Below are 56,285 nucleotides of genomic sequence, written 5' to 3'. Positions count from 1 at the left end.
CGCCGTGCTGATCCGCACGTACGACGGCCACTGCTTCGGCCCGAGATCGGGCTGCGCGGACAGGAATTCGCGGAACGCATCGGCATCGAAGATCGCGCCTTCGGTGAGGGTAAGCGCGGCCATCACCTGGTCGCCCACATCGGGCGCGGGTATCCCGTAGACCGCTACCTCCACGACGTCGGGGTGGCGCAGCAGAACCCGCTCGATCGGTGCCGCACCGAGGTTCTCGCCGTCCACGCGCATCCAGTCGCCGAGCCTGCCCGCGAAGTACGCGAAGCCGTTCTCGTCCCGGTAAGCGAGGTCGCCACTGTGGTACACGCCGCCGCGCATTCGCTCGGCGTCGGCCTCCGGGTCGTTGTAGTAACCCTCGAAACGCCCTGCGTCCGAGGTGTTCACCAGCTCGCCGGTCACACCGGGCGGGCACGGTTGGCCGGTGTCGACGTCGAGGATCTCGGTCCCCGGCGGCAGCGGGCCCAGCGAGCCGGGCGGGGTGTCTGGTGTGCGGGCGATCGCGATACCGCCCTCGGTCGAACCGAACCCGTCCATCACCACCGTGCCGAAACGCTTCGCGAACCGCTCGACGTCGGCAGGCGCACCCTCGTTGCCATACACCGCCCGCAGCGGATTGTCCGCGTCGTCGGGATGTTCGGGTGTGGCAAGAACATACGACAGCGGTTTGCCGACGTAGTTGGCATACGTCGCGCCGAAGCGGCGGACGTCGGGCAGGAACTGCGACGCGGAGAACTTGCGACGCAACGCCAACGAGCTCTGCGAGGCCAGCGCCACCGCCCAGCCGACCAGCACCGCGTTCGAGTGGAACAGGGGCATCGACACGTAGCAGACGTCGTCGGGTCCCAGGTCGAAGCGCTGCGTCATCGTCACACCCGCCACCGCAACCTTGCCGTGGCTGCACTTGACGGCCTTCGGGTCACCGCTGGTGCCCGACGTGTAGATCAGCATGAACAGGTCCGCGGGATCGGCATCGCGCACTGTTACGGGCTCGTCGGCGAAGGCCGCCACCTCGTCCGCCCATTCGGGTGAGTCGACATCGATGTGGTCGATACCGTCGATCACGTCTCGTGATCCCGAATCAGCAAGCACCAGTTGGCAATCGGCATGGGTGATGTCACGCTGCAGCGCCGCTCCGCGCCGGACGGGGTTGAGGCCGACCGGCACGATGCCGGTCAGCCCCGCCGCAGCCAAAACCGCCGAGAAGAACGGCGTGTTCTGCAGTAGCACCCCGACGTGAGGGGGCCGGTCGGGATCGAGGCGTGCCCGCAACGCGGCGGCGACGGCCGCGGCGTACCGCAGGTGGTCGCGCCAGGTGGTGACCGTGTCCTCGAAGAGCACTCCGCGATCGTCGACGTCGATCAGCGGCGCCAACAGTTCGGCGACCGTGGGCAGCCTGTTCACCTCACGCGGGCGTATCGGCCAGCTCCCGGCCGATGCGCAGCAGTTGCCCCGTCGCGCCGCCGACCGCGAACTCGGTCTGCTTGGCCGCCAGGAAATACCGGTGCACGGGGTGGTCGATGTCGATACCGACCCCGCCGTGCACGTGCACGGTGGTGTGGGCGACGCGGTGACCGGCGTCGGCGGCCCAGAACGCGGCGGTGCCCACATCGAGATCGGCCGGAAGATCCTCGGAGAGCCGCCACGCGGCCTGGGTCAGGGTCAACCGGAGCGCCTTGACGTCGATGTAGCCGTCGGCCAGTCGTGACGACACCGCCTGGAAGCTGCCGATCGGCCGGTCGAACTGCTCGCGTTCGCGGGCATACGCCGCGGTGAGCTCGAGTGCGCGCTCGAGCACCCCGAGCTGAAAAGCACTGCGCCCCAACATCGTCTGGGTGGTCAGCCACGCGGCGACATCAGCGTCGCCGATGACCCGGCCGGCATCGACCTGGGTGCCCTGCAGTTCGAGGTGTCCGATGCTGCCGTGACCGGTGGTGCTCAACGACTCGACCGTCACGCCGGGGTCCGTCGCCGTGACCAGGAAAACCTTGACGCCCGAATCCGTTTCGGCCGGGATCAGGAATGCATCGGCCACGGGACCGTACGGAACCTGCGTGCGCGACCCGGTGAGCCGGTAGCCACCGTCGCTCGACTGAGCCTGCACCGGACCCTGACCCATCTCGCCGTCGAGCGCGACGGTGAGCACCTTGTCGCCCTTGATCGCGGGCACCGCCCACTCCTGCTGCAGCGCGTCCGGGCCGAACTTGGCCAGCGCGCCGGCGCCCAGCACGACCGACTCGAGGTAGGGCACCGCGGCCAACTGCCTGCCGAGTGCGACCAGGATGGCCACCTGTTCGAGCACGCCGAATCCGCCGCCGCCCACCGACTCGGGAGCGGCGGCCGACAGCACGTCGGCCTCGATCAGCTTGCCCCACAGCGTTTTGTCGAACCTCTGGTCCTGCCCGTCGAGTTCACGCTGGCGCTCCGGCGTCACGACGGAGTCGACGATCGTGCGGACCAATCCGCCGAGATCCTCCGACGCTTCGGTTGTCTTGAAATCCATGGCGGGTCCTATCGGTTCACTCGGGGCAGGCCGAGCGCGACCATGCCGATGATGTCGCGCTGAATCTCGTTGGTGCCGCCGCCGAAAGTCAGGATCAGGCAGCTGCGGTGCATCCGTTCGATCCGCCCGCGCAACAGGGCCCCCGGCGTGCCGGGGCGCAGGGTGGCCGCGGTGCCCAGCACCTCCATTAGCAGGCGGTAGGCCTCGGTGGCCAGTTCGGTGCCGTACACCTTGGCCGCGGACGCGTCCGCGGGTGAGGGGGCGGCGTCGTCGGCGGACGCCAGTTCCCAGTTGATCAGCTTGAGCACCTCGGCCTTGGCGTGCACCCGGGCCAGGTTGAGCTGCACCCACTCCGAGTCGATCAACCGGTTGCCGTGCACGTCCTTGGTGTTCTGGGCCCACTCACGAACTCCGCCCAGCGCCACGAAGATCGGCTGAGCCGACACGAGTGCGACGCGCTCGTGGTTGAGCTGGTTGGTCACCAGCTTCCAGCCGGCGTTCTCCTCACCGACCAGGTTGGTCACGGGCACCCGCACGTCCTGGTAGTAGGTGGCGCTGGTGTCGACGCCCGCCATGGTGTGCACGGGCGTCCAGGAGAACCCCTCGGCCGTGGTGGGGACGATCAGCATCGAGATCCCGCGGTGCTTTTTGGCCTCGGGATTGGTGCGCGCGGCCAGCCACACGTAGTCGGCGTAGGCGATCAGGCTGGTCCACATCTTCTGGCCGTTGATCACATAGTCGTCGCCGTCGCGAACTGCGGTGGTGCGCAGCGACGCCAGATCGGTGCCGGCGCCGGGCTCGGAGTATCCGATCGAGAAGTGCAGTTCGCCGGCGGCGATCTTGGGCAGGAAGAACTTCTTCTGCTCGTCGCTGCCGAAGTGCATGATCGTCGGCGCAACGCTGTTGATCGTCAGGAACGGCACCGGCACGTTCGCTATCGCGGCCTCGTCGTTGAAGATCAACCCGTCGATGGGAGGGCGCTCCTGGCCGCCGAACTCCTTGGGCCACGACAGGGTGAGCCAGCCGTCCTTGCCCATCTGCGCGACGGTCTCGCGGTAGACGTTGCCGCGTCCCATCTCGCCGTCGTTGGAGGCCAGCGCCTCGGCGCGCTCGGGGGTCATCAGCTTGGTGAAGTAGGAGCGCAGCTCGCGGCGCAGCTCTTCCTGCTCTGGGGTGTAGCCGATCCGCATCGCCTTGTCCTAACTTCTCTAGAGGCACGAAGTGGCATACCGGGAGCCAGCCCCGATTCCCTCCCGGTTGTAACACGTTCTAGTCTTGGGGTCCAGGCCGGTGCCACACTGGGCTCGGAGCAGCTTTGACCGCGAGGAGGTTGTGATGAGGGTGGAAGTGGACCGGGACCGGTGCGAGGGCAACGCCGTGTGCGTGGGAATCGCGCCCGACCTGTTCGATCTCGACGACGATGATTACGCGGTGGTCAAGCTCGATCCGGTGCCCGCCGACCAGGAGGATCTGGCCGAGCAGTCCATCGCGGAGTGCCCGCGAGCGGCGCTGCTTCGGCGAGACTAGAGGTATTCATAAATTGACGACGCCCGTGGGCATCCGAGGAGTGGCATGAGTACAGACCCCAACGACCTGTCCGGGCGCGTGGCGGTGGTAACCGGCGCGGCGGCAGGGCTGGGACGCGCGGAGGCCATCGGCCTGGCCCGGGCCGGGGCGACCATCGTCGTGAACGACATCGCCGCCGCGCTCGACAAGTCCGACGTGCTCGACGAGATCTCCGCAGCGGGCGCCAAGGGCGTCGCGGTGGCGGGCGACATCAGCGAGCGCTCGACCGCCGACGAACTGGTCGAAACGGCCGACGGACTCGGAGGCCTCGGCATCGTCGTCAACAACGCCGGCATCACCCGCGACCGCATGCTGTTCAACATGTCCGACGAGGACTGGGATGCGGTGATCGCCGTGCACCTTCGCGGGCACTTCCTGCTGACCCGCAACGCCGCCACGTACTGGCGCGCGAAAGCGAAGGACAACAACGGCCAGGTCTACGGCCGCGTCATCAACACCTCGTCGGAAGCCGGGCTGGTGGGGCCGGTCGGGCAGGCCAACTACGGCGCCGCCAAGGCCGGCATCACCGCGTTGACGCTGTCGATGGCCCGGGCCCTGGAACGCTACGGTGTGCGGGCCAACGCCATCGCGCCCCGTGCCCGCACCGCGATGACCGCGGACGTGTTCGGCGAAGCACCGGAATTGAGCGAAGGCCAGATCGACCCGTTGTCACCCGACCACGTCGTGAACCTGGTGCGCTTCCTGGCCTCCCCGGCGGCCGAAGCGGTCAACGGTCAGCTCTTCATCGTCTACGGTCCTACCGTGACACTGGTGGCAGCGCCGACGGTCGAGGCGCAATTCAGCGCCGAAGCCGATGCCTGGGACCCCTCGAAGCTGTCCGCGACCCTCCAGGAGTACTTTGCTGGACGCGATCCGCAGAAGTGTTTCTCGGCCACCGCGCTGATGAATCAGCAAGACTGACGGTCTCGTTCGTTACGGCCGAGCTCGACTAGAACACGTTCTAGAATGAGCTGCGTCACACTTGCCCTGACCAGCACAAAAATCACATTTGTGACTCCATTTTCGGAGCTTTGACACTCCGAACGTGTTCTAGTTAGTATGATCCGGCTCACTGAGAGCAACGCTGAGCCAAGGGGTGGGAAGTCCGCCGTGACAACGTATTTCACCTCTTCGCCACGAAGACGACGCGCCGAACATCCCTTCCCCCGAGAACGGAGCAAAGGTTGATCAAACAGCTCACGGTCCCGACGCGGGCCGTGGGCGGCTTCTTCGAGATGTCCTTGGAAACGTTCCTCAAGATCTTTCGACGCCCCTTTCAATTCCGTGAGTTCCTCGAGCAAACATGGATGATCGCGAAGGTTTCGCTCGTTCCGACCCTGCTGATTTCGATTCCATTCACAGTGCTGGTCGCGTTCACCCTCAACATCCTGTTGCGAGAGATCGGTGCCGCGGACCTGTCCGGGTCCGGCACCGCGTTCGGCACGGTGACGCAGCTCGGCCCAATCTCGACCGTGCTCGTCATCGCCGGCGCCGGTGCGACGGCAATCTGCGCGGACCTGGGCGCCCGCACCATCCGTGAAGAGATCGACGCGATGCGGGTGCTCGGCATCGATCCCATTCAACGGCTGGTGGTGCCGCGCGTGCTGGCGTCGACCACGGTGGCGCTGCTGCTCAACGGTCTGGTGATCGCGATCGGCCTGGTCGGCGGCTATGTGTTCTCCGTACTACTGCAGGGTGTGAACCCCGGGGCCTTCATCAACGGCCTGACCATCCTCACCGGGCTCGGCGAGTTGGTGATCTCCGAAGTCAAGGCCCTGCTGTTCGGCGTAATGGCGGGACTCGTCGGTTGCTATCGCGGACTCACCGTCAAGGGTGGACCCAAGGGGGTCGGAGAGGCCGTCAACGAGACCGTCATCTATGCCTTCATCTGTCTGTTCGTGATCAACGTACTTATGACCGCAATCGGCGTTCGGGTGCTGGGCTGATGAGCTATGACGTGTCGCTGAGAATGCGGCGGGCGCTCGAACGGGTGCCCAAGGCCGTGGATACCTTTGGCGAGCAGGCGTTGTTCTACGCCGAGTCGGTGCGGTACATGCCGAACGCGGTGCGTCGCTACGGCAAGGAAACGACCCGGTTGATAGCCGAGATGACCCTGGGCACCGGTGCGCTGATCCTGATCGGTGGCACGGTCGGTGTCGCTGCCTTCCTCACGCTGGCGTCCGGCGGCGTCATCGCCGTGCAGGGCTACGAGTCACTGGGCAACATTGGCATCGAGGCGCTCACCGGGTTCCTGTCCGCCTATCTCAACGTGCGCATCGTTGCGCCGATCATCGCCGGTATCGCGCTCGCGGCCACCATAGGCGCAGGTACCACCGCGCAACTGGGCGCAATGCGCATCTCCGAAGAGATCGATGCGGTCGAATCAATGGCCGTGCACTCGGTGTCCTACCTGGTGTCCACCCGCATCGTCGCCGGCCTGATTGCGATAATCCCGCTGTATTCGTTGGCCGTGCTGGCCGCGTTCTTCTCGGCTCGCACCATCACCGTCTACGTCAACGGACAGTCGGGCGGTCTCTACGACCACTACTTCAATACGTTCCTGATACCGAACGATCTGTTGTGGTCTTTCGCTCAGGCGATCGTGATGGCGGTCGCCGTGATGCTCGTCCACACCTACTACGGCTACAACGCTTCGGGCGGACCTGTCGGCGTTGGCGTCGCGGTGGGTAAGGCGGTTCGGACTTCGCTGATCGTCGTCGTCATCATCACCTTGTTCATCTCCTTGGCCGTGTACGGTGCCACCGGCAACTTCAACCTGTCGGGTTAGAGGAGAGAGAAACCATGTCGAGAAAGTCCGCGATCAGGATCGCCGCCGCAGTGCTGGCGGCGATCCTCGTGGCCTTCTCGGTGTTCACCTATCTCTTTTACACCGCGGCGTTCACACCGACCGAGTCTGTGGTGGTCACCTCTCCGCGGGCCGGTTTGGTGATGGATCCCGACGCCAAGGTCAAGTACCGGGGTGTTCAAATCGGCAAGGTCGAAGACATCTCGTACACCGGCGATCAAGCGAAGTTGACGCTCGCGATCAACACGCGCGAGCTGCGCTTTGTCCCCTCGAATGCGCCAGTGCGTATCGCCAGTACCACGGTATTCGGCGCGAAGTCGGTGGAATTCCTTGCCCCCGATCAGCCGTCGGGAACGCCGCTGCGCGCCGGCGCCGTGGTTCAGGCCGAAGCAGTGCAGCTGGAAGCCAACACGCTGTTCCAGACCCTGATAGATGTCCTGAACAAGATCAACCCCATACACCTGAACGCGTCTATGTCGGCGATCGCGGAAGGCCTGCGTGGTCACGGTGACGATTTCGGCTCTACCATAGCGGGTTTGAATCAGTACCTCACCGAACTGAATCCGAAGCTGCCGCAAGTGGAGTCGGTTATCGGGCAGACGGCCACGGTGGCCAACATCTATGGCGATGCCGGCCCCGACCTGGTGACTGTGATCGACAACGTGCCGACCATCAGCGCGACGGTCGTCGATCAGCAGGAGAACCTGAACGCGACGTTGCTTGCGACGATCGGCCTGGCGAACCAGGGCGCCGATACTTTGGAGCCGGGGGCAGACGATTACATCGCTGCGATCCAGCGGCTACGAGCGCCATTGAAGGTGTTGGGAGACTATTCGCCGGAATTCGGCTGCATAATACAAGGAGTTGCGATCGGCAACGAGCGGGGACAGGCCGTCGTCGGTGGCCTCAAACCCGGCGCAATGGTCAGTTCCAGCTTCGTACTGGGCGTGCCGTCGTATACGTATCCGGAGAGCCTGCCGATTGTGAATGCAACGGGTGGTCCGAACTGCCGCGGCCTCCCGAACATCCCCAGCAAGATGTTTGGCGGCTCGTGGTTCAGGTCGCCGTTCTTGGTTACCGACAACGCCTACATCCCGTACGAGCCGTTCACCGAAGTGCAGGTCGACGCTCCGTCCACTTTCCAGTTCCTCTTCAATGGCGCGTTCGCAGAACGGGACGACTTCTGATGGGCCACCGCGGAACCCTGGCCAAGGTCAGCATCTTCGTCGTGGTCATGCTGATGGTTGCCGCAGGTTTGGTCGTGATCTTCGGAGAGTTCCGGTTCGCTTCGACCAACAGCTACCACGCCACGTTCAGCGACGCCTCGCGACTCGAGAGCGGCAGCGACGTGCGGATCTCGGGGGTGCCGGTGGGCACGGTCGAAGGTGTGAAGCTGAATCCCGACAACACCGTCGATGTGGCGTTCACCCTCGACAAGAAGTACCAGATGTATACGTCGACGCGGGCCGTGATCCGCTACGAGAACCTGGTCGGCGACCGCTTCATGGAGATCACCTCGGGCCCGGGCGAACTGCGAAAGTTACCACCGGGCGGTATGGTCTCCATCAACCAGACCCAGCCGGCGTTGGATCTCGACGCCCTGCTCGGTGGCCTGCGCCCGGTAGTCAAGGGCCTCAATGGCGAGCAGGTCAATCAGATCAGCAATGCGATTCTCGAGTTGCTTCAGGGCCAGGGCGGTGCGTTGTCTCAATTGCTCTCGGAGACAGGATCCTTCAGCAAGACCTTGGGTGATCGCTACCAGGTGATCTCTGAGGTCATCCGCAATCTCAACGAGGTGCTCGGCACCGTTGACGAGAAGAGCGTGGAGTTCGATGCCAGCGTGGACGAACTCCAGAAACTCGTCAGCGGACTGGCGGAGGGTCGAGACCCGATCGCCGGAGCGATTCCGCCGCTGGCGTCAGCGGAAACGGACCTCACCGACATGTTGGTCAAGTCGAGACGGCCGCTACAGGGCGTACTCGAGAACCTTCGCCCGCTGGCGACCGAGCTCGACGACCGTAAGGCCGAGGTGAATTCGGTCATCGAACCGCTGGCAGAAAACTACCTGCGACTCAATTCCCTTGGCGCGTACGGCTCGTACTTCAACTACTACATCTGCACGGTGAGGCTTAAATTCAACGGTCCTGCGGGCAGCGACATCTTCCTGCCGATCGGCGGCGTGCCGGATCCATCGAAGGGCAGGTGTTCAGACAATGGATAAGACGTTACGGGCGGGAATCTTCGGAATCGCGGTCGTGGTGTGTGTCTTGCTCGTCGCGTTCGGCTACAGCAACTTGCCGTTCTATCCGCAAGGCAAGTCCTACGAGGCGTTCTTCGCTGACGCCGGTGGAATCTCGCCGGGTAACGACGTCAACGTCTCCGGCATCACGGTGGGCAAGGTGACCGGCGTCGGCCTGGCCGGCGACGTCGCGAAAGTGACGTTCACCGTGGATCGAGACGTCAGGCTGGGGGATCAGACTATGGTGTCGATCCGGACCGACACTGTTCTGGGGGAGCGATCGCTCGGGGTCACTCCGCAAGGCAGCGGATCGGTGACGTCGATTCCGCTGGCCCGCACGACGGTTCCGTACACATTGAATATGGCATTGCAGGATCTCGGCCAGAACTCCGCTTCCCTCGACAAGAACCAGTTGACCCAGGCGCTGCGGGTCCTGACCGACTCATTTCGCGACGCGACACCTGAGCTTCGCCGCACGCTCGACGGGGTGGCGGAGTTGTCGCGCAGCATCAACGCCAACGATGAAGCGCTGGGCCAGCTGTTGGCACGCGCGAAGTCGGTGACCGCGGTGCTTGCCGACCGGGCCGGTCAAGTCAATCAACTCGTCACCGATGGCAATCAGCTCTTCGCCGCGCTCGATGAGCGGCGGGCGGCGCTGAGTAATTTGATCGCCGGCATCGACGACGTGTCCGAGCAGATTTCGGGGTTTGTGGCCGATAACCGCCGCGAGTTCGGTCCGGCGCTGAAGAAGCTGAATTTGGTTCTGGACAACCTACTTGAACGCCGTGAGCACATCAGTGAAGCGATCAAGCGGTTGCCGCCGTACGCCACCGCGCTCGGCGAGTCGGTCGGGTCGGCTTCCGGATTCATGGTCAATCTGCCCAATGCGGTACCGAACAATACGCAGACGGCCCTGCTGCTGGATCTTTACTTTCAGCCGGGCAAGATTCCCGACAGCCTGTCCGACATGCTGAAGGGGTTCATCAACGAGCGCCTGATCATAAGGCCGAAGTCACCGTGACCCGTTGGATGCGTTTCGCCGTCATCAGCGCACTGCTGGTGGCGCTGATCGGTGGCGTGTACGTGCTTTTGCCACGAGTCAGCACCTACACGGTGGACGGCTACTTCGCCTCGGCTGCAGGCGTGTATCCGGGCGACGAGGTCCGCATCGTCGGTGTTCCGATCGGCTCGATCGAATCGATCACGCCGCAGGCCGATGCCGTGAAGATCACCATGCGGGTGAAGGACGGCATCCAACTGCCCGCCGACGCGCGCGCGGTGATCATGGCGCCAAACCTCGTGGCAGCCCGCTTCATTCAACTCACCCCTATCTACAAGCAGGGCCCGGCAATGGAGGATGGCGGCAGCATCGAGTTGGACCGCACTGCCGTGCCGGTGGAGTGGGATGACGTCAAAACAGAGCTGACCAGGCTCAGCCAGCAGCTCGGACCATCGGCGGGCCAAACTCACGGTCCGTTGAGCGAGTTTGTCAATCAGGCCGCCGACACCTTCGATGGCAATGGCGGCTCGTTCCGACAAGCCTTGCGCGAACTGTCTCAGACTGCAGGACGGCTGGGTGACTCGAGCCCGGACCTGTTCGGCACGGTGAAGAATCTGCAGATTCTGGTTGACGCACTTTCGAACAGCAACGAGCAAATCGTCCAATTCAGTGGCCATTTGGCCTCGGCCTCTCAGGTGTTGGCTGACAGCTCCGTGGGCCTGGACGACACGCTCGGCAGTCTCAACCAGGCCCTTTCGGACGTCCGCGGCTTCCTCAATGAGAACAACGAAGTGCTTATTGGCAGCATCAACAGGCTGGCTGACTTCACCACCATCCTCACAAACCAGACCGACGACGTCGAGCAGATCCTGCACGTCCTTCCGAATGCGATGGCGAATTTCTACAACATCTACAACCCGGCGCAGGGCACCGCGAACGGCCTCCTGGGGCTGCCGGAATTCGCCAACCCGGTGCAGTTCATCTGCGGGAACTTGGACGGCGCCGGAACGCCTGACTACGACAAGCGAGCCGAGATCTGTCGCCAGCGGATGGCTCCGGTGCTGAAGCGCCTGGCGGTCAGCTACCCGCCTTTCATGGCGCATGGAATCAATACGATCACCGCGTACAAGGGGCAGGTCATTTATGACACCCCTGCTACCGAGGCCAAGGCCAAGACCTACATCCCGTATCTGGAGTGGATACCGGCCGACGGGCGATTTCCGCCTCGTGCCGGGAACGAAGGCGACCCCAGTGCGTTGCTCCTGCCCCAGAACCCAGTTCCGGGCCCGCCGCCGCCGGCGCAGCCGTACACGCTTGGTCCGGTGGTACCGCCGCAGGGTCCGGCGCCTGGTCCTCCGCCTCTCGGTCCGGTTCCGGGGGCGCCGGCACCGGCCGCGCCCGGTCCGCTTCCGGCCGAAGCCGCTGTCTCGGGAGGTGGGGGATGACACGCCAGTCACGGGGAATGAAAGCCGGGCGCGCCGCCCGCCGGAGCCTGGCCATCAGTTCGGGTGCGGTACTGCTTGCCGGTTGCTCGTTCGGCGGCTTGAACTCGCTGAACATGCCAGGCACCGCGGGTCACGGTAAAGGCGCATTCTCGATCACTGTGGAAGTTCCCGACGTCGCCACGCTGCCACAGAATTCGCCCGTGATGGTCGACAACGTCACGGTCGGCAGCGTGTCGGGTATCGAAGCCGTTCAGCGGCCGGATGGCACTTTCTACGCGGCGGTGGAACTTTCGCTCGATCAAAACGTCAAGTTGCCGGCCAACTCAACTGTGAAGGTCGCGCAGACATCGCTGTTGGGATCGCAGCACATCGAACTAGCGCCTCCGGTTGGCCAGCCGCCGGTTGGCGAGTTGCGTGACGGGATTGAGATTCCACTGAGCCGGGGCAGCCGTTATCCGACTACAGAGGAAGTGCTGTCGGCGTTGGGTGTGGTGGTCAACAAAGGCAATCTCGGTGCGTTACAGGACATCACACAGGAGGTCTACAACGCGGTCGCCGGCCGTGAAGGCCAGTTCGCCGGTCTGATCCCGCGGCTCGCCGAGCTCGCCGCGTCGTTGAATCGGCAGACCGATGACATCATCGCGGCGGCCGAAGGCCTGAACCGATTCGCCGGAGTCCTCGCGCGTAGCAAAGACAGTCTGGGCCGCGCGCTGGACACCCTCCCAGGAGCGTTGCGGGTGCTCAACGAGAACCGTGCGACCATCGTCGATGCTTTCGCGGCCCTGCAGAGCTTCGGCACCGTCGCGTCGCGCATTCTGGCCGAAACCAAAGAGGATTTCGCCGAGGACATCGTCGATTTGTACGCGGTGATCAAACCGATCAACGACACTCGTGCGGACCTTGTGACCGCTTTGGACAGCTTGGCGACGTTCCCGTTCCCGGGCAAGAACTTGCATCGGGTGGCCAGAGGTGACTACTTCAACATCTACTCAACGTTCGACCTGACAATCCGTCGGCTCGGCGAGACCATGTTCACGACGTCATTTTTCGACCCGAACATGAAGCGCCTCGCGGAAGTCGTCAATCCACCGGAATTCCTTACCGGGGAAATGGCGAACCTGTCAGGCCAGGCCGCAGATCCGTTCAAGATCCCGCCGGGCACCGCGTCGGGTCAGGAGGTGCCGCCGGAGTAATGAGTCGAACTGCGCGAATTCAACTGTGGGTGTTCGCCGTCGTGACCGTGATCTCGGTCGGCGCAATCGCTCTGCTGTATGTACGTATTCCCGCCCGCCTGGGTTTGGGCACATATGACGTCACTGCGAATTTCGTCGCGGGCGGTGGACTGTACGAGAACGCCAACGTCACCTTCCGCGGAGTCCAAGCTGGGCGCGTCGAAGCCGTGCAGCTGACCGACGATGGTGTGTCCGCGCACATGCGGCTCAACAGCGATATCAAGATCCCGGAGAACTCCACGGCCACCGTCAAAAGCGTGTCTGCGGTCGGCGAGCAGTACGTGGATTTCGTTCCGCCCGCAGATCCTTCGACGGAGGTGCTGCGCAATGGTGCGACCATTCCGGAGGAGCGGACGGCGATACCGCAAGATGTGGCCGAGTTGTTGCGTGAGGCCGATCGATTGGTGAGCAGCCTTGACAACACCCGGCTCCAGGACCTCTTGCACGAGACCTTCGAGGCGTTCAACGGCGCCGGGCCCGAACTCGCGCGGTTGATTCAGTCCGCACGGGTGCTGATCGATGACGCCAACGCAGCCTGGCCGCAGACCTCGGCGCTGATCGACCAGGCTGGACCGTTCTTGGAGGCGCAGATACGGAGCGGCGAGGACATCCGGTCCCTGGCCGATGGCCTTGCCCGCCTGACCAACGAAGTCGCCGGAGCCGATACTCAGCTGCGTTCGCTGCTCGCGACTGCGCCCGGAGCGGCCGCAGAAGCCAGCGAAACGTTCTCGGGCATTCGCCCGTCGTTCCCGGTCCTTGCGGCCAACTTGGCCAACTTCGGCCGCGTCGGCGTCATTTACCGCAAGTCGATCGAACAGGCGCTCGTCATTTTTCCCGCGCTGCAGGCGTCCCTGCTGACGATCGGCGGCCAACTTCCCGCTGACGAGGGCGGCAAGCAGGACTTCAAGATCTCGATCAACGATCCGCCGCCTTGCAACACGGGGTTTTTGCCACCGTCGGAGATCCGCACGCCTGGCGACACGACATTGCGCGACCTCCCGACCGACTTGTATTGCAAAGTCGCGCAAAATGATCCGATGGTGGTGCGCGGGGCGCGGAACTACCCGTGCCAGGAGTTCCCCGGCAAGCGCGCGCCGACAATTGAGTTGTGCCGCGATCCGCGCGGCTACGTCCCGATCGGGAACAGCCCATGGCGCGGTCCGCCGGTACCGATCGGCACACCGATGGATGTCATGGAGGACGACACGCCCGAGGACGGACGAAATATCCTGCCGCCCAACAAGTTCCCGTACATACCGCCGGAGAACGATCCGGATCCGGGATATCCCGTCGCGCCGGGTTCGGTGCCGCCCGGGGTACAGACCGGCCCGGGACCGGCGCCGCATCAGCCTTGGCCGTATATCCCCCCACCGAACCAGGGGCCCCCGCCGCCACCGCTTACGGCCTGGATACCGCCGGCGCCCTACCCGAATGCGTGGCCTCCACCAGCCGTCCCGCCGGGGTGGGCGACTAACCCGCCGAACGTGTTTGCGGGGCCCTACGGTACGGTACCGCCGGCCCCCGCACCGCCTCCTGCACCACCGAACCCGCCGCAGGCCAGCGGAGCCGCTTACGGGACCTACGACCAGAACACGGGCGTCTTTGTGGACCCGGCCGGCGGCACCGGGGTCTACGCGCCCGGTGTCGCTGATATGCGGCCACAAGAGAATTGGGTGGATTTGATGCTGTATCCGGAGCACGTGTGATGACGTCCGCACCGACGTCCCCGGGGAAGTCCGTGCGCCGACGCGCTTCTCGACCTGCCGGTCCCGCCAACGGCACGGTGGCTGGGCCCACCGCCGTGCGCGTTCCAACAGCGGATTCCGTCGCTGAGACACATGTTCGCAAGGTCCGTAAAGCTGCGCCCCCGCCACGCCGGCCGCCGCACCGACGCTTGGTCGCAATCGTTGCACTGGTCGGCGCGTTCGTCGCGACCGGTGTACTTGGCGCCGCGGTGGCGGTACTGATCGTCCAGAGACAAGACGCAGAAGAAGCGCAAGCGCGCAACCAGCGGTTCGTCGACACCGCGACGCAGACCGTGGTGAACATGTTCAGCTTCAAGCAGGACACCATCGACGAGAGCGTGGACCGGTTCTACGAGAGCACCAGCGGGCCGTTACGCGACATGTTCAGCCAGAACAACAATGTCGAGAACCTCAAGGCGATTTTCCGGGACACCGGCGGCAGTTCGGAGACTGTGATCAACGGTGCCGCGCTGGAAAGCATTGACGACATCAGCAACACTGCAGCGGTGCTGGTGTCGGCGAGGGTCACTGCCAGTGACATGAACGGGAACAACAGGCCATCGCAACCCTACCGACTTCGCATCATCGTGCAGGAGGCCGATGACGGGCAGATGACAGCCTATGACCTCAACTACCCCAACGGTGGCAACTGATGCGTTTGATTGTGAGCGGCATTGCCGGTCTGGTGGCTGCTGCGTTCGTCAGCCTAGCCGCGCTGGGCGGCGGACTGTACTGGCAGCGGGTGGAGACGCGTGGTGAGCAAGCAGCGCGTAGCGAGCTGGGACCGCTTGCGCAGGAACAAATCCCGACTGTATTCACCTACGACTATCAGACCGTCGAGCGCACGCTCAACGAGGTCTACCCGATGCTCACCCCGGATTACCGCCAGGAGTTCCGCGACCGCGCCGACAAGGACATCATTCCGCAGGCGCGCGAACGCCAGTTGGTCAGCCAAGCCCATGTCGTCGGGGTCGGCGTGCTCGACGCGCATCGTGAATCGGCTTCGGTGATGGTGTATCTGAACCGAACCGTCACCGACAAATCGAAGGAACCCATCTACGACGGCAGCCGCTTACGGGTCGACTATCAGAAGGTCGACGGCAAGTGGCTGATCCAGTACATCACTCCGATTTAGACTCCGTCGAAGCCAGCGCATCCAAGAACGCGCGAGCCCAGCGGTCGACGTCGTGTGCGAGCACCTGTCTGCGCAGCGCCCGCATGCGGCGCCTGCCCTCCTCCGGCGCTTGGTTCAGCGCGGCCTCGATCGCGTCCTTCACGCCCTCGAGGTGATGCGGATTGGCGAGGTAGGCCTGGCGCAATTCCGCTGCGGCGCCGGTGAACTCGCTCAGGACCAACGCACCCCCCAGATCACTGCGGCAGGCCACGTACTCCTTGGCGACGAGATTCATGCCGTCGCGCAGCGGGGTCACCAGCATGACGTCGGCCGCAACGAAGAACGCGATCAACTCCTCACGTGGCACCGGGCGGTGCAGGTAGTGCACGATGGGATGACCGACCTCACCGTATTCGCCGTTGATGTGGCCGACCTGACGCTCGATGTCTTCGCGCATCTCGATGTAGCTCTCGACCCGCTCCCGACTGGGTGTCGCAAGCTGGACGAGCACGGTGTCCTCGCGGTTGGCCCGACCCTCGGCGAGCAGTTCGGAGAACGCCTTGAGTCGGACGTCGATGCCCTTCGTGTAGTCCAGACGGTCCACTCCCAGAAGGATCTTGCGGGGGTTGCCCAGCTCGCTGCGAATCTCCTTGGCGCGCTGGCGGATCGAGCGGGACCGTGCCTGCTGGTCGAGCGCCGTCGAGTCGATCGAGATGGGGAAGGCGCCGACCTTGACCGTGCGGAAACCGAAACTGACCTCACCGAACCGGGACCGTACCCCGATCGTCGCTCGAGATGTGTTGGCGCCGACCAACCTTCGGGCCAGGATGAGGAAGTTCTGCGCACCCCCGGGCAGATGGAATCCGACGAGATCGGCGCCAAGCAGTCCTTCGATGATCTCGGTGCGCCACGGCATCTGCATGAACAACTCGACCGGCGGGAACGGGATGTGCAGAAAGAACCCGATGGTGAGGTCCGGACGCAGCATGCGCAGCATCTTGGGAACCAACTGCAACTGGTAGTCCTGGACCCACACGGTGGCGCCCTGTGCGGCGTGTTTGGCGGTGGTCTCCGCGAAGCGCCGGTTCACCGCCACGTAGGTGTCCCACCACTCGCGGTGGTAGATCGGCTTGACGATCACGTCGTGGTACAGCGGCCACAGGGTCGCGTTCGAGAAGCCTTCGTAGTACATCGCCACGTCGTCGGCGGACAGCTTGACCGGGCACAGGGTCATGTCGTCCTGCTGGATGGGCCCGTCGTCGGCGTCGGGAACGCCGGGCCAACCGATCCACGCCCCGCGCCGGCGGCGCAGCAGCGGCTCGAGGGCGGTGACCAATCCGCCGGGACTTCTCTTCCACGTGGTGCTGCCGTCGGGCAACCGCTCCATGTCGATCGGCAGGCGGTTGGCCACCACCACGAAATCGGCGTTGCCGGAGCCGGCCCGTGGACCGTCCCCTGAAGTCACTTACGCCTCGAGTTTCGAGGGCCCAATGCCGAGCATCGAGAGAAACACCCGGCATTCGTCGGCGTCTTTCGCGTACGCGGCGACGACGCGACGCGCCTGGCGGGCGGTGCTGTCGGCGAGCGGTTCGACGTCGCCGAGCTCGGCGGGATCTGATTTCGCAGGCATACGACAACTGTATGCGAAAGGCGGACCGCGCCGGTTCGTCAACCCCCTGACTAGGGGCTGTGGCTGAACACCGGGGCCGGCGGCGGTGTCACCGTCTGCGCCTGGGCTTCCTCGGCCAGGCCGATGCAGCCGCCCTGATTGTGGCCGATGCACGGAATACCCATGACCTCGGGAACGTCGGGGTTACCGGGTTGCGTGGTGAACACCGAGCCGGCGTTCGGCACCGTGTGGGGCACGCAGTTGCCGGTGAACTGGTCCGGTTCCTCCCCGCCGGAGCAGCCCTGAGCCTGTGGTGCAACCGGGGTCGTGGGTGTTGCGAAGACGGAGACCACCGGCGCCGCGGCGATCGCAACCGCAAAGCCGCCGGCAAGGATCAGCCGTTGTACAGGGGACTTCAAGCTCGCCATTGTCACGCTTTCTGTAGTGATCAACCGTGCCTTGGCAGGGATTCTATGGAAGCCGAAAGCTTTCTGCACAGCTTCGCGAAATGGATACCCGCCCCGGCTACGGGCTGGAGCTGATGGTGGAGCGAGGCTGCGCGGGCGGGCCTGCCGCGGCTTCGTTCTCGGCCAACCCCAAACAGGCGCCGGCGTTGTGCCCGATGCAGGGGATGCCTTGGATTTCGGGCACATCCGGGTTTGCCGCGGTGACCTGGAAGGGAGGCGGCGCATTCGGGACCAGGAACGGCACGCACGTCATGGTGAACTGGTCCTGCTCCTCACCCCCCTGACAGCCTTGCGCCATCACAGCGCTCGGTTCCGGCACCACATGCAGGGCCGCGATGGGACCTGCCGCGGCCGCGAGCATGAAAGCCCCGGCGAGAACGAGTCTGGGCAGCGGCACCGAATAGTTCGCCATCCCGCGATTCTAGGAGCCGATCCGTTGATTCGTGCACCTTTGCCCGGGCCGCACCGATACCGGTGACCCGGCAACGGATTACGGCGAACGCACAACGCGGCACCCCTGGAGCCGTGATGCGGGACGCACCGTAATGTGCAATTGGTCGAACAACCCAACTGCGAGGTGATCCGCGATGGCGAGCCCTGATCTGACGAGCGCCGATGCCGGAGGCGGTGCCGCGCAACAGGTGACGTACGAAACGCTCGACGAAGGCCAGATCGCCCGCATCTGGCTGAACCGGCCGGATGCGCAGAACGCCCAGTCCCGCACGCTGCTGGTGCAGTTGGACGAGGCGTTCGGTCGCGCAGAAGCCGATGACAATGTGCGGGTGGTCATCCTGGCCGCGCGCGGCAAGAACTTCTCGGCCGGACACGATCTCGGGTCGGAGGAGGCGATGCTCGAGCGCACGCCGGGCCCGGCCCAGCATCCGACGTTCCAATCGCACGGCGCCACCGTGCCGGCGATCGCCGAGCGCACCTATCTGCAGGAGTGGCACTTCTTCTTCGAGAACACCCGCCGGTGGCGCGATCTGCGGAAGATCACGATCGCCCAGGTACAGGGAAACGCGATATCGGCGGGCCTCATGCTCATCTGGGCGTGCGATCTGATCGTTGCCGCCGACGATGCGAAGTTCAGCGACGTGGTGGGCGTGCGGATGGGAATGCCCGGCGTCGAATACTACGCCCACCCATGGGAATTCGGTGCCCGAAAGGCAAAAGAGCTTCTGCTGACCGGTGATTCGATCGACGCGGAGGAAGCATACAGCCTCGGCATGGTGTCGAAGATCTTCGCCCGCGACGAACTCGAGGACAAGACACTGGAATTCGCCCGCCGGATCGCCGAGCGTCCGACGATGGCGGCGTTGCTCATCAAGGATTCGGTCAACGCCGCCGCCGACGCGATGGGGTTCACCGAGGCGTTGCGCCATGCGTTCCACATCCACGAACTCGGACATGCCCACTGGGCGGCGCGCAACGAGAACCGCTACCCCGTCGGGCTCCCGCCGAACGTGCCGGACTGGCGCACACTGGGCGCGCCGAAGCCGGCCCGTCGTGACGAGCCGTGACGTATAACTAGAACCTGTTCTAGCTACGGCGAAGGGATCTGCGGTGGAGTTGTCCTTGACGGGTCGGACGGTGTTGGTCACCGGCGGTGGCAGCGGCATCGGCAAAGGTGTGGCGGCCGCGGTGGTGGCGGCCGGCGGTAACGCGATGCTCGTCGGACGCAACGCCGACAAGCTGTCCGGCGCGGCCGACGAGATCAAGGCGCAGGGCGGTCCCGGTGAAGTGCTCTACGAGCCGGCCGACGTGACGAATGAGGACGAGGTCGCGCGGGTCGTCGAGGCCACCACGGCATGGACCGGCCGACTGTACGGCGTCGTGCACTGTGCAGGCGGCAGCGAGACGATCGGGCCCATCACCCAGATCGATTCCGAACTGTGGCGACGCACCGTCGATCTGAACATCAACGGCACCATGTACGTGCTCAAGCATTCGGCCCGCGAGATGGTGCGCGGTGGCGGCGGATCGTTCATCGGCATCTCATCGATCGCGGCGAGCAACACGCACCGCTGGTTCGGCGCCTACGGCGTCTCCAAGGCGGGCATCGACCACATGATGCAGCTCGCCGCCGACGAACTCGGCGCCTCGTGGGTGCGCGTGAATTGCATCCGCCCCGGCCTGATCCGCACCGAGCTCGTCGCACCGGTACTCGAGTCCCCGGAGCTGCGTGGCGACTACGCCGCCTGCACGCCGCTGCCGCGGCCCGGTGAGGTGTCCGACATCGCCAACGCCTCGCTCTTCCTGCTCAGCGATGCGGCCGGATTCATCACCGGTCAGGTCATCAACGTCGACGGCGGTCAGTTGGTGCGACGGGGACCCGACTACTCGTCGATGCTCGAGCCGCTTTTCGGGGCCGAGGGTTTGCGGGGAGTCGTCTCCACCTAGCGCCTGCGCGGTAACGTCGGCCCGTGGTCACCTTGGATCGGCTGGTCAACGTGCTGGGGAGCTATGGCGTACGCCTGCGCTTCTGCCCGATCCCGCGTTCGACGGAGTTGGGCAGCGTGGTGATGCACGAGGTCACCGAGGGCCGCACGGTCACCGGTGACGTCCTGCTGGCGATCGGGGCACGAACGGTCAACGAGGCGCTGCGGTGGGCGGTTTCGGCGCGCGCGCTGGTGGTGCTGCTTCGAGACGTCGATGACGACACGACATTTGCGGGCATGGTGGAGGGCGTCGCGGTGATGGTCGTCGACCCGGCCGTGCCCTGGAGCGAACTGTCCGCGATCGTCTACGGCCTGGTGCTGGAGGGCCGGGAAACGGAATCCGGCCGTGGCCCAACGGATCTGTTCGCGCTTGCCGACAGCCTGGCCGAATCGGCGGGCGGCGCGGTGACCATCGAGGACCCGCTGTCGCGCGTTCTCGCGTACTCGACGATGCAGGAGAACGCCGACCGCGCCCGCATCGCGACGGTCATGAACAGGCAAGCGCCGCAGTGGCTGCGGGAATACTTCGAATCACAGGGTGTGTTCGCCCATCTCATGTCCTCGGACGAACCGATGTTCGTCGCGCCGAACGCCGATCAGGGCCTGTCCGGTCGCACGGTGGTCGCGGTGCGGTCGGGTCGAGAGCTCATGGGCGCGGTGTGGGTCTCCTCTCCGAAGCCGTTGATGGAACCCGAACGGACGGCACTGACAGACGATGCCAGAACCGTCGCTCTGCATCTGTTGCGCTCGCGCGCCAGTGCCGATCTCGAACGTCAGGTCGAATCCGATCTGGTGCTGCGGCTACTCGACGGCAGTGCCGACGCCGCGGCATCGGCCAGCCGGCTTGGCCTGTCGCAGGGGCCGATGCGGGTCATCGCCGTGCAGGCGGCGATCGGCGGTGAGCGGGATGCGGCGCTGCTGTTGGCCTTCGAACGCGCGACCGCAGGCTTCGGATGGTCGCGTCCGGGCCGCAGCGCGTTGGCGGGCAACACGATCTACACCTTGATGCCGGGCGAGCGGGTCGCCGGCGCCCGCAAATGGGTCGACGCCTTGACGGCGGCGCTGCCGGACCGGGTGACGGTGGTGGCCGGCATCAGCAAGGCGGCCGCGGCCGTCGACCTGCCCGCGGCGCGGCAGGAGGCCGACGAGTGCCTGGCGCTGCACGAACTCGGCCCGCATGACGCCGAGCCGCCCGCGTACGACGAGTCGTGGGACGAGATCCTGCTGCAGCGTCTGCGGACCGCCGCACGCTCGGGGCGTACGCCCGACCGCGGACCGGTCGCCGAACTACGCCGCCACGACCAGAACCACGCCACCGAGTACGTCCCGACGCTGCGGGCATATCTGGAGGCGCTGGGCGATCCCGCCCAGGCAGGGCAGCGCCTCGGTGTTCACGAGAACACGGTGCGGTACCGCCTGCGGAAAATGGGTGAGATCACCGATCTGCCGCTGGAGGACGCCCGCAAGCGCCTCGCCATGATGATCGAACTCGCCGCGATCGACACCGCCTGAGCCGTCGCGATCGGACCCCGCCCGACCAGGTCATTGTCGGATCACCACAACGGCCCGCCGTGGTGTTGTCGGGCACGGGCAAGTCCGAACGCACCCGACCGGCCCACCATGGAGTCAACGAACACACGTTCTCAGCGATGGAGGGGTTGCAATGGTCGGCGGCGAGCGGATTGACGGTGGACCGCGGTCTGCGATCGTGGTCGGCGCCGGCATCGTCGGCTTGTCAACGGCATGGTTCCTGCAGGAGCGCGGTGTCAACGTCACCGTCGTGGACCGCAGCGGGATCGCCGAGGGCGCCTCGTGGGGCAACGCCGGATGGGTCGCGCCCGCGCTGACGCTGCCGTTGAACTCGCCGAAGACCCTGCGCTACGGCCTGCGCTCATTGCGCGACCGCAACGCCCCGCTGCACATCCCGCTGACCATCGACGGCGCGTTGTGGCTGTTCTTGATCCAGTTCGCCGCGAACTCCCGCTCGTCGGTGTGGAACCAGGCGGTGGCGGCCAACGTGCCGCTGAACCAGGAATGTATCGAGGCTTTCGACGTCCTGATCGCGAACGGGGTGGACGCCCCGGTGACCGACGCGCCGATCACCGCGATCTTCCGCAGCACCGCCGACGCCGAGAACATGATGGCCGATCTGCGTGCCCTCGAACGCGCCGGACAGGAACTGTTCGTCACCGGCTTGTCCGGTGCGGCGTTGCGCGAGCAGGTGCCGTTGGCTTCACCGGCCATCACCGCCGGAATCAACATCAACGGTCAGCGGTTCGTCGACCCGGGCCGCTTCGTACAAGCCCTGGGCAGGGCGGTCGAGGAGCGTGGAGGAAACATCCTCACCCACGACGTGCGGGGCGTGTTCAGCTCCGGCAACGGGGTGGTGGTGCAGCCCTACAGCGGCAAGCATCTGACCGCCGACAGCGCGGTGATCGCTACCGGCGCCTGGATGTCGCGGTTGGCGGGGCACCGGTTGCGCGTGCCCGTAGAGTCCGGCCGCGGTTACTCGTTCACCGTGCCGGTGGATCGTCCCATCCCCGGCCCGATCTATCTGCCGGACGCGCGCATCGCGTGTACGCCGTACAAGGGTGCGCTGCGGGTGGCGGGCACGATGGAGTTGCGCGATCCGCACGAACCGGCGATCCCCGAGCGGGTGGGTGCGATCGTCGAGGCGGCGAGCCCCCTCCTGGAGGGAGTCAGGTGGGCCGAACGCAGCGACATCTGGGTGGGTCCGCGCCCGATCACCCCCGACGGCCGCCCGCTCATCGGCGAGATGTCGCGCAACGTCTACGTCGCCGGTGGGCACGGGATGTGGGGGCTAGCTCACGGTCCGGTCACCGGCCGGCTCTTGGCCGAACAGATCACGACCGGCAAACAACCCGAAGCGCTGCGGCCCTTCGATCCCCTCCGCCGCGCGGTCGCATAGAGCGGCCAACCGACTCTTGTGCCCCTCGCGGGCACTGCGAGTCGTCAGGGGCGGCGCTATCCCAGCCCGTGGCCCGCCCCTGACGGCAACCCCTTTCGAGAAAGGACCACTCATGACGAGCATGGCGAGCGCCGACCGCGTCTGGATGACGCGACGCGCCTACATCCGGCTGCAGGCCGAACTGGCCGAGCTGACGGCCAGACCGCGATCCGGGGTGCCCGACCCCACCCGCACGGCCGAGGACCGAATGCGGTCGAACCGGATCCAGCGGATCGAACATCTGCTTGCGAACGCCGTCGTCGGCGAGGACCCACCCGACGATGGCGTGGCCGAGCCGGGCATGGTCTTGACCATCCGCTACGACGACACCGGTGACACCGAGACATTCCTGCTCGGTATCCGCGGTATCGAACCCGCCGAGATCGAGGTCTACTCGCCGCGGTCGCCGCTGGGCGTCGCGATCCTCGGGGCGCGGCCGGGGGATCGGCGCACGTACCTGGCCCCCACCGGCAAGGAGTTACACGTGACGCTTCTGCAAGCCAAGCCCTACGGGGCCGCCATCGATTCGGCAACCAGCCGACTCCCAGCTTGATTGCACGGAAGGACCGAAAAATGACGAGTGCGCAGCGAATCTGGATCTCGCGGGCCGCCTACGAGCGCCTGCAACAGGAACTCGCCACTTTGCGCGAGCTGTGTGCGAACGCGGTCGGTGACGAAGACACCGACGAGAACGCGAGCGCGATCAAGCGGGCACGCCAGGCGCGTATCCAGCAGATCCACGAGATGCTCATCAACGCCGTCGTCGGGGAGGATCCGCCGGACGACGGTATCGCCGAACCGGGCATGGTCGTCACGGTGCGGTACGACGACACCGCTGAGATCGAGACGTTCCTGCTCGGCGTGCGCAGCGCCGAACACGGCGACATCGAGGTGTACTCCACGCAGTCGCCGATGGGCGCGGCCATCCTCGGTGCCCGCCCCGGTGAGCAGCGCGCCTTCCGGACGCCGAGCGGGACCGAGCTCTCGGTCACGATGCTGACGGCGGTGCCGTACGGCATGCACAGCGATGACGGGACACCGGTGAACGCGGCCGGCTGATCGGCCGGCCGCGCCGGTTCGCTGAATGGCTTTCGGTGCGCGGCGGCGCTACCTAAGATCGAGGTCACGAGATTTGGGTACATGACCCCTGGCCCCGCGCCGAAGGGAGCGTTCATTGACCGCCGAAGTGACCTCGGTTCCCAAGCTGGAGGTGCGCCGCCCATTCCCGGCCCGAATGGGGCCAAAGGGCGCGCTCATCTACAAGCTGATCACCACCACCGATCACAAGCTGATCGGCATCATGTACGTGGTCACCTGCTTCGTCTTCTTCTTCATCGGCGGGCTGATGGCGCTGTTCATCAGGGGCGAGCTCGCGATGCCGGGGCTGCAGTTCCTGTCCAATGAGCAGTACAACCAGCTGTTCACCATGCACGGCACGATCATGTTGCTGTTCTATGCGACGCCGATCGTGTTCGGGTTCGCCAACCTGGTGCTGCCGCTGCAGATCGGTGCGCCCGACGTGGCGTTCCCGCGGCTTAACGCCTTCTCGTACTGGCTGTTCTTGTTCGGCGGGCTCATCGCGGTCGCCGGTTTCATCACCCCCGGTGGTGCGGCCGACTTCGGCTGGACGGCGTACGCGCCGCTGAGCAATGCCATGCATTCGCCGGGCGCGGGCGGTGACCTGTGGATCATGGGTCTTGCCGTCGCCGGTCTGGGCACCATCCTGGGTGGGGTCAACATGATCACCACCGTGGTGTGCATGCGCGCACCCGGTATGACGATGTTCCGGATGCCGATCTTCACCTGGAACATCCTGGTGACGTCGGTCCTGGTGCTGATGGCCTTCCCGATCCTGACCGCCGCGCTGCTCGCCCTGGCCGCCGACCGCCACCTCGGCGCGCACGTCTACGACCCGGCCAACGGCGGACCGATCCTCTACCAGCACCTGTTCTGGTTCTTCGGCCATCCCGAGGTGTACATCGTGGCGCTGCCGTTCTTCGGCATCGTCACCGAGATCTTGCCGGTCTTCAGCCGAAAGCCGATCTTCGGTTACACCACGCTGATCTACGCCACCCTGGGCATCGCCGCGTTGTCCGTCGTGGTGTGGGCGCACCACATGTATGCGACGGGGGCCGTACTCCTTCCCTTCTTTTCGTTCACCACCTATCTGATAGCGGTGCCGACGGGCATCAAGTTCTTCAACTGGATAGGCACGATGTGGAGGGGTCAATTGACCTTCGAGACACCGATGCTGTTCTCGATCGGGTTCATGCTCACCTTCCTCCTCGGTGGACTCACCGGCGTGATGCTGGCCAGCCCGCCGCTGGACTTCCACGTCTCCGACACCTACTTCTTGATCGCGCATTTCCACTACGTGCTGTTCGGGACCATCGTGTTCGCGACCTATGCGGGGATCTACTTCTGGTTCCCGAAGATGACGGGCCGGTTGCTCGACGAACGGTTGGGCAAGCTGCACTTCTGGCTGACGTTCATCGGGTTCCACACCACATTCCTGGTGCAGCACTGGCTGGGCAACGACGGCATGCCGCGCCGCTACGCCGACTACCTGGCGTCCGACGGGTTCACACCGCTCAATGTGGTGTCGACGATCGGGGCGTTCATCCTGGGTATCTCGATGCTGCCGTTCGTCTGGAACGTGTTCAAGAGCTGGCGCTACGGCGAACCGGTCACGGTCGACGATCCGTGGGGGTACGGCAACTCGCTGGAGTGGGCGACCTCGTGCCCGCCGCCACGGCACAACTTCACCGAGCTGCCCCGGATCCGTTCGGAGCGACCGGCATTCGAGCTGCACTATCCCCACATGGTGGACCGGATGCGGGCCGAGTCGCATATCGGCAAACACGCCACGGCGGGCGAATCGCCGTCCGGTTTCGGCCCCCGCACAGAACCCGACCGCAGCTGACCTCCTCGGCTGCTCAGCGGGTCCGAACCGTTACGGAACCGACTGCTGCCGTTCGAAAGTCGCGATGATGGCGTCGACCGGCGACCGCCACGTCACACCGAGGTCGCCGGTGGTGGCCGAGTCGTCGGTGGGCGTCGCGGCGGTGAGCAGCAGCGCCGCCTCATAGGTCAGACCGTCGCCGAGGTCGACAACGCCGGACAGCGCCTCCCCGACGATGCTGAGGCCTCGAAACATGCCCTGGCTGACCGGGATCCGCCGGAATCGACGGTTCGTGCCCCGCTCGAGGGCCGAGATCATGTCGTCGAACGCGATCAGCTCGCCCCCGCACACATAGCGGCGCGGTCCGCGGCCGGGAACGAACAACCGGGCATGCACGTCGGCGACGTCGCGGACGTCGATCATCTGCATCCCTCCGCGCAGTCGCGGCGCGACGCCCCACCGCACCAGCGGCGCCCAACCACGTTCGGTGACACCCGCGGCGGTGTGGAACGCCGGACCCACCACACTCGACGGGTACGTGATGACGACCGGCGCGCCCTGCTCCTGCAGTCGGCGCGCCACGCGGTCGGCATAAGCCTTGGTCTTCGCGTACGGACTGCGGCCGGGCGCGGTGGGCGTATCGGGACCGATCACGCCGTCAGGCGGTGGGAACAGCGCACTGTAGCTGCTGACCAGCACGACGGGGTCCAAACCGCCGGCCACCGCGCGTGTCAGCACCGCCTCGGTGGCGTGGGCGTTCACCTCCCACATCAGCGTGCTTCGTCGCTTGTCGGTTCCGACGACTCCGGCGCCGTGCAGTACCGCGTCGCAGCCGTCGAGGAGCCCCGCCACCGTGGCGGTCCGCCTGATGTCGCCGCTCACCGTCTCGACGTCCCCGAGCTCGGCGAGCCTGGCGAGGACCGGAGCGCCCTCCGCGTCGGGCGCGATGAGCAGACGTACGCGGTGGCCGGCGGAAAGCAGGGCACGCACGCAGTGGGCGCCGACGTAGCCGGTGCCCCCGGTGACGGCGATCAGCATGGCGGTCTAGGTCATCTCGGCGGCACGGTGTACCGCGTTGATGATCCCCTGATAGCCGGTGCACCGGCAGAAGTTTCCGGACAGACCCTCGCGGATCTCCTCGTCGCTCGGCTTGGGATTGTCGCGCAGCAACGCGGTGATGGAGGTGACGAAACCCGGGGTGCAGAAACCGCATTGCAGCCCATGGCATTCGCGCAAGGCGGCTTGCACCGGCGACAGTTCACCGTCCGCGCCGCCGATGCCCTCGACGGTGGTGACCTCCATACCCTCGGCCTGGACGGCGAAGATCAGGCAGGCGCGAACCGCGTCCCCGTCGAGCAGCACCGTGCAGGCGCCGCAGGCGCCGTGCTCACACCCGAGGTGTGTTCCGGTCAACCCACACTTCTCACGCAGGAAGTCCGCGAGCGTGAGGCGCGGCTCCACGGTCGCGGCGAACGTGCGCCCGTTGACCGTCACTTCGACCGGCATCTCATGCATCGCTTGCCTCCGTGATGGCGCGGGACCAGGCGCGGGCGACCATCGTCGCCCCGACCTTGGCCCGGTAGGTGGCCGACCCCTGCAGGTCGGATGGAATGTCCTCGAGGCCGGACAGGGCCAGCCGCCCGACCTCTTCGGCGCTGACGTCGTGGACCGGTCGGCCGGTGACGGCATCTTCGGCGGCGCTGCCCCGCAGCGGTGTCGAACCCAGGCCCAACAGGCCTATACCGCAACGACTTACGCGGTCGTCGTCGTCGAGTTCGACCGCCACCGCGGCTCCGGCGATCGCGAAGTCGCCGTGGCGGCGGGCGAATTCCTCGAGTGCGAAGCCGGACCGCCCACCCCAGACGGGGAAGTGCACCGCGGTCAGCATCTCCCCGGGCTGCAGCGACGTCTCCCAGAGGCCCGTGAAGAAATCCTTGGCCGCGATCTGCCGGGACCCGGTTGCCGAGACGACATCCATCTGCGCGTCGAGCGCGAGTGCGACCGCCGCGTACTCCGCCGCGGGATCGGCGTGTGCGATGGCGCCGCCGAGCGTGCCCCTGGTGCGGATCTGGAAGTGGCCGATGTGCGGGGTGGCCAGGGTCAGCAGCGGAACCGATTCCGCCACTTCGTCATCCATTCCGACGAACGAGTGCGGGGTGCCTGCGGCGACACGTACCGCGCCGTCCACCAGATCGATGCTGCGAAGCTCGTCGATCCGGGAGATGTCGACGAGGTTGTCGAAATGCGTCAGGCGCATCGCGAGCATCGGCACCAGACTCTGCCCGCCCGCAAGGATTTTCGCGTCCTCGCCGTATTCGGCGAGCATGTCCACCGCCTCCTTCACCGAATCGGGGCGGTGGTAGGTGAACGGAGCGGCTTTCACGGCCGCAGCCGCTCGGTCGGTGCGTTGAGCAGTCGCACCAAGGCGGACTGCAGATCGTCGGCCAGCACCGCGGTGTGGCTCTTCCTGCGACGCCGGCCGATCAGGAAACCGACCGCCATTCCACCGGCTACGGCGGCCACGACGGGTGCCGCGCGCTTGGCCATCGGTAGCGCAACGACTTTCAGCATGTCGATGGAGTCACCGGCATCGGGCTGAGCCGCGACCGCCGCCGTCTCCGTGGTTGGCGCGGTGGTCGGCGCGGTGGTAGCGGCGCCGCCGAGAAGATCCGATTCGAGGTTCTTGGCGAACTGTCCGATCAGGTTGGACGACACGTCGGCCAGTACGCCGCGGCCGAACTGAGCGGCCTTCCCCGAGATGGTCAAGTCCGTGTTGATCACAACGCTGGTCGCGTCGCCCTCGTCCTTGAGTTGCGCGGTCACGACCGCGGCCGCGTTACCACTGCCGCGGGTCTCCTTACCTTGGGCCTTGATGACGACACGGCGAGCGGCCTTGTCGCGCTCCTGGAACGATGCCTCGCCCTTGTAGGACACCGTGATCGGGCCGACCTTGACCTTCACCGCGCCGGTGAAGGCGTCGCCGTCGACGGACAACAGCTGAGCACCCGGAATGCACGGTGCGACGCGTTGGACGTCGTTGAGTGCCTCCCATGCCGTGTCCACCGGCACGGCGACCCGGAATTCGTTGTTGAGTTCCACTGTGGCTGTGTTCCTTACTTCTTGGCGTTCTCGATCGCCTCGACGATCGCGGCGGGGCTGGCGGGTAGGCGGGTCAGGGTCACGCCGAGAGGTGCCAGGGCATCGTTGATCGCGTTGATGACGGCGGGAGTCGAACCGATCGCGCCGCCCTCGCCGACACCCTTGTACCCGCCGACGCCGGGTCCGGGGATCTCAACGTGGCCGTACTCGATCGCGGGTACCTCGGTGGCCGTCGGCAGAAGGTAGTCGACGAAGGTGCTCGACAGCGGGTTGCCGTCGTCGTCGTAGGCCATGTCCTCCAGGAGCGCACCACCGATGCCCTGCACGGTGCCGCCGGCGATCTGACCCTCGACCACGTTGGGGTTGATCATCGGGCCGACGTCCTCGCTGACGATGTAGCGGGTCAGGGTGACCCGCCCGGTCTCGATGTCGACCTCACAAGTGCAGGCGTGCGTGGCGTTGGCCCAGTGGATCATCGCCTCGGGTGGTGAGGCGAACCGCGCGGTGGCCTCCAACGACGACGAGGCACCGGGCGGCAGCTGCTGGGGCTCGTAGTAGGCGCGGTAGGCCAGGTCGGCGAAACTCACGCTCCTGTCCGGGTTTCCGCTCACCACCGCGCGCGAGCCGGTCAGCTCCACCTCGGCCTCGTCGACCTCCAGGCGCGGTGCGGCCATCGCGATGATCTGCTTGCGCAACAACGCGCCCGCCTCGGCGACCGCACCCGCGGTCATCGGACCGCTGCGGCTGCCCTGGGTTCCCGCCCCGTACGGGGTGACCGCGGTATCGCCCTGGATCGTCGACACGTCGGCGATGTCGGCGCCCAGGGCGTCGGCGGTCAACTGCACGACGGTGGTCTCGAGGCTGTTGCCGGTCGACCCGCCGTTGACGTAGACGTTGATCTTGCCGGTGGGCTCCATCCGGATGGTGCAGCCCTCGGTGCCGAGGTGTCCGGTCGCGGCGCCGGTCGGTTCGATGTAGGCCGAGAAGCCCAGACCGATGTAGCGGCCCTCGGCCAGCGCATCGGCCTGCTCTTTGCGGAAGCCCTCGTGGTCGAGGATCTTCACGGCCTGCTCGAAGGTGTCGGCGGGCGCGACGTGGTCGTAGGGCATGCCGTTGGGGTTGAAGTAGGGCATCTCGTCGCCGCGCAGGATGTTGCGCCGTCTCAGTTCGACGGGATCCATGTCGAGCTTGCGCGCGGCGATGTCGAAAAGCACTTCGCGGGCCAGCGTCTCGTACTGCCAGGGCCCGCGGTACGCGTGCAGGCCCGCGGTGTTGGAGAACACGGTCTTGTAGTTGAAGCTGGCCTTCGGCACCCGGTACGGGCCGGGGAAGAACATGCCGACGGCGGCGGTGGTCAGCACCGGGTACGGGGTGGGGTAGGCGCCGATGTCGTAAGCGAAGTCGATGTCGACGGCCAGGATGGTGCCGTCCTCGTCGAGGGCCATCCGGGCGGTGCCGTCGACGTGGCGGGCCTGACCCGCCGACATCAGGTTCTCGCGGCGGTCCTCGATCCACTTCAGCGGGGCCGAGCTCAATGGCGCGGTCAACGTCGACGACACCTTGCGCGCGGCCAGCATGATGCACATGTCCTCGCGCATCGGCACGACCTTCTGACCGAAGCCACCGCCGGTGTCGCGCATGATGACCCGCACGTTGTGCGCCGGGATGCCGAGCAGCCGGGCGCAGAACGCCCTCAACTCATGGGGCGTCTGCGTCGACGCCCACAGGGTCAGTTCGTCGGTCGCAGGCGTCCACTCGACGACCATGCCGCGGCACTCGATCGGCACCGGCGCGTGAATCTGCTGATAGATGTTCGCCGATGCGACGCAGGCGGCGTTGGCGAACGTCTCCTCGTCAGGCGGGGCTCCGCCCATGCCGCCCGCGACGTTGTCGGGGTAGGCCTCGTGCACGACCACCGACGATCCGACGGCTTTCGTGAAGTCGGCGACCGCGGGCAGTGGTTCATAGTCGACATCGACCAGATCGACGGCGTCCTCGGCGAGGTAGCGGCTGTCGGCCACGACGAGCGCGACCGGGTCGCCGACGAACTTCACCTCACCCTCGGCCAGCGGTGGGCGCGGCGTGTCCGGGACGTCCTTGCCGGCGACCGCGTGCCAGGCCTCTTTGACGTCGGGATTGAGGTCGTCGGCGGTGAACACCGCGTGCACACCCGGCATGGCCAGCGCGGCCGAGGCGTCGATGCCGTTGATCTTGGCCCTGGCGAACGGGCTGCGCACGAAACACGCGTGCAGCATCCCGGGTCGCACGACGTCGTCGACGAAAGTGCCGCGGCCGGTGAGGAGTCGGTTGTCCTCGACGCGCGCGACCCGGGTTCCTGCGTAACGGGTCGCGACCTTCTCCGCTGAAGCAGAAGTCACCGGTTCACCCTTCTCCTCGCCGTGTAAAGAGTGACGTTATCGCATTCGAGAACGACATTTCCATACGCGTTGTCTCATCGGCCGCGGTGAACGCGTCTGCGGCCCTTATCGGGTTGATTACTCGCATCAGGTACATGCGATCAACCCTCTAAGCCGTCGTTGTCTCAACCCTCGTGGTGGATGCGTCCGTCGGTGTCGCTCAGCGGTCGGCCGCCGCCGCCCCACTTGCGCGCGATGATCTCCGCCGCGATCGACACCGCGGTCTCCTCGGGTGTTCGGGCCCCGAGGTCGAGGCCGATCGGGCTGGCCAACCGGGTCAGCTCGGCGTCGGTGAGGCCGCATTCCCGCAACCGGCGCATCCGATCGTCGTGCGTGCGGCGCGATCCCATCACCCCGATGTAACCGACCTCGGGCAGGCGCAGCGCGACCTGGAGCACGGGGACGTCGAACTTCGGATCGTGGGTGAGCACGCAGATCGCGGTGCGGGCGTCAATCGCTCCCTGTTCGGCCTGTTCCGCGAGGTAGCGGTCGGGCCACATCACCACGACCTCGTCGGCACCGGGAAAGCGGGCCGGGGTGGCGAAGACGGGGCGGGCGTCGCACACGGTGACGCGATATCCGAGCAGGGCCCCCTGCTGCGCGAGGGCGGCGGCGAAGTCGATCGCCCCGAAGATCAGCATCCGCGGCGGCGGTGCGTGGCTGGCGACGAACACCTCCATGCCCGTCTCCTGTCGCTGGCCGTCGGGGCCGTACGACAGCACGCCCGTGCGGCCGACGGCGAGCAACCCACGCGCGTCGTCGGTGACGGCGGCGTCGAGGCGGGCCGAGCCCAGCGATCCATCGACCGAATCCACGCCGATGACCAGGCGGCGACCGATCCGGCCGGCGTCGGGGTGGGCGATGACGGTGGCCACGGCGGTGGGCCGGTGGGCGGCGATGTCGTCGGCGATCGCAGCCAACTGCGGGAAGGTCTCGCGCGACACCGGTTCGGCGAAGATGTCGATGATGCCGCCGCACGTGAGCCCCACGGCGAACGCGTCGTCGTCACTGATGCCGTAGCGGTGCAATTCGGGCCGACCCGAGGCGACGACCTCGTTGGCCAGTTCGTAGACGGCGGCCTCGACGCAGCCACCGGAGACCGAACCGGCGACCGAGCCGTCGGGGCTGACCACCATGGTCGCGCCGGGCTGCCGGGGTGCCGAGCGGATCGTGCGCACGACGGTGGCCACGCCGGCGGCGCCGCCGGACCGCCACACGGTCAGCAACTCATCGAGCACCTCGCGCACGCTCGCAGTCTAAGCCCGAAGCGCTGTGCGAGTGCTCAGCGGGAAGGGGCGCGAACGCCGGACGGCGCGTCGCGTTCGCTCTATCGTTGAAGCATCGCTTGGAATCTGCCCAACCCGCTGTCCATTCCGCGGCTGCCGTCGTTACCCGCGTTGGCCTCGGCTGCCAACGTCCCGGACGGCCGCATGGTGGAGTTGCCCGGCCGGGGTACGACGTACGTCGTCGACTCGGGCCCGTGCGACGGCCCCGTCTTCCTGTTGTTGCACTCGGTGGCGTGCACGGGCGTCATGACGTGGTATCCCGCGCTGGACGCGTTGCGGGAACTCGGTCGCGTGGTGGTCTTCGACCAGCGCGGTCACGGTCAGGGCATCACCGCGCCGCGGTTCCTGCTCGAGGACTGCGCCGACGACGTCGCCGCCCTGGCCGATGCCCTGGGCATCCGGACGTTCGTGCCGGTCGGTTATTCGATGGGATCGCTTGTGGCCCAACTGGTCTGGAAACGCCATCCGGCACGCGTCGACGGGTTGGTGTTGTGCGCCGCGGCGGCGGCGGTGAACCGAGCGGGCTACGAGCGGATCGCGACCGGTGTGTTCGCCGCGCTGCTCGAATCGCTGAGCCCGCCCGCGAGGCGACTCGCACCCGCCGCGATGGTGGGTCCCGGCGCGTTGCAGAACCACCAGTGGCTGCTCAACCAGGTGCGCAGCACGTCTCCCGGTGCGATCACCCGGGCCGTGGCGGAGGTCATCCGCTTCGACTCGACGACATGGGTCCACGAAATCGACGTCCCCACGGCGGTGGTGGTGACGACACGCGACCGGGCCTTCGGGGTGCGACGGCAGCGGTGGCTGGCGGATCGGATACCCGACTCCGAAACCGTCGACGTGGCCGCCGGTCACGCCGGATGCACGTTCGCCTCCGACAAGTTCGTCGAAGCGCTGCTGACCGCAGCCGAGTCGGTCAGCAGACGCCTGCCGCCGATCGGGCGGTACAAGACCGCCGAAGGTTGACCACGTGAAGCGCCTCAGCGGCTGGGACTCGCTGCTGCTGTCCAGCGAAACCCCGAACGTGCACCAGCACACGCTCAAGATCGCCGTTGTCGACACCTCGCGGTTCGAGGGCGAGCCGACGTTCGACGCGTTCCTCGAGACCTTCCGCGAGCGCCTGCCTGACCTCGACCCCTTCCGGTACGAACTCGTCGACGTTCCACTTCACCTGCATCGGCCGGTGTGGCGGCAAGGCGCGGCCATCGACTTCGGCTATCACGTCCGAAAAGTGGTGGTCCCGGAACCGGGCGGGCGTGCGGGGCTCGACGCGCTGATCGGTCAGATCGCGAGCACCCCGTTGGATCGCGGCCGACCGCTGTGGGAGCTGTACTACGCCGAAGGCCTCGCCGAAAACCGCGTCGCGGTCATCGGCAAGGTGCACCACGCGTTGGCCGACGGTGTCGCGTCGGCGAACCTGATGGCCCGCGCGATGGAATGGCCAGGCACCGGCGGCAGCGAGTCCCGCTCCGCAGGCGACTCCGAATCACTCTCGGCCCCAGCCTTGCTCGTGTTCGCCGCACGTGACCACCTCAGCCAACTCGCGAGCCTGCCCGGCGTCGTCAAAGAGGTTGCCGTGGGCGCCTACCGACTTCAGCGGCGAGCGCGTCAGCGCCGTCGCCATCCAGAACTCGCCGAACGGTTCAACCCGCCTCCCACCTTCCTCAACCGCAAGCTCTCGGCCGGGCGCGCGTTCGCGACCGCCACCCTCTCACTCGACGAGGTCAAAGCGGCGAGCAGGCACCTCGAGTCGACCGTCAACGACGTGGTGCTCGCGATCGCGGCCGGCGGACTGCGCACGTTGCTCATCGAGCGTGAGGGGGTCGCCGACCGGGCGCTGATCGCCTCGGTTCCGGCCGCGACCGACACCTCGCCTCACCGCATCACCGGCAACGAATTGAGCACCATGTTGGTGTCTCTGCCGGTACAGGTCGCCGATCCGTGCGAAAGGCTTCGCCTGATCCGGACTGCCTCGCGTATGGCCAAAGAGGACAACGAGTCACTCGGCCCGGCCACCGTCGGCAAGGGCCTGCGCTACGTACCGCCCGCGGCGGCTCGCGCCACCTTCCGATGGATGTCCCGGCGCGAGGGGCCGAACCAGTTGTTCAACCTGATCGTGTCGAACGTGCCGGGACCCCGCGACCGCGGCCGGATCGCCGGTGCGGTCGTCACCGAGATCTACTCGGTCGGTCCTCTGGCCGCCGGTTCCGCGATGAACATGACGGTGTGGAGCTACGTCGACCAGCTCAACATCTCGGTGCTCTGCGACGACCTGGCGTTCGACGACGTCCACACCGCGACGGACGCGTTCATCGCCGCCTTCATCGAACTGCGCCGGGCCGCAGGCCTCGGCCAGACCACCACCGAGATGGCCGGCGCTCTGCCACAGGTCAGCGCGGTTCGAACGCGATCGGAAGCGTCGCAGGGCCGGTGATGCCCACCAGCGGCTTCCAGCTCGCGGGTCCGGCACGCCGCACGTTGCGCATGCGGCTGCTCATCACGACGAGCGCCTCGGCCAGTTCCCGCCGGGCCAGGTTCGCGCCGAGGCAGTAGTGCGCACCGGCGCCGAAGCTCTGCATCGGCGCGGCGCCCTGCCGGGTGATGTCCAGGCGGTCGGGGTCGTCGTACACGGCAGGATCGCGGTTCGCCCCGGCCGTGTTCACGAGGACGAACGTGCCTGCGGGGAGGGTCACGCCGCCGTACTCGACGTTCTCCAACGTCATTCGCATCGCCCCGAACACCACCGGATAGAACCGCATCAGTTCCTCGACGGCGTTCATCGCGAACTCGGGATGCTCGGCCAGCAGTTCCCATTGGTCCGGGTGGTCGCACAGCACGTCCACCGCGGCGGCGAGCTGGTTGCGGGGTGTCGGTGCCCGCCATCAAGATGCCGGCCGCGAGCATGCGCAGTTCCTCGATGCTCAACCGGTCGCCGTCGTCCTCGGCGCGGATCAGTTCCGAGATCAAGTCGTCGGTCAGCGTCGTGCGGCGCTCGGCGACCATCCCGTCGACGTAGTCGTCGAGTTCGGCCCACGCCTGCAGGATCGCCGGCGCGTGTTCGGCCGCGTTCCACTGAAACAGCTTGAAGAAGTCATCGGCCCACTCGGAGAACAACTTCCAGTCCTCGCTCGGGGCGCCGAGCAGCTCGGCGATGACCGGAACCGGATACGGACGTGCGATGTCCGCAACGACCTCGCACCGGCCCGACGCCACCAGCGGGTCCACCAGATCCGTGATGATTCCGGTGATCGTCGTCTCCAGCCGGCCCACCGAGCGTGGCGTGAACGCCTTGCACACCAGGCGCCGAAGCCGGGCGTGTGTTTCACCGTTGACGCTGAGCAGCGTCGTGACGGCGCGATCCCACAGCGGGCCGGAGGTGATGCCCTGGGCCTCCAACCCGAGTCCCGGTGGCACGCACATGCGGTGGTTGCGTAGGGCCGCCCGGACGGTCTCGTAGCTCAGCAATTCGGGTCCGTGAGCGCCGATCGCGACCGGTCCGGCGCCGCGCGCCTCGGCGATCCGCCGGTGTGCTTCGTAAGCATCGGGCGCGTCCTCATACGAGAGGGTCGGCACGTCGGCCTCGAACACCGTCGGGCTCTGCCGGTCGTTGATGGTGACGCTCATGGTGACCTCCTCGGCGTGACGACACTTCGATGCTCGGTTGCGCCGGGGAAGCCGACTAGCGTAGGCGACTACCCCAGTCCGGAAGCGAGGCGAAATGCGTGGTGCCTGGGCGGGCCCGGCGGCGGTGGCCGTGGTCCTGGCGTGGCCGACCGGCGTTGCCACCGCGACGCCGGATGTACCCGTGCCGCCGCTGACCGATGCGGCCCGGGCGGCCGGACTCGTCGATGTCCGCACCGTCGTGCCCGACGCGGTGATCGACCTGCGTTACGCGACGACGGACAACTTCGTCGGCGAGCAGCTCTATCCCGCCGATGCGCGGTGCCTGGTCCACGAGTCGATGGCACCCGGCCTGGCGGCGGCCGCCGACGCATTACGCCCCGGCGGTGAGGTGCTGGTGTTCTGGGATTGCTACCGCCCGCACGACGTACAGGTGCGGATGTTCGACGCCGTCTCCGATCCCGGGTGGGTGGCCCGACCCGGCCCCTATGCCAGCAGCCATGAAGCGGCGTTGTCGGTGGACGTGACCCTGTCCCGTGACGGCGCCCTCGTCGACATGGGCACCGGCTTCGACGAGTTCACTTCGCGCGCCAACGCGTACGCCACGGACGGGGTCAGCTCGGCGGCTCAGACCAACCGCGAACGGCTGCGCGACGCGATGGCCGCGGGCGGACTCACCGTCTACGCCGGCGAGTGGTGGCATTTCGACGCACCGGGCGCGCACCGGCAGCACCCGATCCTCGACGTCCCCGTGAACTAGCTGCCGGCCGGCCCGTCAGGCGGCGGCCGGATCGGCGGTCATGGCTTGGCAGTAGGAGCACAGGTTCGGCCCGAGTGTCGGGTAACCACATCCGCCGCAGATCGCGACCGCGGTGACTTCTTCGGCTTCGGGCATGCCGGTTATTTACCCCCTTGAAATCCAATTAATCCCGGGTCCGCGACGAAGTTCTGGAAAGCTGCCCACGACATGGCTACTGCACAGCTCGCTCCGGTCAGCGGCACCCACAGCGCGCGGCGAGCCTGGGTTGCGGTCGCCCTGCTCGCGATCGTCGGGACGCTGAACTACGCGGACCGGTTCCTGCCCGCGGTCCTCGCCGAACCGATCAGGGCCGAACTGGACCTGTCCGACACCGCGCTCGGCGTGATCAACGGGTTCGGCTTCCTGGCCGTCTACGCGGTGCTCGGCCTGCTGATCGCCCGGATCGCCGACCGTGGCGCGTTCGGGCTGGTGGTGTCGACGTGCCTGACGCTGTGGGGCGCGATGACGATGTTGGGCGGCGCGGTGCAGTCGGGTCTTCAACTGGCGCTCACCCGCGTGGGCGTGGCGATCGGTGAGGCCGGCAGCACACCGGCCGCGCACGCCTACGTCGCGCGCAACTTCGCACCGGAGCGTCGCGCGGCGCCGCTGGCCGTGATCACGCTGGCGATCCCACTGGCCAGCGCGGCCAGCCTGATCGGCGGCGGCCTGTTGGCGCAAACCCTGGGCTGGCGAATGGCTTTCGTGGTGATGGGGGCGATCAGCGTGGCGGTCGCGCCGTTGGTCCTCATCGCGCTCGGGCGCAGGCAGATGCCGACCACCCCGCAAGTCGACGTCGTTGTCCCTGCCAAGACCTGGGATCTGCTGCGCAAAGGCAGCTTCGTGGGCGTCGTCCTCGGCGCGTCGTGCATCTCGGTGGCCGGCTACTCGTTGACGGCCTTCGCCCCCGCTTATCTGGTCCGGACCCGCGGTATGGAGTTGGGCGAGGTCGGGGTGCAGTACGGCATCGCGAGCGGGCTGACGGGCATCCTCGGCCTTCTGGTCGTCGGCCGGGTCGCGGACCGGTTGTCGGCCTCCGATCCGCGGTGGCTGTTGTGGCTGGTGGCCGCGATGACCGCTGCGATGCTGCCGTTCTCGGCGCTGGCGTTCACGGTGGGCGACCGGACGCTGTGCATATGGTTCATCTCGCTGAGCTACGTCGTCGGCACGGCGTACATGGCGCCGTCCATCGCGGCCATCCAACGACTGGCCCGACCCGAACAGCGCGCGACGGCTTCGGCGATCTTCCTGTTCTTCGGCGCCATCGTCGGGTCGGCGGGCCCGTTCCTCACCGGTGTCATCAGCGATGCGCTCAAAGACGACCTCGGTGCTATGTCGCTGGGGCGGGCACTGCTGATCGTGCCGGTGTTCCAGGTGGTCGCGATCGCCTGTTACCTGCTGGCCAGTCGAAGGTTCGTACGTGAGATCGTCGAGTCGACAGGCGCCCACCGCGGCGCACACATTGGGTAGGTTCGCCTCGTGGCCGAGCTGATGAACCGCCAGATCGTGTTGCGCCGCAGACCCGTCGGGCTGGTCCAGCCCGCCGACACCGAGTTGATCACCGCGCCGGCACCCGAGCCCGCCGACGGTGAGGCGTTGGTGCGCACGACCTACATCGGCATCGACGCCGCGGCCCGGACCTGGCTCAACGACCAGCCCGGCTATCTGCCCCCGGTGCAACTCGGAGAGGTCATTCGCGCGGCGGGCATCGGTGAGGTCGTGGCGTCGCGGTGCGATGCCTACGCCGTCGGCGACGTCGTGACGACGCTGACGGGGTTCCAGGAGTACGTCATCAGCCGCGACGACATCTTCACCACCCCGGTGCCCGGCCCCGACGTCGACCAACTTGCGGTGATGTCGGTGTACGGCCCGACCGGTGCGACGGCCTATTTCGGAATGGTGGGGATCGGCAAGCCGCAGCCGGGGGAGACCGTGGTGGTGTCGGCGGCAGCGGGTGCCACCGGTTCGGTCGCGGGCCAGATCGCCAAGATCGCCGGGGCCAGGGTGGTCGGCATCGCGGGCGGACCTCGGAAGTGCCGTGCCGTCGTCGAGGAATTCGGATTCGACGCGTGCATCGACTATCGCGAAGGCAACGTGCCCGCGGCGTTGAAAAAGCACTGCCCCAAGGGCGTCGACGTGTACTTCGACAACGTCGGCGGGCCGATCCTGGACGCGGTGCTCGGCCGCCTGGCCCACAAGGCGCGGGTGGTGTTGTGCGGCGTCATCTCGAGCTACCTGACCGGTGAACACCCCGGCCCGGCCAACTACGTCAACCTCCTGTCGAAGACGGCGCTGATGCAGGGATTCAACGCGCTCGACGAATGGGGACGGTTCGAGGAGGCGTTCGGGCCCCTTCGCCAGTGGGCAGACGAGGGGCGGCTGGTGCATCGCCAGACGATATTCGAGGGCATCGAGTCCTGCGTCGACGCCATGAACGGCTTGTTCACCGGCGCCAACATCGGCAAGATGTTGGTCAAGATCAGTGAGGCGGGTGGCGAGAAAATTCCTTCGTGAAACGGTTGGTTGGTCGCGAATCAAAGCGGGTATGACGAACGTCGCAATCGGTCGACTCACACATGGGAGTGGTGGCATGGGCGCTCGACGAATCGCTCGGATGCTGGGTCTGGTGGTGCCGTTCGCGGCGTTGCTGACCGGAACGATTCCCCTCGCGGCGGCCCAACCACCCGCGCCTCCACCGCCCGCACCCGCCCCGCCACCCGCCTGTCCGGATGTGCAGGTGGTGTTCGCGCGGGGAACCGGCGAGCCGGTCGGTGTCGGCGGGGTCGGGCAGGCGTTCATCGACCAGCTGCGCGCCCAGGCCGGGCCGCGGTCAATCGACGTGTATCCGGTGAATTACCTGGCCAGCGGCGATTTCGGCAACCGCATCCAGTTCGCCCGCACGGTCGTCGACGGGATTCGGGATGCGGGACAGAAAGTCGAGTCGACGGCGGCGGCGTGCCCGGACACGGAGATTGTGCTCGGCGGGTTCTCACAGGGCGCTGCGGTGGCCGGCTATGTGACCTCTGCGGAAATCCCCGAGGAGATACCGGCTGAGTACCGCGAGTTCATCCCCGAGCCGATGTCCGAGGAAGTCGGCGACCACGTCGCCGCTGTGGTGTTGTTCGGCCGGCCCTCGGATCAGTTCCTGACCGACGCCGGGGCACCCGCGATCGTCATCGGACCGTCGTATCAGGACAAGACGCTGAGCCTGTGCGCCGAGGGCGACACGATCTGCAACGGCGCTCCCATCGGTCTTCCGAGCTTCGCGCACAACTCCTACCTGGTGAACGGAATGCCCGCCGAGGGTGCGGCCTACGCGGTGGCGCGTCTCGAACCGGCTCCGGCGCCCCCGCCCCCACCGGCGCCGGCACCGTTGGCTGTGCCGGCACCACCGCCCGCGCCGGCGCCATTCGCGGCACCCGCACCCGCGCCCGCGCCCGCGCCGGCCGGCTGAGCGGTCCCCGTCGCGGTCTGCCACTCTCGAGTGGTGGACCAAGACGTGTACGACAAGGGTCGTGAGATCCGCACGGCGGTGCTCGGTGAGGCCTATGTGCAGAAGGCGGCGGACGGCTCCGACGACTTCACCGGGCCGTTCCAGGACCTGGTGACCGAGTACTGCTGGGGAGCGGTGTGGGGCCGCGAGGGCCTGTCCCGCAAGACGCGCAGCATGCTCAACCTCGCCATGCTCGCGGCGTTGAACCGCCCCAACGAACTTCGCACCCACGTCCGGGGCGCGCTCACCAACGGCGTGACACGCGACGAGATCCGCGAGATCTTCATGCAGGTCGCGGTGTATGCGGGCGTGCCGGCCGCCGTGGAGGCCTTCCGCACCGCGTGCGCCGCCTTCGACGACGCCGAACAGCGGTAGACCGCGACATGGACATCGGCTTCATCGGACTCGGCAACATGGGCTTCCCGATGGCGGCCCGCCTGCGGGCGGCCGGGCATCGGGTGGTGGTGTGCGACAGCCGCCCCGAGGTGGTCGACAGGGCGGTCGAAGCCGGGGCGCAGCGCGCGGCCTCGGTGCGCGAGGTCGCCGACCGCGTGCCGACGATTCTGGCCAGCCTGCCGAACCCGCAGGCGTCGGAGTCCGTCGCCGCCGAAATCGCCGACGGGACGTCGGCTGAACGTTTCATCGATCTCTCGACGGTGGGAAGCCAAGCCGCGCAGCGCAACAGCGCGCTGTTGGCCGGGCGCGGGATCGCCGCGCTCGACAGCCCCGTCAGCGGCGGTGTGCACGGGGCAGAGGCGGGGACACTGGCCATCATGGTGTCGGGGCCGCGGGCGCACTACGAGACGTGCGCACCGGTCTTCGAAACACTCGGGCGGGCGACGTTCGTCGGTGAGAAGCCCGGTGCGGCACAGACGATGAAGCTCGTCAACAACGTGATCGCGGCGACGACGCTGGCTGTCACCGCCGAGGCGATGGTCGCCGGTGTGAAGGCCGGGCTCGACGCCCGGGTGATGATCGATGTGCTCAACGCGGGTTCCGGTGGAACCCATGCCAGTCGGGACAAGTTCCCGCGGGCGGTGCTGCCCCGCACGTTCGACTATGGGTTCGCGACGGGGTTGATGGTCAAGGACGTCCGGCTCTACCTCGACGAGGCCAAGGCGCTGGGCCTGCCGACCGAACTCGCCGACTCCGTGGCCCGGGTCTGGGAGGCGACGATGTCCAGCGAGGGGCCGGAATCCGACTTCACCGCGGTGGTGAAGCCCATGGAAGCCGCCGCGGGTGTGGTGGTCGAGGGCTGACCGGGCGGCGCCGACGGTAGAGTTCGGCAGGTGAACACGCCGAAGTCGCGCGCACGTTGGGTGCGCGGGGGTCTGGTCGGTGCGTGTTCTGCCGTCTTGACCGCGACCGCGCACACGTTCGCCGGCGGTCGGCTCCCAAGCGGATCCGCCCTGATCGTCGCGATGCTCGTGTGCGCCACCGTCGGAGCCGTGGTTACGCGGCCCGCGCTCGACGGTCGCCACGCGCGGCTGCTCGGCGCTGTCGGCGCGCTGATCCTGGCGCAGCTCCTCGGCCACCTGTCCTTCGTCGTCGCCGGCGGCCATGTCCACGCGGGCGCCGCCCTGGGGTTGACGCCCGCGATGACCGCGGCCCACGTCGGCGCCGCGGTCGTCCTGGGTGCGGCGATCGCCGCCGTCGAATACCTCTACGTCGTCGGTGTATCCGTGCTGCAGTGGCTGCGGATCTTCGCCACATCCGGACCGCGTCCGCGCGTGCGGCGGGTGCACCGTGTCGTCAAAACCGTTGTCGCCGAATCCGTCCTGTTCAGTTACGGGCTCGGCATGCGCGCCCCGCCGCAGAGGTTGGCAACGGAGGCTTAGCCCCGCCGCGCATCGAGATCGGCCGCGACAGATGTCGCGGCTTTCGACGTACCTCACCTCACCTCAATATCCGGCTCGACGAGTGTGCTCGCCGGGCCGCCGGCTGAAGGTTTGCCATTCATGACAACGACCCCCACCCTCGGCACGCCCGCGCGTCAACGTCAGCGCGGCGTGCGTCCACTGCTACTTCGATTGCATTTCTATGCCGGCGTTTTCGTCGGCCCGTTCATCCTGATCGCCGCTGTCACCGGATTGTTGTACGCGGTCATTCCGCAGATCGACGAGACTGTTTTCCGCGAGACGGTCACCGTCGATGACGTCGGCGAGCACCGACTACCCCTCGCCGAACAGCTGCGCGCCGTGCGTGCCGCGTATCCCGACGGGGTGGTGGAGCGAATCGGCCCGCCCGTCGCGGTTGATGACACCACCCGCGTCGTGCTCGCCGTGGACGACGTGCCGCCCGACTATGCGAGAACGGTGTTCGTCGACCCCTACAGCGGCCAGATCCGTGGCGCGCTGACCACGTACGGCCAGTGGCTGCCGGTTCGCGCATGGTTCGACGAACTGCACCGCAACCTGCATCTCGGTGCGGTGGGCCGCAACTACAGCGAGCTTGCGGCGAGCTGGTTGTGGGTGATCGCACTCGCGGGCCTGGCGCTGTGGTACCTGCACCGCCGCGACACCGGGAAACTGCGTCGCATCGCGCTCCCCGACCGCGACAAGACGGGCCGTCGCCGCACCCTCTCCTGGCATGGCGCGGTGGGGGTCTGGATCATCGTGGCGTTACTCGGGCTGTCGGTCACCGGCATCACCTGGTCGCGGTACGGCGGCGAGACGGTCAACCTACTGCAGGAAAGGCTGAACACCGCTGAGCCGTCGGTGGACACCGCACTCAAGCAGTCGGCCCACACCGGGGCGGGGCACGGGCATCACGACCCAGGGACCGCCGTCGGCGACGGTGATCTCGTGCCGCACGGTGCAGATGCCGCGCTGAGCGCGGCGCTTGCCGTCGGCCTGTCCGGCCCGATGTGGATGTATCCGCCGAGTGGTGACGGCCAGGGTTGGGAAGTCGCGGAGAACAAGCGTGACTGGCCCACTCGATACGACGCGGTCTCGGTGGACCCCGGTTCCGGAGCGATCATCGACCGGGTGAATCAAGCCGACTGGCCGTTCCTGGCCAAACTCACCAACTGGGCGATCGACGCGCACATGGGTGTGCTGTTCGGGGTTGTGAATCAGGTTGTGTTGGCGCTCACCGCGATCGGGTTGATCACGATCGTCGTCCGCGGTTACCTCATGTGGTGGCAACGCAGGCCGACAAGGGGATCGGGGTGGGCGGCGGGCCGTCCGCCGCTGCGAGGCGTCCTGCGTGGAATGCACCCGGGGTTGATTGCATTGCTCGTCGCCGGCGCGGTGGCGGTGGGCTGGGCGTTGCCGTTGTTCGGCCTCAGCCTGGCCGCGTTCCTGGTCGTCGATCTCATCGTCGCAGCGGTCAAGAAGCGGGGCGTGGCGGAGGAGGCGAAAGGCGATGTCTGACAGGATCTTTCACGGGCTGCTACTTCTCATCGCAGCGACCGTTGTCGCCGGTTGCACCACCCACGGGCAACACGACGAAGGGCCGATGGCATCGGAGGTAAGCCTTGCCGACCAGTGGGCCAGTTCGGCGCAGACCGGTATGGCCGCGGTGTTCGGCACGCTCACCAACGCCGGACACCACGACGCGCGCATTGTTTCGGGACGGTCGGATGCGGCCGGACGGGTCGAGGTGCACGAAGTCTCGGCCGATGCGGGCGCCAGGACGATGCGCCCCAAGGACGGAGGTCTGGTGATCCCCGCCGGGGGCTCACGCGCCTTGGTTCCGGGGGGAGATCATCTGATGCTGATGGACCTCAAACAGCCACTGCTGCCCGGGTCCGAGGTGACACTGACCGTCGAGTTCGAGGACGGCTCGACGCTGCCGGTCACCGCCCAGGTGCGTGACTTCGCCGGCGCCAACGAGGATTACCAGCCGTCCGCAGGTGGTCCCGCGCCGCACCATGACCATGGGTGACGGAGTGGCGGACGGTCGGTTTCACCTCAACCGGCGCCGCCTTCTCGCGGGCGGTGTCGTCGCGGTGGCGGCGGGGGCGACGCTGACGCACAGCGGGATCGCCCAGTCCGCTGTTGCCACCGAAGCCGTTGACCGGGCGGTCGAACCGTTTCACGGCGAGCATCAGGCCGGTGTCGTGACGCCCCCGCAGGCGCACGCGTTGTTCGTCGCCCTCGACCTCACACCGCAGCCTCACCGCAGTCCGCGGGAGACATTGGCAGCGGTGCTGAAACTGTGGACGTCGGACGCCGAGCGATTGACTCAAGGCGTCCCCGCGTTGGCCGACACCGAACCCGAACTGGCGCAACGGCCGGCCAGGCTCACCGTCACCGTCGGTGTCGGAGCGGGCCTGTTCGACCGTATCGGGCTCGGGCGTCGTCGCCCCCGGTCGGTGGCTGAGCCGCCGGCCTTCGCCACCGACCGGCTCGAGCCGCAGTGGTGCGGAGGTGACCTACTGCTGCAGGTCTGCGCCGACGACCCGATCACCGTCGCGCACACCAGCCGGGTCCTGCTGAAGAATGTGCGCGCCATGACCCGGCAGCGCTGGCGGCAGAAGGGATTTCGTCAAGCGGCGGGCTCGGGTGCGCACAGCATGCGAAATCTGATGGGCCAGATCGACGGGACCGCCAACATCGTCGACGAGGCGGGTTTCGGCCGACACGTCTGGGACCACGGTGACGATCAGCCGTGGTTCGCCGGCGGCACTGTTCTGGTCCTTCGACGGATCCGCGCCGAGATGGACACCTGGGACGAACTCGACCGAGCCAGCAGAGAACTCAGCGTCGGCCGTCGCCTCGACAACGGCGCCCCATTGACCGGGAGCCGGGAAGACGATGCGCCGGACTTCGATGCGGCCGAGGACGGCATCCCGGTGATTCCGCCGAACGCGCACATCGCGCTGGCCCGTCCGCACCGCGACGACGAACGGTTTCTTCGCAGGCCCTACAACTACGACGATTCGCCGCCCGCCGGGCGCGTTACGGAGAGCGGGCTCATCTTCGCTGCGTACCAACGTGATCCGGCCGTGCAGTTCACACCGGTGCAGCGTCGGCTCGCTGCGGCCGATGCGTTGAACGAGTGGATCACGACGATCGGGTCGGCGACATTCGCGATCCTGCCGGGAACCGAATCGGGCGGCTACCTGGGTCAGACACTGCTGTCGTAGGTGGCCGGGGCGCTAGAAGGGACTGCTGTTCTGCTGCCAGCGCGCCTCTTCCGGCCGGGGGCCGAAGCGGCGGATGTAGTCCTCGTGCATCCGCGCGTCCTTCTTGCGCTTGATCTCGTCGACAAGGTTCTGGTCCAGCCCGTGCTGAGTCAGACGGTGCCGACGCCAGATCTTGTTCAGCGCGAGTGCCATCAGGATCGCCCAGATGTAGATCGGTGCAGTCATTTCCAGGTGTACATACAGCGATGCCGGAAGCAGCCAGAACGGAGCCAGCACGAACAGAGGTGGGATCGCCATCCGGATCATGTGGCGGCGCAGCGCGCCGGGGCCGGCCAGGTCGCGTGCCACCCACTCGCGCATGGAATCCGGAAGCCGGCGTCCGTACGAATAGGTGATGTATTGAACGATGTTGGGGCGGGCGGCAGCCACAGATCCTCCTTGAGTTGGTCAGTTGTCGAGTGCGCCCGCGGCGAGGGCGGCGGTGTTCACGCGGTTCAACACGTTGCGAAGCGCTTCGAGTTCGGCGAGGTCGACACCGAGGCGCTCGACGACGGCAGGCGGTATCTCCAGCGCACGGCGCCGTAGCCGCACACCTTCCTCGGTGAGCCGCACGTCGGTGGCGCGTTCGTCGACGGCGCTGCGTGCCCGGGTGATGAAGCCGAGCGACTCGAGGCGTTTGAGCATCGGCGACAGCGTCGCGGAGTCGAGTTGCAAAGCGCTCGCAATGTTTTTGACCGACAGCGGCTTCGTGGGCGGCGGTCCCGTCGCTCCGGTGCGGTAGTGGTCCCACAGCGCCAGCATGACGAGGTACTGGGGATGGGTGAGGCCGAGCGGTTCGAGCAGGGGGCGGTACACCGCCAGCACGGCCCGATGGGTGACCGCCAGCGCGAAGCAGACCTGCTGTTCGAGCGCGAGCGGGTCGACCCGGACCGGCATTGACGTGGACACAACTCCATCGTGTGCTAATAGTTAGCGCCCTAGCAATGTACTTCTGGTCACATCAGGGGTTTTGTCGGAGCGCCGGCGGTCGATCCTGATCGGATGTCTACGCAGAACGATCCGCCGGCGAATCCGATGGACGCCACCAAGGTCACCGAGGAACAGCGCGCGCTGCAGGACGATCTGGACCACCGCGACGACGATCCGGACGCTCCCGGTGGGCATCAGGACCGTCACGACGTCGCCGACGAGACATGACTAGACGTTGGCAGGCACGCCGAGCGCGAGAACTGCTGCATCGTCCTTGAGTCCGCGCCCGAAGCTGGTCAGGAGTTCCTTCAGCGCGTGGACGACGGTGTCCGCGGTCGCGGGTGCGCGGGCGTCCAGAAACGCGAGTAGGGCGCCCTCGTCGTCATAGCGCCGATGGCCGATTCCGGTGTTGGCCTCGGTCAAACCGTCGGTGTAGAGCACCATGGTGTCCCCGGGCGCCAGGTGGAACTTGTGGGCGACGAACCGCGCGTCATCGGTGATCCCGGCGGCATGACCCCCGACGGTGTCGGCGTAATGGGCCGATCCGTCGGCGCTGAGAAGCAGCGGTGGGGGATGACCGCCACTGGCGACTTCGACGTCGAAACCGTCGCCGCTCATAGTGAGGTTTCCGTCGATCACCGTGCACAGTCGGTTGCCGCTGATCTCGACGTCCTGCATCAGCACCGAATTGAGCACATGAAGCGCCTTCACCGGATCGTGGTCGGCGACCGCCGCCGAGCGCAGCACATACCGTGCCAGTCCCGCGACCACGGCGGCATCGACCCCTTTTCCGGCGACGTCGCCGAGGAAGAACCCCCACGTTGAGCGGGAGAGCGGGAACAGATCGTAGAAGTCGCCGCCGACGTCGTCGTCCGATGCGGTGTGGTAGTAGGCGGCGGCGTCCAGCCCCGGCGGCGGCGCGAGAAGCGGCGGAAGCAGTGAGCGGCGCAAGGTTTCGGCGAACACCTGCACCCGTCGGCGTTCGGTCTCGGCGCGCTCGCGCTGTGCAAGCAGTTCCCGCTCGTAGGATCGGCGATCCTTGGCGTCGACCGCGCTGACGCGCACCAGTTCCGGATGTCCTTCGGCGTCGAACTTCATGTTGGCGCTGAGGAATATCGGTAGCCGCGTCCCGTCGGCGGTCAGGAAATCCACCGTCACGCCATCGAGTTTTCCGCTCATCCGCAGAATCGCCCGGAAATGGGTGTCGTAGTGCACACGTCCCCCGACGGTCAACAAGTCGGTGATCAGCTTGCCGTGCAAGCTATTACGCTCGTAACCCAGCCAGTTGGCCAGTGTCGCGTTGACTCGGATGATGCGGCCGTCCGGATGGGCGATCGCGTTGCCGGTGGGCGCGTTCTCCCAGTGATCGTCGAAATCGAACCCGGTCATGTCGGAAGAGCGAACTTTCCGATCGCTTGGGCCGTGACATCCGGATCGCTGACGTGGGGGCAATGGCCGGTGGCGTCGAGTGTGACCAGATGACTACCTGGAATATGTTGGTGCACATACGCTCCGACGGATCGCGGTGCGATCGCATCCTCGGAACACTCGAGGATCAGCGTGGGCACAGGGACCCGCGGGAGGTCGGTGCGGTTGTCGGCCAGGAACGTGGCGCGGGCGAACACCCGCGCGCAGTCGGGATCGGTTCGGCAGAAGCTCGATTCAAGTTCCTCGGCCAGCTCCGGCCGGTCGCTATTACCCATGATCACCGGGGCCATGGCACGCGACCAGCCGAGATAGTTCAGTTCAAGGGACTCCAGAAGTTCGTCGATGTCGGCCCGGGAGAACCCGCCGCGGTAGTCGTCGTCATCGATGTAGCAGGGCGAGGGAGTGACCATGACCAGCTTGGCGATTCGGTCGGGCTCCCTGATGACCGCGAGGACTCCGATCATCGCCGCCACCGAGTGCCCGACGAAGGCCACGTCGCGCAGGTCGAGTTCGCGCAGGATTTCGACGATGTCGTCTGCGTAGCCGTCCAGCGACGAGTACTTGGTGTCGTCCCAGGCCTTCGGGTCCGCCGCGCCGGAGCCGACGTGGTCCATCAACACGATGCGAAAGTCCGCCTGCAGTCTGTCGACGATGAGCCGCCACAGGTTCTGGTCACAGCCGAAACCGTGGGCCAGGAGAAGCGTCGGACCGCTGGCGCGGCCAACGATCCTGATGTTGTTCCTGGTCCAGACGTCCATGACCAGCAGCTTAAAAGCCGTCGGCATGCACTGTGCCGCCCACCGCCGCCCGGTCGCGTCGCCGGCGGGTTTCGGCTGGTCATTACCAGGGTATACGGGTTGGTCAGGTTCAGATCCGCGAGCCGCGTTTTCATTTTCTAGGGACGGACGTACCCGTGGCTGGACCAAACTCCGACTATTCAGACGTGACAGAGATGTTCCGTCAGCTCAAGACCTTCGACGAAGGGTCGAGCGCCTATCAGCGGCAACGCGATTTGATCTGTGAGCGGTGCCTGCCGTTGGCCGACCACATCGCACGTCGCTACCGCAACCGCGGTGAAGCACACGAGGATCTTGTGCAGGCAGCTCGTGTCGGGCTGGTCAATGCGCTGAATCGGTTCGATGTCGACAACGGAGCGGAATTCCTGTCTTTCGCCGTACCGACGATGATGGGCGAGGTCCGTCGGCACTTCCGCGACCACGCGTGGGCGGTGAAAGTCCCGCGCACCGTCAAAGACCTCCAGATGCGCGTGAACAAGGCGACCGCCAAGCTGGCGCAGGGCCTGGGACGCGCACCGACCGCGACCGAGATCGCCGAGCACCTCGGGGTCGATCGCGAGCAGGTGGTGCAGGCGGCGATCGCCGGGGCGAACTATTCGACGCTGTCGACCGATATACCGGCGATGCGCGATGACGACTCGACGTCCATAGGTGACAGTTTCGGTGGTGACGACACCGGCTTCGACAAGGTGCTCGACGTCGAGACGGTGCGGCCGTTGATCGCGGCCCTCCCGAGCCGCGAACGCGACGTGCTGACGTTGCGCTTCTTCGAGGACATGACGCAGAGTCAGATCGCCGCGCAGATCGGCTGTTCACAGATGCATGTGTCGCGCCTGCTCGCAAAGGCGTTGGAAACGTTGAGAAGTCAGGTCAAGGCATCTTTCCTCGCCGCGGCCGGCTGATCTCGGCCGTCAGTCTTGGAACAGTCAGCTCAAGCGACAGCTAGTGTTGCACCCTGTTGTGAATTACCCGCTCGAGCGCTTCGATGTCAGATTCGATCTGCCGCGACAGCCAATACACCAGTACGAACCCGGCGATTCCCCCAATGCACAGCGCGCGGATCGGCACGATGACTTGCGCGATCTCGGCGGGAGTCAGGAAGGTCACGGCAACGACGCCGAGCAACGGCACGGAGGCCGCGACCGCCAAATAGCGTGGTAGTCGACGGCTGAGTGCTCGTAGCTGTTCGGCTTCCTCAGGGTTTGTCTGTCCGTATGCCACTAGTTCCGGATAGACGCTTCGCACGACGTAGAAAGTCAACAGGAAGAACGGATACGCGGTCGCGATTGCGCCGCAAATCGTGATCGACCCGAAGAAATGAATCGCAGACCTACCAGAGATGCCGTCGGCGGCCAACTGCATGGTGAGCGGAAATGCCAGCCCTAACAGCAACCACAAACCGAACACTATGAATACCGCCCGATCGCCTGCGACAAGACAGTCGCGGCGCGTTCGGGCCAAGGTCTCTGCAGGGGGTGCCGGTCCACGTCGTAGGCGGCGTGGGACCAGGATGATGTAGCGATACCAATAGAGCAGGACCGCGGCGCCGAGCGGAAAGGACACCACGTTGGCCACCGCGGTGACCAGCATGAACCGGCCCTGCGCATACTCGGAAAGCTGACTGACGATAAGCAACTGATTGTGCTGGATGTTGTACGCGCTGGCCAGCAGGTTGGGAATCATGATGGCTAGGAACGCAATTGGTAGGAAGAACGGCCGTAACCGCATCCGCCAGCTTCTTGCGGGTGGGTCCAGCAGGTCACGAGCTCGCGGGTCAAGACACAACTGGAGTTGCTCGGCGAGTTCGGCGCCCGAATCCCAGCGCTGGTCACGATCGGCGCTCAACGCCTTGAGGAGGACCCTCAGCAGTGCGGAGGGGCAGTTCCGAGGTACCGCAGCGAGGGCCGTCGGCGACACCCCTTGAGCGCGAGTAGTGAGCATCAACTCGATCGCTGTGATGTCACCTATCGCTCCGGCCGCCTTCACCCGAGCAGCTTGTGCCGCTGAATCATCGAATGGTTTGCCCCCGGTCAGTAGTTCCCACAGCACGACGGCAAGGGAGTAGATGTCGCTTCGGGCATCGAGGCTCGCCATGTCGAGGGTGTGTCCCGGCTGGCAAGCTGCGAGTTGCTCGGGCGACATGTAGGAGAGTGAGCCGCCGAAGTATTCGAAGGGACTTGCACCCGTTACGTTGCGGGCGAAGCTGATGTTGAAGTCCGCGAGTTTGGGCGTGCCGTCGGCAGCGAGGAGGACATTTCCCAGCTTGATGTCGCGGTGCAATACGCCGTGTGAATTCGCATAGTCCAACGCCTCAGCGAGCCGCTTCCCCAGCCACGCGACGGTGTCTGGCCAGGGGAGGGCGGCGAGTTCGGTCCGGGTCGATGACTCTGTGGGACGGACTTCCCCGCGCGCTTCCAGTGCTTCGTCCACCGCACGAAGCAACGCCCGACCGGATTCGGGTGGTTTGTTGTCACGATGAACCGTTTCAACAAGATCCAGCAGCGTGCCCCCAGGGAGATACTGCATGTACAGGAGCCGCCAGTTCTGTGCGCGCAGGATTCGCTGGTCGAAAACCCGGACGATGTAGTCGTGATCCAGCTGCGCCAACGTCTGTGGTTCATGGCCCTGGTTAGCGGATATTTTCACCGCAACCAGTCGTTGCATTGACCGTTGGCGGGCCAGAAAGACTCTCGCGAATGCGCCGGTGCCCAATTCGAGCAGCAGATCGAAGTCGTCGAGCTGTTGACCGACCTCAATTTTCGGGATGTCGGCCGATGAACGGAACCCAGCGGACGACGGCTCGTATGTCCCGGTGCGAGTTCCGCTTTCGCCGGCGACGCCCGTGGGCGCTTGAGTTTGAGTCAATTCGAACGGATAGTCGGCGGTCGAATCAGTCATGACAACCTCGTTCCAGGTTGTCTTATCGTATCGGCGGAATTGGAGGCCCAGGAGTTCTTGACGCAACCCCGCCGAAGTGCGTCGATCCTGCAGCAGGGTCGTCGATCAAATCCACGACCCTGCTGAAGAAGGTGGAGCCCCCTGTCAGGATTGAACTGACGACCTACGCTTTACAAGAGCGTTGCTCTACCACTGAGCTAAGGAGGCCTGCGGGCATCGAGTTTATCGGGTCGCCGGATCGGGGAACTCCGCTGCCCGTGACTGTCAAGGACGATCTACTCGCCGACTTCCCGCAGGTGTACCCGGGCCTCACGCGGTCCGAGGTCGAGCAACTCCTGACGCTGCTCGACAAGGGAGCGACCGCAGGGGGCCTCGGCCTGAGCATCGCCACCGCCATCAAACCGCTGGTGCCCGACATCGCCCAGCGCATCGAGTCCTATAAGCAATCCGATGTCGACGACTATGTGCGGATGCTGCGGGGAGCGGTGGTGTTGTTGCTGCAGCGTTGGCAGCCCGAAGACCAGCCCCCGACTCCGGACAGCGTGTCAGCGGCGATCAAGGCCATCGAGGCCGACGCCTGAGTTCACTCCTCGACGTCGATGATGCGTTGAGAGGTCACTGTCCTTGACGACGTCCTGGCGCGCGGCCGTCGGCCGGGCAGCGGAATCCGGTCGGCGATATTGCTCAGCGGGTTGACGACCTGGCTCAACGTCACGACAGCGTCGTGCAGCGCGTCGATCGTCGGCGCCAGCGCTTCGAGGCCGGGCGCGAGCCGGTTGAGTGTGTCGGCGACGTCGGCGAGCTTGAGCAGCGGACCGTCTGGATCGGTGAGCGTGTCCAGCAGGCCGTCCTCGGCCAGTAGGCGGTCGGCCACGCCGTCCTCACGCAGCACCCGTTCGACGAGACCATCGTTGGCCAGCAGCTGATCGGCCAACCCGCCCGGTGCGATCACCCGCGACAGAGCACCGTCGTCGGTGGTCATCCTGTCCACCAGACCGCCCTCGGCCATCAGCTGGTCCACCAGCCCTCCGGGGGCCACGGCCCTCGCGACCGCACCGTTCTCCGCGGTTACCCGATCAAGCAGGCCACCCTCGGTGGTCAGCTGATCGATCAGTCCGCCCGGTCGCAGCAACCGGTCCAGCGGTCCGTTGGGGGCCAACGCCCGGCCCAGCGGGGCGTCGTCGTCCATCAGACGTGCCAGCCGATTTGCCCGCTCGACGGCGTCGTTCAGGCCCAGCATGGTGGCGAACGATGCCGATCCGGGCCGAGCCTCGGCGGCTTCGCCGAGCGTCCGCTGAGCCATGCTCACCGCCCCGGTCGCCATGGCCAGCCCCGCGTCGGCGACCGCCAGGGCGGCTCGCGCCGGTGCGGTCGCGATATCGGTCAGCGCTTTGCCGAAGTTCATGACTTCAGTCTATGGACGGCGCAACATCAAGACTCACAGCTAGTACACAGCCTGTTCGCAGGAACATCACTGGCGGAAGACGGACAGTGAGTAGGTGGCCATGCCTGCACTACCGGAGAGCACACCGGAGGCCAAGATCCTCGTCGTCGACGACGAGGCCAATATCGTCGAGCTCTTGTCCGTCAGCCTGAAGTTCCAAGGCTTCGAGGTCTACACCGCCTCTAACGGAGCCGCCGCGCTGGACAAGGCGCGTGAGATACGCCCGGATGCCGTCATCCTCGACGTGATGATGCCCGGGATGGACGGCTTCGGTCTGCTGCGACGACTGCGCGCCGACGGTATCGACGCCCCCGCACTGTTCCTCACCGCGCGTGACTCGCTCCAGGACAAGATCGCGGGCCTCACCCTCGGCGGTGACGACTATGTGACCAAACCGTTCAGCCTCGAAGAGGTGGTGGCCCGGTTGCGGGTGATCCTGCGGCGCTCCGGCCGCGGCGTCGAGGAGCCCCGCAACTCCCGGCTGTCCTTCGCCGACATCGAACTGGACGAGGACACCCACGAAGTGTGGAAGGCGGGCGAGCCGGTCTCGTTGTCGCCGACGGAGTTCACGCTGCTGCGGTACTTCATCATCAACGCGGGAACGGTGCTGTCCAAGCCCAAGATCCTCGACCACGTCTGGCGCTACGACTTCGGCGGCGACGTCAATGTCGTCGAGTCCTATGTGTCCTATCTGCGCCGGAAGATCGACACGGGCGAAAAGCGTCTGTTGCACACGCTGCGCGGTGTCGGGTACGTGCTGCGTGAGCAGCGGTGACGAAGAATGCCGACAATGAGTAGATGACCGCACGCCTGCCACTGAGGGTGGCGCTGGTGGCGGCCACCTTGTTGCTGGTGGCGTGCGGTCTGCTCGCGTCTGGCGTGGCGGTCACCACGATCCTGCGCCACACCCTGAGCAACCGCGTCGACCAAGAACTGCTGGATGCCTCGCGAGGGTGGGCCCAGGCGCCGCGCCAAGGGGCCGACGATGCGCTGGAAAGTCCGAATCCCGCACGGCCACCGACGAACTTCTACGTCCGCGGCGTCGGTGCCGACGGACACATCTGGATCGCCGTTAACGACCGAGATGCCGAACCCGCGCTGCCCGCGAACAACGACGTGGGCGCCGAACCGGTCACCATCGGGTCGCTCGGCGGCTCCGACGTGCAGTGGCGCGCGATGACGGTCCGCAGCCCCGAGGGGGTGGTCACTGTCGCCGTCGACTTCTCCTCTGTGCAAACAACTTTGCGCGAGTTGATCTATGCACAAGTGGGGATCGGGCTGGCGGTGTTGGTGGTGCTCGGGGTGGTCGGCTATGCGGTGGTGCACCGCAGCCTGCGCCCGCTGGTCGAAGTCGAGCAGACCGCCGCGGCGATCGCCTCCGGCGACTTCGATCGCCGTGTCCCACAGCGCGATCCGCGCACTGAGGTGGGCCGATTGTCGTTGGCGCTCAACGGCATGCTCGCCCAGATCCAGACCGCCATGGCGGGTTCGGAGGCCTCCGCCGAGCAGGCCCGCACTTCCGAGGAGCGGATGCGACGGTTCATCACCGACGCCAGCCACGAATTGCGCACGCCGCTGACCACCATCCGTGGATTCGCCGAGTTGTACCGGCAAGGTGCGGCGCGCGACGTCGAGATGCTGATGAGCCGCATCGAGAGCGAGTCCGGCCGGATGGGCCTGCTCGTGGAGGACCTCCTTCTACTTGCCCGCCTTGACGCGCAGCGCCCGCTCGAGCATCGGCGCGTCGATCTCTTGACTCTGGCCACGGACGCCGTCCACGACGCGCGATCCATCGCCCCTAAGCGAACCATCAGGTTGGAGGTGATCGAGGGGCCAGGCACCCCGGAGGTGCTCGGCGACGAAGCCCGGTTGCGCCAGGTGCTGGGCAATCTGATGGCCAACGCGCTTCAGCACACTCCTGAAACCGCTGGGGTCACGGTGCGGGTGGGCACCGCGGGCGACCGCGCGGTGCTCGAGGTGTGCGATGAGGGGCCGGGTATGACGGAAGAGGATGCGCACCGGGTGTTCGAACGGTTCTATCGCGCAGACTCGTCACGCACTCGGGCGAGCGGCGGCACCGGGCTGGGATTGTCGATCGTCGACTCGCTGGTTCTGGCCCACGGCGGGACGGTCGACGTCACCACAGCGCCGGGGCAGGGGTGCACGTTCAGGGTGAGCCTGCCGCGCATCGCCGATGTGGCGGCTCAGGTCAGCTGAGTCAGCGCCGCCCTGATCTTGGACTGGGCCTCGTCAAGGGATTCCGGCGACGGGTTCTGGTCGGCGTTGGCGAACCCGAAATCGGCGAGGTCGTTGGTGGGGAAGACGTGCACATGCAGGTGTGGCACCTCGAGTCCGGCGATGATCACGCCGGCCCTCTCGGCGGGGAACGCCTTGACTACGGCCTTGCCGATCAACTGGGACACCTCCATGACGCGCCCGAAGGCCGCCGGCTCGACGTCCTGCCAGTTGTCGATCTCCGCTCGGGGCACAACGAGCGTGTGGCCCTGGGTGATTGGGGCGATCGTCAGGAAGGCGACGATGTCGTCGTCTTCGTAGACGAACCGGCCGGGAAGCTCCCCGTTGATGATCTTGGTGAACACGCTCGCCATGGCGTCGAGCATAGTGACGACTCGAGGGGGCCGTGCGACACGGGCCGTGCCGCACGCCAATGGAGGTGTCATCGAGCGATCGCAAGGGTCCAGTGAAGGCAAGGACGTCAAGGAATCGCCGTTCGGCGCGGTTGACTCTGGCGGTGGGCCGAGACGTATCCCATCGTGGCGTGTTCGTCGAGTCGGCGAATCGTCAGAAGGGTGATCCGCCCCGGAATGTCGGGAGGTTCTCTTATCTGAGTGCCTCCTCGGCGTGAGGGTGCCGTTGGCGATGGTAGTAGAGCGCTTCAGCC

Annotated in this window: 56 protein-coding genes, 1 tRNA gene and 1 pseudogene (1 of these 58 running past the window's edge); 36 read left to right on the top strand and 22 right to left on the bottom strand. The window is 66.4% G+C overall.

What is annotated here, in order from left to right:
* The 3 genes in view from fadD17 to RMCN_RS22475 are tightly spaced (at most 8 nt apart) and all read right to left on the bottom strand, a layout consistent with a single transcriptional unit that may run on beyond the window.
* On the bottom strand, positions 1-1,413 hold the 5' portion of the coding sequence (fadD17, locus tag RMCN_RS22485) for a long-chain-fatty-acid--CoA ligase FadD17 (RefSeq protein ID WP_067393851.1). Its footprint begins 93 nt before the window's first position; only the first 1,413 of its 1,506 coding nucleotides appear in the window; the start codon lies at positions 1,411-1,413; the stop codon falls past the left edge of the window.
* 1 nt (position 1,414) lies between these two features.
* Positions 1,415-2,512, bottom strand: a complete 1,098-nt coding sequence (locus RMCN_RS22480) for an acyl-CoA dehydrogenase family protein (RefSeq protein ID WP_067393849.1) — start codon at positions 2,510-2,512, stop codon at positions 1,415-1,417.
* An 8-nt stretch (positions 2,513-2,520) separates the two neighbouring features.
* Positions 2,521-3,702, bottom strand: a complete 1,182-nt coding sequence (locus tag RMCN_RS22475) for an acyl-CoA dehydrogenase family protein (protein ID WP_064412726.1) — start codon at positions 3,700-3,702, stop codon at positions 2,521-2,523.
* 145 nt (positions 3,703-3,847) lie between these two features.
* Between RMCN_RS22475 and RMCN_RS22470 the strand changes: the two genes are divergently transcribed.
* The 12 genes from RMCN_RS22470 (at position 3,848) to RMCN_RS22415 (ending at position 15,680) form a co-directional block, all read left to right on the top strand.
* The gene (locus tag RMCN_RS22470) at positions 3,848-4,039 is read left to right on the top strand and encodes a ferredoxin (protein ID WP_064347982.1); all 192 of its coding nucleotides are present in this window, start codon (positions 3,848-3,850) and stop codon (positions 4,037-4,039) included.
* Positions 4,040-4,084: 45 nt separating this feature from the next.
* Entirely contained in the window at positions 4,085-4,999 is a 915-nt protein-coding gene (locus RMCN_RS22465) for a 3-oxoacyl-ACP reductase (RefSeq protein WP_067084290.1), read from the top strand.
* Positions 5,000-5,262: 263 nt separating this feature from the next.
* Positions 5,263-6,024 (top strand): MlaE family ABC transporter permease, encoded by a 762-nt coding sequence (locus RMCN_RS22460; RefSeq protein WP_064399178.1) that lies wholly within the window; start codon positions 5,263-5,265, stop codon positions 6,022-6,024.
* Positions 6,024-6,866: an MlaE family ABC transporter permease gene (locus RMCN_RS22455; protein WP_064399177.1), complete on the top strand. Its 843-nt coding sequence runs from the start codon at positions 6,024-6,026 to the stop codon at positions 6,864-6,866. Before RMCN_RS22460 ends, RMCN_RS22455 begins: the two co-directional genes overlap by 1 nt.
* Before the next feature lie 14 nt (positions 6,867-6,880).
* Positions 6,881-8,071, top strand: coding sequence for an MCE family protein (locus RMCN_RS22450; protein WP_067084288.1), 1,191 nt, complete (start codon positions 6,881-6,883; stop codon positions 8,069-8,071).
* Positions 8,071-9,105, top strand: a complete 1,035-nt coding sequence (locus RMCN_RS22445; protein WP_067084286.1) for an MCE family protein — start codon at positions 8,071-8,073, stop codon at positions 9,103-9,105. Before RMCN_RS22450 ends, RMCN_RS22445 begins: the two co-directional genes overlap by 1 nt.
* On the top strand, positions 9,098-10,144 hold the full coding sequence (locus RMCN_RS22440) for an MCE family protein (protein WP_067084284.1): 1,047 nt from the start codon (positions 9,098-9,100) through the stop codon (positions 10,142-10,144). Before RMCN_RS22445 ends, RMCN_RS22440 begins: the two co-directional genes overlap by 8 nt.
* Positions 10,145-10,152: 8 nt before the next feature.
* Complete coding sequence (locus tag RMCN_RS22435) at positions 10,153-11,568, top strand: virulence factor Mce family protein (protein WP_067393846.1); 1,416 nt, start codon at positions 10,153-10,155, stop codon at positions 11,566-11,568.
* Entirely contained in the window at positions 11,565-12,761 is a 1,197-nt protein-coding gene (locus RMCN_RS22430; RefSeq protein ID WP_067084280.1) for an MCE family protein, read from the top strand. The genes RMCN_RS22435 and RMCN_RS22430 overlap by 4 nt, the downstream gene beginning before the upstream one ends.
* Entirely contained in the window at positions 12,761-14,506 is a 1,746-nt protein-coding gene (locus tag RMCN_RS22425; protein ID WP_064399171.1) for an MCE family protein, read from the top strand. Before RMCN_RS22430 ends, RMCN_RS22425 begins: the two co-directional genes overlap by 1 nt.
* On the top strand, positions 14,506-15,198 hold the full coding sequence (locus RMCN_RS22420; protein ID WP_082695077.1) for an Rv1363c family protein: 693 nt from the start codon (positions 14,506-14,508) through the stop codon (positions 15,196-15,198). Before RMCN_RS22425 ends, RMCN_RS22420 begins: the two co-directional genes overlap by 1 nt.
* Positions 15,198-15,680 (top strand): mammalian cell entry protein, encoded by a 483-nt coding sequence (locus RMCN_RS22415; protein ID WP_067393845.1) that lies wholly within the window; start codon positions 15,198-15,200, stop codon positions 15,678-15,680. Before RMCN_RS22420 ends, RMCN_RS22415 begins: the two co-directional genes overlap by 1 nt.
* Here the strand turns inward: RMCN_RS22415 and RMCN_RS22410 are convergent.
* The 4 genes from RMCN_RS22410 to RMCN_RS22395 all read right to left on the bottom strand — a co-directional run bounded on the left by RMCN_RS22410 (position 15,667) and on the right by RMCN_RS22395 (position 18,147).
* On the bottom strand, positions 15,667-17,124 hold the full coding sequence (locus RMCN_RS22410; RefSeq protein ID WP_064412715.1) for an alpha,alpha-trehalose-phosphate synthase (UDP-forming): 1,458 nt from the start codon (positions 17,122-17,124) through the stop codon (positions 15,667-15,669). The genes RMCN_RS22415 and RMCN_RS22410 overlap by 14 nt on opposite strands.
* A complete protein-coding gene (locus RMCN_RS22405; protein WP_090279904.1) occupies positions 17,125-17,289 on the bottom strand; it encodes a hypothetical protein in 165 nt (54 codons plus the stop codon).
* A gap of 50 nt (positions 17,290-17,339) precedes the next feature.
* Positions 17,340-17,696, bottom strand: coding sequence for a hypothetical protein (locus RMCN_RS22400; RefSeq protein ID WP_064412714.1), 357 nt, complete (start codon positions 17,694-17,696; stop codon positions 17,340-17,342).
* Between the two features lie 97 nt (positions 17,697-17,793).
* Entirely contained in the window at positions 17,794-18,147 is a 354-nt protein-coding gene (locus RMCN_RS22395) for a hypothetical protein (protein ID WP_067393842.1), read from the bottom strand.
* A gap of 175 nt (positions 18,148-18,322) precedes the next feature.
* On the opposite strand from RMCN_RS22395, the gene RMCN_RS22390 reads away from it, so the two are divergent.
* The 7 genes from RMCN_RS22390 (at position 18,323) to ctaD (ending at position 26,064) form a co-directional block, all read left to right on the top strand.
* Positions 18,323-19,255, top strand: a complete 933-nt coding sequence (locus RMCN_RS22390) for an enoyl-CoA hydratase (RefSeq protein ID WP_067393840.1) — start codon at positions 18,323-18,325, stop codon at positions 19,253-19,255.
* 43 nt (positions 19,256-19,298) lie between these two features.
* Complete coding sequence (locus RMCN_RS22385; RefSeq protein WP_064412712.1) at positions 19,299-20,135, top strand: SDR family oxidoreductase; 837 nt, start codon at positions 19,299-19,301, stop codon at positions 20,133-20,135.
* A gap of 23 nt (positions 20,136-20,158) precedes the next feature.
* The gene (locus RMCN_RS22380; protein WP_067393838.1) at positions 20,159-21,685 is read left to right on the top strand and encodes a PucR family transcriptional regulator; all 1,527 of its coding nucleotides are present in this window, start codon (positions 20,159-20,161) and stop codon (positions 21,683-21,685) included.
* Between the two features lie 151 nt (positions 21,686-21,836).
* A complete protein-coding gene (locus RMCN_RS22375; RefSeq protein ID WP_064412710.1) occupies positions 21,837-23,102 on the top strand; it encodes an NAD(P)/FAD-dependent oxidoreductase in 1,266 nt (421 codons plus the stop codon).
* Positions 23,103-23,223: 121 nt separating this feature from the next.
* Positions 23,224-23,694 (top strand): GreA/GreB family elongation factor, encoded by a 471-nt coding sequence (locus RMCN_RS22370; RefSeq protein WP_067394277.1) that lies wholly within the window; start codon positions 23,224-23,226, stop codon positions 23,692-23,694.
* A gap of 20 nt (positions 23,695-23,714) precedes the next feature.
* The gene (locus RMCN_RS22365) at positions 23,715-24,200 is read left to right on the top strand and encodes a GreA/GreB family elongation factor (protein WP_067393835.1); all 486 of its coding nucleotides are present in this window, start codon (positions 23,715-23,717) and stop codon (positions 24,198-24,200) included.
* A gap of 175 nt (positions 24,201-24,375) precedes the next feature.
* Positions 24,376-26,064 carry an aa3-type cytochrome oxidase subunit I gene (gene ctaD / locus RMCN_RS22360; RefSeq protein WP_067394275.1) on the top strand — a complete coding sequence of 563 codons (1,689 nt, stop codon included), beginning with the start codon at positions 24,376-24,378 and terminating at the stop codon, positions 26,062-26,064.
* 30 nt (positions 26,065-26,094) lie between these two features.
* Here ctaD and RMCN_RS22355 read toward each other — a convergent pair whose 3' ends face one another.
* From RMCN_RS22355 to RMCN_RS22330, 6 genes are all read right to left on the bottom strand, one after another.
* Complete coding sequence (locus RMCN_RS22355) at positions 26,095-27,081, bottom strand: NAD-dependent epimerase/dehydratase family protein (RefSeq protein WP_067393832.1); 987 nt, start codon at positions 27,079-27,081, stop codon at positions 26,095-26,097.
* 6 nt (positions 27,082-27,087) lie between these two features.
* Positions 27,088-27,558: a (2Fe-2S)-binding protein gene (locus tag RMCN_RS22350; RefSeq protein ID WP_064412705.1), complete on the bottom strand. Its 471-nt coding sequence runs from the start codon at positions 27,556-27,558 to the stop codon at positions 27,088-27,090.
* Positions 27,551-28,426 (bottom strand): FAD binding domain-containing protein, encoded by an 876-nt coding sequence (locus tag RMCN_RS22345; RefSeq protein WP_067393829.1) that lies wholly within the window; start codon positions 28,424-28,426, stop codon positions 27,551-27,553. Before RMCN_RS22345 ends, RMCN_RS22350 begins: the two co-directional genes overlap by 8 nt.
* Positions 28,423-29,142 carry an SRPBCC family protein gene (locus tag RMCN_RS22340; RefSeq protein ID WP_067393826.1) on the bottom strand — a complete coding sequence of 240 codons (720 nt, stop codon included), beginning with the start codon at positions 29,140-29,142 and terminating at the stop codon, positions 28,423-28,425. Before RMCN_RS22340 ends, RMCN_RS22345 begins: the two co-directional genes overlap by 4 nt.
* Before the next feature lie 14 nt (positions 29,143-29,156).
* Positions 29,157-31,520, bottom strand: coding sequence for a xanthine dehydrogenase family protein molybdopterin-binding subunit (locus RMCN_RS22335; RefSeq protein WP_067393824.1), 2,364 nt, complete (start codon positions 31,518-31,520; stop codon positions 29,157-29,159).
* Positions 31,521-31,684: 164 nt separating this feature from the next.
* A complete protein-coding gene (locus RMCN_RS22330) occupies positions 31,685-32,806 on the bottom strand; it encodes an XdhC family protein (protein ID WP_067393822.1) in 1,122 nt (373 codons plus the stop codon).
* A gap of 183 nt (positions 32,807-32,989) precedes the next feature.
* On the opposite strand from RMCN_RS22330, the gene RMCN_RS22325 reads away from it, so the two are divergent.
* A complete protein-coding gene (locus RMCN_RS22325; RefSeq protein ID WP_174523789.1) occupies positions 32,990-33,811 on the top strand; it encodes an alpha/beta fold hydrolase in 822 nt (273 codons plus the stop codon).
* Positions 33,812-33,815: 4 nt separating this feature from the next.
* A complete protein-coding gene (locus RMCN_RS22320) occupies positions 33,816-35,279 on the top strand; it encodes a WS/DGAT/MGAT family O-acyltransferase (protein WP_067393820.1) in 1,464 nt (487 codons plus the stop codon).
* Here RMCN_RS22320 and RMCN_RS22315 read toward each other — a convergent pair.
* Positions 35,236-36,469, bottom strand: a pseudogene (locus tag RMCN_RS22315) (cytochrome P450). The gene RMCN_RS22320 and the pseudogene RMCN_RS22315 overlap by 44 nt on opposite strands.
* Before the next feature lie 94 nt (positions 36,470-36,563).
* Here RMCN_RS22315 and RMCN_RS22310 point away from each other — a divergent pair.
* The 10 genes from RMCN_RS22310 (at position 36,564) to RMCN_RS22265 (ending at position 45,847) form a co-directional block, all read left to right on the top strand.
* Positions 36,564-37,226: a M15 family metallopeptidase gene (locus RMCN_RS22310; protein ID WP_067393818.1), complete on the top strand. Its 663-nt coding sequence runs from the start codon at positions 36,564-36,566 to the stop codon at positions 37,224-37,226.
* 207 nt (positions 37,227-37,433) lie between these two features.
* Positions 37,434-38,732 carry a spinster family MFS transporter gene (locus RMCN_RS22305; RefSeq protein WP_067393816.1) on the top strand — a complete coding sequence of 433 codons (1,299 nt, stop codon included), beginning with the start codon at positions 37,434-37,436 and terminating at the stop codon, positions 38,730-38,732.
* A gap of 21 nt (positions 38,733-38,753) precedes the next feature.
* Complete coding sequence (locus RMCN_RS22300) at positions 38,754-39,776, top strand: NADP-dependent oxidoreductase (RefSeq protein WP_067394272.1); 1,023 nt, start codon at positions 38,754-38,756, stop codon at positions 39,774-39,776.
* A gap of 76 nt (positions 39,777-39,852) precedes the next feature.
* Positions 39,853-40,716, top strand: coding sequence for a cutinase family protein (locus RMCN_RS22295; protein ID WP_084377662.1), 864 nt, complete (start codon positions 39,853-39,855; stop codon positions 40,714-40,716).
* A 33-nt stretch (positions 40,717-40,749) separates the two neighbouring features.
* Positions 40,750-41,130: a carboxymuconolactone decarboxylase family protein gene (locus tag RMCN_RS22290; RefSeq protein ID WP_067394269.1), complete on the top strand. Its 381-nt coding sequence runs from the start codon at positions 40,750-40,752 to the stop codon at positions 41,128-41,130.
* Positions 41,131-41,138: 8 nt separating this feature from the next.
* On the top strand, positions 41,139-42,014 hold the full coding sequence (locus RMCN_RS22285; RefSeq protein ID WP_067393813.1) for an NAD(P)-dependent oxidoreductase: 876 nt from the start codon (positions 41,139-41,141) through the stop codon (positions 42,012-42,014).
* Between the two features lie 30 nt (positions 42,015-42,044).
* Complete coding sequence (locus tag RMCN_RS22280) at positions 42,045-42,593, top strand: hypothetical protein (protein ID WP_067393810.1); 549 nt, start codon at positions 42,045-42,047, stop codon at positions 42,591-42,593.
* Positions 42,594-42,713: 120 nt separating this feature from the next.
* A complete protein-coding gene (locus tag RMCN_RS22275; RefSeq protein ID WP_067393807.1) occupies positions 42,714-44,129 on the top strand; it encodes a PepSY-associated TM helix domain-containing protein in 1,416 nt (471 codons plus the stop codon).
* Positions 44,122-44,643: a copper chaperone PCu(A)C gene (locus RMCN_RS22270; protein WP_067393804.1), complete on the top strand. Its 522-nt coding sequence runs from the start codon at positions 44,122-44,124 to the stop codon at positions 44,641-44,643. The genes RMCN_RS22275 and RMCN_RS22270 overlap by 8 nt, the downstream gene beginning before the upstream one ends.
* Positions 44,636-45,847 carry a Dyp-type peroxidase gene (locus tag RMCN_RS22265; RefSeq protein ID WP_067394265.1) on the top strand — a complete coding sequence of 404 codons (1,212 nt, stop codon included), beginning with the start codon at positions 44,636-44,638 and terminating at the stop codon, positions 45,845-45,847. The genes RMCN_RS22270 and RMCN_RS22265 overlap by 8 nt, the downstream gene beginning before the upstream one ends.
* A 12-nt stretch (positions 45,848-45,859) precedes the next feature.
* On the opposite strand, the gene RMCN_RS22260 is transcribed toward RMCN_RS22265, so the two are convergent.
* Entirely contained in the window at positions 45,860-46,276 is a 417-nt protein-coding gene (locus RMCN_RS22260) for a DUF5313 domain-containing protein (RefSeq protein WP_064348016.1), read from the bottom strand.
* An 18-nt stretch (positions 46,277-46,294) separates the two neighbouring features.
* Positions 46,295-46,783 (bottom strand): MarR family winged helix-turn-helix transcriptional regulator, encoded by a 489-nt coding sequence (locus RMCN_RS22255; RefSeq protein ID WP_067393801.1) that lies wholly within the window; start codon positions 46,781-46,783, stop codon positions 46,295-46,297.
* A 105-nt stretch (positions 46,784-46,888) separates the two neighbouring features.
* Here RMCN_RS22255 and RMCN_RS31120 point away from each other — a divergent pair, with 105 nt between their 5' ends.
* Positions 46,889-47,044 carry a hypothetical protein gene (locus tag RMCN_RS31120; RefSeq protein WP_165595623.1) on the top strand — a complete coding sequence of 52 codons (156 nt, stop codon included), beginning with the start codon at positions 46,889-46,891 and terminating at the stop codon, positions 47,042-47,044.
* On the opposite strand, the gene RMCN_RS22250 is transcribed toward RMCN_RS31120, so the two are convergent.
* Together RMCN_RS22250 and RMCN_RS22245 are read right to left on the bottom strand one after the other, a co-directional pair.
* Positions 47,045-48,205, bottom strand: coding sequence for a SpoIIE family protein phosphatase (locus RMCN_RS22250; protein ID WP_067393798.1), 1,161 nt, complete (start codon positions 48,203-48,205; stop codon positions 47,045-47,047).
* Positions 48,202-49,002: an alpha/beta fold hydrolase gene (locus RMCN_RS22245; RefSeq protein ID WP_067393795.1), complete on the bottom strand. Its 801-nt coding sequence runs from the start codon at positions 49,000-49,002 to the stop codon at positions 48,202-48,204. The genes RMCN_RS22250 and RMCN_RS22245 overlap by 4 nt, the downstream gene beginning before the upstream one ends.
* A gap of 155 nt (positions 49,003-49,157) precedes the next feature.
* Here RMCN_RS22245 and RMCN_RS22240 point away from each other — a divergent pair, with 155 nt between their 5' ends.
* Complete coding sequence (locus RMCN_RS22240; protein WP_067393792.1) at positions 49,158-49,943, top strand: SigB/SigF/SigG family RNA polymerase sigma factor; 786 nt, start codon at positions 49,158-49,160, stop codon at positions 49,941-49,943.
* A 40-nt stretch (positions 49,944-49,983) separates the two neighbouring features.
* Here RMCN_RS22240 and RMCN_RS22235 read toward each other — a convergent pair whose 3' ends face one another.
* Entirely contained in the window at positions 49,984-51,939 is a 1,956-nt protein-coding gene (locus tag RMCN_RS22235; protein ID WP_067393789.1) for a serine/threonine-protein kinase, read from the bottom strand.
* A 132-nt stretch (positions 51,940-52,071) separates the two neighbouring features.
* A tRNA-Thr gene (locus RMCN_RS22230) sits at positions 52,072-52,146 on the bottom strand.
* Positions 52,147-52,196: 50 nt separating this feature from the next.
* Between RMCN_RS22230 and RMCN_RS22225 the strand changes: the two genes are divergently transcribed.
* Entirely contained in the window at positions 52,197-52,520 is a 324-nt protein-coding gene (locus RMCN_RS22225) for a hypothetical protein (protein WP_067393786.1), read from the top strand.
* A gap of 2 nt (positions 52,521-52,522) precedes the next feature.
* On the opposite strand, the gene RMCN_RS22220 is transcribed toward RMCN_RS22225, so the two are convergent.
* Positions 52,523-53,344, bottom strand: a complete 822-nt coding sequence (locus RMCN_RS22220; protein ID WP_067393782.1) for a hypothetical protein — start codon at positions 53,342-53,344, stop codon at positions 52,523-52,525.
* A gap of 100 nt (positions 53,345-53,444) precedes the next feature.
* Between RMCN_RS22220 and RMCN_RS22215 the strand changes: the two genes are divergently transcribed.
* Together RMCN_RS22215 and RMCN_RS22210 are read left to right on the top strand one after the other, a co-directional pair.
* Positions 53,445-54,158, top strand: coding sequence for a response regulator transcription factor (locus RMCN_RS22215; protein ID WP_197416077.1), 714 nt, complete (start codon positions 53,445-53,447; stop codon positions 54,156-54,158).
* Between the two features lie 23 nt (positions 54,159-54,181).
* Complete coding sequence (locus RMCN_RS22210) at positions 54,182-55,600, top strand: sensor histidine kinase (protein WP_064412685.1); 1,419 nt, start codon at positions 54,182-54,184, stop codon at positions 55,598-55,600.
* Here the strand turns inward: RMCN_RS22210 and RMCN_RS22205 are convergent.
* The gene (locus RMCN_RS22205) at positions 55,588-55,992 is read right to left on the bottom strand and encodes an HIT family protein (protein WP_067394262.1); all 405 of its coding nucleotides are present in this window, start codon (positions 55,990-55,992) and stop codon (positions 55,588-55,590) included. The genes RMCN_RS22210 and RMCN_RS22205 overlap by 13 nt on opposite strands.
* Positions 55,993-56,285 lie beyond the last annotated feature (293 nt).

Origin of the sequence: Mycolicibacterium novocastrense, from assembly GCF_001570485.1 — a bacterium.
Lineage (GTDB): Bacteria > Actinomycetota > Actinomycetes > Mycobacteriales > Mycobacteriaceae > Mycobacterium > Mycobacterium novocastrense.
The sequence above is the reverse complement of the archived record's forward strand: the minus strand, read 5'-3'. Positions and strand labels throughout refer to the sequence as shown.

Coding starts and splice junctions, on each gene's coding strand:
- RMCN_RS22455 (WP_064399177.1), top strand. CDS start 6,024: ATGAGCTATGACGTGTCGCTGAGAATGCGGCGGGCGCTCGAACGGGTG.
- RMCN_RS22375 (WP_064412710.1), top strand. CDS start 21,837: ATGGTCGGCGGCGAGCGGATTGACGGTGGACCGCGGTCTGCGATCGTG.
- RMCN_RS22245 (WP_067393795.1), bottom strand. CDS start 49,002: ATGGACGTCTGGACCAGGAACAACATCAGGATCGTTGGCCGCGCCAGC.
- RMCN_RS22470 (WP_064347982.1), top strand. CDS start 3,848: ATGAGGGTGGAAGTGGACCGGGACCGGTGCGAGGGCAACGCCGTGTGC.
- RMCN_RS22430 (WP_067084280.1), top strand. CDS start 11,565: ATGACACGCCAGTCACGGGGAATGAAAGCCGGGCGCGCCGCCCGCCGG.
- RMCN_RS22370 (WP_067394277.1), top strand. CDS start 23,224: ATGGCGAGCGCCGACCGCGTCTGGATGACGCGACGCGCCTACATCCGG.
- RMCN_RS22295 (WP_084377662.1), top strand. CDS start 39,853: ATGGGCGCTCGACGAATCGCTCGGATGCTGGGTCTGGTGGTGCCGTTC.
- RMCN_RS22255 (WP_067393801.1), bottom strand. CDS start 46,783: ATGCCGGTCCGGGTCGACCCGCTCGCGCTCGAACAGCAGGTCTGCTTC.
- RMCN_RS22285 (WP_067393813.1), top strand. CDS start 41,139: ATGGACATCGGCTTCATCGGACTCGGCAACATGGGCTTCCCGATGGCG.
- RMCN_RS22275 (WP_067393807.1), top strand. CDS start 42,714: ATGACAACGACCCCCACCCTCGGCACGCCCGCGCGTCAACGTCAGCGC.
- RMCN_RS22415 (WP_067393845.1), top strand. CDS start 15,198: ATGCGTTTGATTGTGAGCGGCATTGCCGGTCTGGTGGCTGCTGCGTTC.
- RMCN_RS22405 (WP_090279904.1), bottom strand. CDS start 17,289: ATGCCTGCGAAATCAGATCCCGCCGAGCTCGGCGACGTCGAACCGCTC.
- RMCN_RS22210 (WP_064412685.1), top strand. CDS start 54,182: ATGACCGCACGCCTGCCACTGAGGGTGGCGCTGGTGGCGGCCACCTTG.
- RMCN_RS22220 (WP_067393782.1), bottom strand. CDS start 53,344: ATGAACTTCGGCAAAGCGCTGACCGATATCGCGACCGCACCGGCGCGA.
- RMCN_RS22390 (WP_067393840.1), top strand. CDS start 18,323: ATGGCGAGCCCTGATCTGACGAGCGCCGATGCCGGAGGCGGTGCCGCG.
- RMCN_RS22205 (WP_067394262.1), bottom strand. CDS start 55,992: ATGGCGAGCGTGTTCACCAAGATCATCAACGGGGAGCTTCCCGGCCGG.
- RMCN_RS22365 (WP_067393835.1), top strand. CDS start 23,715: ATGACGAGTGCGCAGCGAATCTGGATCTCGCGGGCCGCCTACGAGCGC.
- RMCN_RS22435 (WP_067393846.1), top strand. CDS start 10,153: ATGCGTTTCGCCGTCATCAGCGCACTGCTGGTGGCGCTGATCGGTGGC.
- RMCN_RS22300 (WP_067394272.1), top strand. CDS start 38,754: ATGAACCGCCAGATCGTGTTGCGCCGCAGACCCGTCGGGCTGGTCCAG.
- RMCN_RS31120 (WP_165595623.1), top strand. CDS start 46,889: ATGTCTACGCAGAACGATCCGCCGGCGAATCCGATGGACGCCACCAAG.
- RMCN_RS22450 (WP_067084288.1), top strand. CDS start 6,881: ATGTCGAGAAAGTCCGCGATCAGGATCGCCGCCGCAGTGCTGGCGGCG.
- RMCN_RS22480 (WP_067393849.1), bottom strand. CDS start 2,512: ATGGATTTCAAGACAACCGAAGCGTCGGAGGATCTCGGCGGATTGGTC.
- RMCN_RS22475 (WP_064412726.1), bottom strand. CDS start 3,702: ATGCGGATCGGCTACACCCCAGAGCAGGAAGAGCTGCGCCGCGAGCTG.
- RMCN_RS22445 (WP_067084286.1), top strand. CDS start 8,071: ATGGGCCACCGCGGAACCCTGGCCAAGGTCAGCATCTTCGTCGTGGTC.
- RMCN_RS22425 (WP_064399171.1), top strand. CDS start 12,761: ATGAGTCGAACTGCGCGAATTCAACTGTGGGTGTTCGCCGTCGTGACC.
- RMCN_RS22310 (WP_067393818.1), top strand. CDS start 36,564: ATGCGTGGTGCCTGGGCGGGCCCGGCGGCGGTGGCCGTGGTCCTGGCG.
- RMCN_RS22235 (WP_067393789.1), bottom strand. CDS start 51,939: ATGACTGATTCGACCGCCGACTATCCGTTCGAATTGACTCAAACTCAA.
- RMCN_RS22440 (WP_067084284.1), top strand. CDS start 9,098: ATGGATAAGACGTTACGGGCGGGAATCTTCGGAATCGCGGTCGTGGTG.
- RMCN_RS22325 (WP_174523789.1), top strand. CDS start 32,990: ATGGTGGAGTTGCCCGGCCGGGGTACGACGTACGTCGTCGACTCGGGC.
- RMCN_RS22350 (WP_064412705.1), bottom strand. CDS start 27,558: ATGCATGAGATGCCGGTCGAAGTGACGGTCAACGGGCGCACGTTCGCC.
- RMCN_RS22265 (WP_067394265.1), top strand. CDS start 44,636: ATGGGTGACGGAGTGGCGGACGGTCGGTTTCACCTCAACCGGCGCCGC.
- RMCN_RS22395 (WP_067393842.1), bottom strand. CDS start 18,147: ATGGCGAACTATTCGGTGCCGCTGCCCAGACTCGTTCTCGCCGGGGCT.
- RMCN_RS22400 (WP_064412714.1), bottom strand. CDS start 17,696: ATGGCGAGCTTGAAGTCCCCTGTACAACGGCTGATCCTTGCCGGCGGC.
- RMCN_RS22305 (WP_067393816.1), top strand. CDS start 37,434: ATGGCTACTGCACAGCTCGCTCCGGTCAGCGGCACCCACAGCGCGCGG.
- RMCN_RS22250 (WP_067393798.1), bottom strand. CDS start 48,205: ATGACCGGGTTCGATTTCGACGATCACTGGGAGAACGCGCCCACCGGC.
- RMCN_RS22420 (WP_082695077.1), top strand. CDS start 14,506: ATGACGTCCGCACCGACGTCCCCGGGGAAGTCCGTGCGCCGACGCGCT.
- RMCN_RS22215 (WP_197416077.1), top strand. CDS start 53,445: ATGCCTGCACTACCGGAGAGCACACCGGAGGCCAAGATCCTCGTCGTC.
- RMCN_RS22355 (WP_067393832.1), bottom strand. CDS start 27,081: ATGCTGATCGCCGTCACCGGGGGCACCGGCTACGTCGGCGCCCACTGC.
- RMCN_RS22465 (WP_067084290.1), top strand. CDS start 4,085: ATGAGTACAGACCCCAACGACCTGTCCGGGCGCGTGGCGGTGGTAACC.
- RMCN_RS22270 (WP_067393804.1), top strand. CDS start 44,122: ATGTCTGACAGGATCTTTCACGGGCTGCTACTTCTCATCGCAGCGACC.
- ctaD (WP_067394275.1), top strand. CDS start 24,376: ATGGGGCCAAAGGGCGCGCTCATCTACAAGCTGATCACCACCACCGAT.